We start from the raw sequence: 57,671 nt of genomic DNA, 5'->3' as shown, positions 1-57,671 counted from the left end.
GGATCGTGCGGCGGGCGCGCACCCAGGCGACCTCCACGGCCGCGCGGAGCGACCGTCTGCCCTCCTTCATCTCGTCTCGGATGCGCTCGAAGTAGACGATGAAGGAGTCGGCGGTGATGCCGATCGATACGATCAGGCCGATGATGTGCGGCAGGGACAGCCGGAAACCCGCGCCCGCGCCGAGCACCACCACCGACTGGTAGGTCAAGATGGTGGCCACCGCGAGGCTCAGCACCGACACGACGCCCAGGCCCCGGTAGTAGAGCAGCGAGTAGACCACGACCAGCGCCAGGCCGATGCCGCCCGCGATGAGGCCGCCCCGCAGCTGGTCGGCGCCGAGGGTGGAGGAGATCTCGGAGATCGAGCTGCGCACGAACTTCAGCGGCAGCGCGCCGTACTTGAGCTGGTTGGCCAGCTCGTTGGCGGACTCCTGGTTGAAGGTGCCGGAGATCTGGGCCCGGCCGCCGGTGATGGGCTCCTGGATGACCGGCGCGGAGATCACGACGCCGTCGAGGACCATCGCGACCTGGTTGCGCGGAGCCTGGGAGTTGAAGGCGGTCGTGGTGACCTGGCTCCACTCCTGTGCGCCCTTGCTCTTGAAGCTGAGCTGGACCAGCCACTCGCCGGTGTCCTGGGCCACGCCGGAGTCGGCGCTGGAGATCTCGGTGCCGACGACGGCCGCCTTGTCGAGGATGTAGCGGGCCGAGCCGTCGGCGTCGCAGACCGCTATCTGCTTGGCGGGGTCGTCCTGGGCGCCCTGGCCGCGGTCGGCCTTCGTGCAGTCGAGGTTCTTGAACTGCTCCAGGACCGCGGGGTCGATGCCGTTGGGGTCGATGCCGGCCAACGGGTCGTCACTGGGGGGCCCAGTAGGTGGCGCGGTGGGCGGGGTGGACGGCTCGGGCGTGCCCTTGCCCTTGTCGCCGGCCTTGTCACCGGATTTGTCGTCGCCCGATTCATCGCCGGACTTCCCGTCGCCGTCCTTGTCGCCTCTGTCACCCTTGCCCGGCTCCTTGCTGGTGCCGGTCGGCGTCGGGGCCGGGGACGGGTTGGTCAGCGTGCTGAAGGCGCGCTTGCCGCTGGTGATGCCGCCCTGGGCCGCGGGCGTGCCGCCGGGACCCGGCGTGCCCGCGCTCTGCGAAGGGGTGGCCGCCGGCGTGGCGCTGGGCGGAGTCGAGGCGTCGCCGGACGACGCACTCGGGGTCGGCGCGGCCGTGGGCATCGGCGGGGCCGCCGCGGCGACCCCGAGCACCTGGCGGAAACGCAGCTCCGCAGTGGTGCCGACCAGCTTCACGACGTCTTCCTGGCCCGCTCCGGGCACGGAGATCACGATGTTGTCACCGGATTTGGTGACCTCGGCGTCGGAGATCCCTGTGCCGTTGACGCGGTCACGGATGATGTTGACCGCGAGATCGAGGCTCTCTTGTGAAGGCGCCTTGTTGTTCGACGTCACCGGGGACAGCGTCACGATGGTGCCGCCGGCCAGGTCGAGGCCGAAGAGGGGGGCGAACGCCCGCTGCAGGAACATGGTCCCGCCCAGGGCGAGGATGAGTGCCACGAGCAGCAGGAGCATGCGCCCCGGCCTGCTGTGGCTGCTGGTCGGTCGTCGGGCCACTGGTCGCCTGTTTCCTTCTGGGTAAAGGGTTTCTCGTAGCCTAGTCAGGGCCTGCCGGTGCTGGAGCCCTTCTCGTCGCCGTTCACGGTCTCAACGTCGTCGGCCGCCCTCTCCCGGCCGTCTTCGTCGTCCCCGGCGACGTCTTCCTTCTCGTCGTGCTCGTCGTGCTCCTCGGCCACCGGGGTGATCACGCGGCCGATCGCGCCCTTCATGAACCGGGCCTCGACGCCGGGGGCGATCTCCAGGATCACGTCCTCGTCGTCGAGCGCGACCACCGTGGCGAACATGCCCGCCGTGGTCACCACGCGCGTCCCGGGCACCAGGGAGTTCTGCATGCGGAGCTGTTCTTGCTGACGCTTGCGCTGCGGCCTGATCAGCAGGAAGTAGAAGACCACCACCAGCAGGATCAGCGGTATGAAAGAAGTCAGGTTGCTGCCGCCCACGATGGGCCACCTTCCCTGTGAATGAGACCGGCGCGCGGCCGGCCGTGTCGTGCGATGTGTGCGGCCTGGCCGCTCAGCACGTCAGCCTACACAGCCGGACAAGCCAGGGAGTGTAGGCGAGCGTTGAGAGGCCCGGCAACGAACCCACGAGGCGGCACGCGGGAAAGTTCCCACTTCGAGATCGTTGTAGCCGATCTGTGATCAGAATAAAGCAGACACGACGCCCTATTCCGCACTGTCGCCCGCGCGGTCGCCGGCGTTCAGGGACCGGCGGGCGGTGCGGAGGCCGCCGCGCCGAAGGCGTCGGGCGGTGGGGTGAGACCAAGGTGGATCCAGGCCGCCGCGGTGGCCACCCGGCCGCGCGGGGTGCGGGCCAGCAGCCCCTGGCGCACCAGGAACGGCTCGGCAACGACCTCGACCGTCTCCGGCTCCTCCCCCACGGCCACGGCCAGCGTGGAAAGGCCCACCGGGCCGCCGCCGAACTTGCCCAGCAGCGCGCCGAGGACCGCGCGGTCCAGGCGGTCCAGCCCCTCGCCGTCGACCTCGTACAGGTTGAGGGCGGCGGCGGCGATGTCGGCGGTGAGCACGCCGTCTGCGCGTACCTCCGCGAAGTCGCGGACCCTGCGCAGCAGGCGGTTGGCGATGCGGGGGGTGCCCCGGGACCTGCGGGCGATCTCGCGGGCGGCGTCCTCCGGCAGCGCCACGCCGAGCAGCCGGGCCGAGCGGAACAGGACCAGCTCCAGCTCCGCCGCGTCGTAGAAGTCCATGTGCGCGACGAAGCCGAACCTGTCGCGCAGCGGCGCGGGCAGCAGCCCGGCCCTGGTGGTGGCCCCGACCAGGGTGAAGGGGGCGATTTCGAGCGGGATCGCGGTCGCCCCCGGCCCCTTGCCGACCACGATGTCGACCCGGAAGTCCTCCATCGCGAGGTAGAGCATCTCCTCGGCGGGCCTGGCCATGCGGTGGATCTCGTCGATGAACAGCACCTCGCCCTCGGCGAGCGTGGACAGGATCGCCGCGAGGTCGCCCGCGCGCTCCAGCGCCGGGCCGGAGGTGAGCCGCAGCGGCGCGGCCAGCTCGGCGGCGATGATCATGGCCAGGGTGGTCTTGCCCAGCCCGGGGGCGCCGCTCATCAGCACGTGGTCGGGGGCCTTGCCCCGCCGCCGGGCGCTCTCCAGGACCAGCGAAAGCTGCTCGCGCACCCGCGTCTGCCCGATGAACTCGCCCAGCATGCGGGGCCGCAGGGCCGCCTCGACGGCGCGCTCGTCGCCGTCGGCGTCGGGTGAGACCAGCTCGCGTTCCAGGCCGGGGCCCGTGGTGAACTCGGTGAACTCGGGAAGGCCGGAGGGCTCGGGGGATGCGGGAGACTCGGAGGACACGGCCCCAACCTAACGAACGCTCAGCGCCCGCAGCGCGGCCTTCAGCAGCGCGGCGACCTGTGGCACCCGCCCGGCGGCCAGCTCGGCGTCGGCCTGCGGGGCCACCGCGGCGACCGCCTCGTCGGCGTCGCGCGCGGAGTAGCCCAGCCCGACCAGGCCGGTGTGCACCTGCTCGCGCCACGGGAGCGCGACGCCCGGTACGCCGGGCCCGGCGTCGGCCGGGGCGCCCGGCACGAGCTTGTCCTTCAGCTCCAGGATGATCCGCTGGGCGACCTTGGGGCCGATGCCGGGGACCATGGTGAGCGCCTTGACGTCGCCGCTCGCGACGGCCAGCCGCAACTGGCCCGGAGCGTGCACGGCAAGCATGGCGAGGGCCAGCTTCGGGCCCACCCCGGCGACCTTCTGGACGGCCTCGAACACGTCGCGCTCCTCGGTGTCGGCGAACCCGAAGAGGGTGAGCGATTCTTCGCGCACCACCAGGGACGTGGCCAGCCGGGCGGGCTCGCCCACCCGCAGCGCGGCCAGGGTGCCCGGCGTGCAGTGCACCAGCACGCCGATGCCGCCCACCTCCACCACGGCCGTGCCCGGCCCGATCGCGGTCGTGCGCCCGGACACCGAAGCGATCACCGGCCTGCTCCCTTCCCGGCCCGCGCCCTGGCCAGCGCCTCGGCCATGCGGTTCTGGGCGCCGGAGCGCCATACGTGACAGATGGCCAGGGCCAGCGCGTCGGCGGCGTCGGCCGGCTTGGGCGTGGCCGACAGCCGCAGCAGGCGGGTGACCATGGCCCCGATCTGCTTCTTGTCGGCCGTGCCGCTGCCGGTGATGGCGGCCTTGACCTCGCTCGGGGTGTGCAGGGTGACCGGCAGGCCGCGCCGCGCGGCGCAGACGATCGCCACCGCGGACGCCTGGGCGGTGCCCATCACGGTGCGGGTGTTGTGCTGGGCGAACACCCGCTCCACGGCGACGGAGTCGGGCTTGACCTCGTCCAGCCAGTGCTCGATCCCGGCCTCGATGGCGACCAGCCTTGAGCCGATGTCATCGTCGGCGGGGGTGCGGACGACCCCGACGGCCACCAGCGACAGCGGTGCCCCCGGACGCCCCTCGACCGCGCCGAGCCCGCATCGGGTCAGCCCGGGATCGACGCCGAGCACCCTCAGGCCGGGCACGCGCACCCCTCCCCCTATGGCCGAACACCAGTTCGGGGCGACTCTATCGCGTCCCGGCCCCGGCGCGCATCCGCGACACCCCGGGGCGCCGCGGGTACGGCCCGCTCAGAAGTAGTCCACCATGTACGCCGTGCCGGCGAAGGCCGATTCCAGCGCTTCGTCCGCGCCGGGGTCGCCGCCCGTCATCAGGCCGGAGCGGCGCAGCACCACAGCCGGGACCCCGGCGTACAGGGCCGACAGGGCGCCGATCGAAAGGCGCGGCCCCTCTCCCCCGGCCGCCCGGGTCAGCGCGCCCTCACCGCCCTCGACACGCAGCCGCCAGGTCCCGGAATTGGCGGGCCGCTCGGGGTCGTCCACGGTCAGGAGGGTGTCGAGCGCGACGCCCGCGGGGAACCCGCGCCCGGCGACGGCGGCGGGTACGTCGATCAGCCGCAGCATCCAGCGGATGTGCCGCCAGTCCTCTCGCGAACGCTCGCGCAGCATCCAGAGCATCGGGTCGTCCGGCGCGATGCACGCGCGGACGGACTTGGCGACGGAGGAGGCGGTGCCCACCAGGGACCACAGCGCGCGTGCGGTGGCCTCCGAGCCCGCGACGAGGTTGTCCACGTCGATGTCATCGCCGTCCCAGCGGTAGATCACGAACCCGTCGTCGGTGCCGTAGATGAGGTCGTCCTTCTCACCCAGCCAGTGCCGCCAGACCTGCTCGTTCCAGCAGATGGGGCCGCTTGCCCGGCCCGCCGCGTAGACGCGCTCCACGATGGCCATCACCTCGGGCGCGTCGTCGGGGCCGAGCCTGCGCAGCTTGACCGGCTCGCCGGGCGCGCCGAGCCCGCGCAGCGCCTCCGCGGACAGGGTCGCGACGTAGTGGCCGCCCGCGTGTTCGTAGCCCACGCCCCGGTAGATGGGGGTGGTGGCGGGGAAGAGCACGGAGGTCGAGTGCCCCAGCTCGGCGCAGCGCTCGATCACCGCGCGCATCAGCATGCCGCCGACCCCGCGCCCGCGCTCCTCCGGCATCACGGCCACGCCGCCCACTCCGCCCATCGAGACGGGACGGCCGTGCCACCACTGCCGGAACTCGCCGATCCGGGCGGAGGCGACCAGCCTCGGCCCGTCGAAGACGCCGAGGCAGCGGCCCTGCGGAAGCTGCGCCAGCATGCCCTCACGCCAGGACTCCAGATCGCCCTCGGGCACCGGGCCGAACGCGCGCCTGCGATTGTCGAGCACGGCCTCCAGGTCGCCTGCCGTAAGGTCACGAATGTCCATAAGGACCAAAACTACGCATTTTCCCCGGGCGCGCGCGAACCCATTTAGTCCAGCTTGGCCATGATGTCGTCGGAGACATCGAAGTTGGCCCAGACGTTCTGTACGTCGTCGCTGTCCTCCAGCGCCTCCAGCAGGCGGAACACCTTGCGCGCGCCGTCCTCGTCCAGGGCGATGCTCACCGAGGGCAGGAAGGACTGCTCGGCGGACTCGTAGTCGATGCCCGCGGCCTGCAACGCCTTGCGGACCTCCACGAGGTCACCGGCCTCGGAGACCACCTCGAAGGACTCGCCGAGGTCGTTGACCTCCTCGGCGCCCGCGTCGAGGACGGCGGTGAGCACGTCGTCCTCCGACAGGTCGCCCGCCTTGGGCACGATCACGACGCCCTTGCGGTTGAACATGTAGGAGACCGAGCCCGGGTCGGCCATCGAGCCGCCGTTGCGGGTCATCGCCACGCGCACCTCGGAGGCCGCGCGGTTGCGGTTGTCGGTGAGGCACTCCACCAGCACGGCTACGCCGCCGGCGGCGTAGCCCTCGTACATGATGGTCTGCCAGTCGGCGCCGCCCGCCTCAAGCCCGCCGCCGCGCTTCCTGGCGCGCTCGATGTTGTCCAGCGGAACCGAGTTCTTCCTGGCCTTCTGGATGGCGTCGAAGAGCGTGGGGTTGCCGTCCGGGTCGGGGCCGCCCGTCCTCGCCGCGACCTCGATGTTCTTGATGAGCTTGGCGAACAGCTTGCCCCGCTTGGCATCCAGCGCGGCCTTCTTGTGCTTGGTCGTCGCCCATTTGGAGTGGCCGGACATCGCCTAGCGCTCCCTAGTGTCTCTACGAACCATCTCGACAAAGTACGCGTGCACGCGGCCGTCACCGGTCAGCTCGGGATGGAAGGACGTCGCGAGCAGCGGGCCCTGACGGACCGCGACGATCCTATCCCCCGCGTGCGTACGGCCCAGCACTTCGACCCGATCACCCACCGACTCCACCCACGGCGCCCGGATGAACACCGCGCGCAGGTCTCCCCGCCCGGCGAACTCGATGTCGGACTCGAAGGAGTCGACCTGACGCCCGAAGGCGTTGCGGCGCACCACCATATCGATACCGCCGATGGTCTGCTGCCCGGTCACGCCGCCCTCGATGCGGTCGGCCAGCATGATCATGCCGGCGCAGGACCCGTAGGCGGGCATCCCCTCCTTGATCCGCAGGCGCAGCGGCTCTAGGATCTCGAACGTCTCGGCGAGCTTCCACATGGTCGTGGACTCCCCGCCGGGTATGACCAGTGCGCCGACCTCGTCCAGCTCGGCGGGACGCCGTACCGCACGGGCGTCGGCGCCGGCCTCGCGCAAGGCACTCAGATGCTCGCGGACGTCTCCCTGCAGCGCGAGCACACCGATGACGGGCACATTGGTCACAGGACTTCCTTCGGGTCGCGGGATGGCATCTGGACTGCAACGCCCAGATGGTCAGCAATCTTCCCAGATCACGCCCTCAACAGGGCATCCCGCCCGGCGTGGCCCGCGTCCACCCTGTTCAGCGGGGCCAGGTGGTAGGGCAGGCCCGGGTGGATCTCCTCGCCGACCCCGGTGGCGGCGAACGGCGCGACCGCCCCTCGGAGACCCGGCGCAGCGGCATCACCAGATGGCGCAGCTCCAGGGAGAGGCGGACCGCCGGCCTGGCCGAGTATCCGGCCGAGGAAAGGGCGGCGGCCCCGGCCGCCGCCCTTTACAAAGTCAGGGTCGCTTTGTCTCCCGGTCGACGGTCTCCTGCACGGGGTCCCCGCCGTCGCGCCTGGCCGCCGGGTCGACCGGCCGCAGGTACGTCAGCCGCGGACCGGGCACCCGGTCCTCGATCACGAAGCTCGCCTTGGTGTGCACCGGCGCGTCCGGCACGCTCACCGCGGGCAGCACCCGGAAGTCGGCGCTGATCTCCGACCTAGTGATCTTCGTGGTCACGTATCCCCGCTGGTCGTTGAAGAACCGCAGATGCGGGTTGATCTTCAGGAACGGGTGCGCGGCCGGGTCGGAGTCGGACCCGTCGCCGCCGGAGGTGATGGAGGAGGCGACCAGTTCCGAGCCCACGGTCGCCGAGGTGGGGTCGTCGTAGTCGAGCTTGAGGTCGCTCGCCCAGTGCGCGTGCACGTCGCCGGTGAGCACGACGGGGTTCCTGACCTTGGCCTCGACCCAGCCCCGGGTGATCCGCTCGCGGGAGGCCACGTAGCCGTCCCAGGCGTCCTGGCTGGTCACCTTGAGCGGACCGGCGTTGTTGTCGCGCTGGGCGAAGAACACCTGCTGACCGAGGATGTCCCAGTGCGCCCGGGAGTGGTGGAAGCCGCGCAGCAGCCACTCCTCCTGCGCCGCGCCGGTGATGGAACGGGCCGGGTCCACCGAGTCGGGGCAGTTGCGGTAGCCGTCGCCGCAGCCCTGGTCGTCACGGTACTGCCGGGTGTCCAGCATGTGGAACGTGGCCAGCCGGCCCCACCGGATGCGCCGGTAGAGCTGCATGTCGATGCCGCGCGGGACGGACGTGCGGCGCAGCGGCATGTTCTCGTAGTAGGCACGGAAGGCGGCCTCGCGCCGGGCGCGGAAGTTCGGCTGCGGGATGTCGGGCCGCTCGGGCACCTCGTCGGCCCAGTTGTTGTCCAGCTCATGGTCGTCCCAGACCACCGCCCAGGTGGTGACGGCGTGCGCGGCCCGCAGGTCGGGGTCGGTCTTGTACTGGGCGTGCCGCTGGCGGTAGCCCGCCAGCGTCTCGGTCTCCGGCCCCTCGTGGTGACGGACGTTGCCGCCGGGGATGTTGTACGTGTCGCGCTTGTACTCGTACTGGTAGTCGCCGAGGTGCAGGATCAGGTCGGGGGCCTCCTCCGCCAGCCGGCGGTAGGCGGTGAAGTAGCCGTGCTCGTACTGCGAGCACGACACGAAGGCCATGGCCAGCGCGCCGCCGTAGGACAGCGGGTGGGGCGCGGTACGGGCCCGGCCCACCGGGGAGACGTATCGGCCCACCTTGAACCGGTACCAGTACTCCCGGTCGGAGAGCATGTCGTCCAGCTCCACATGGACGCTGTGGCCCCACTCCGGCGTCGCGACCGAGGTGCCGCGCCGCACGATCCTGCGGAACCGCTCGTCGGCGGCGACCTGCCACTGCACCGGCACCGGGCGGGCGGGCATGCCGCCCATGCCGTCCTCGGCCAGGGGCAGCACCGCGAGCCTGGTCCAGATGACGAATCCGTCGTGGGCCGGGTCACCGGAGGCCACCCCGAGGGTGAAGGGGTCGGTGCGCAGCTCGCTCGGCGACGGCCCGGCGGGCTCGGGCTCGGCGGAGGCCGCCTCCGCGGCACCGGCGACGGCGCCCGCGGCCAGGGAGGTCACCAGAAAGGACCGCCTGGTGAACGGGGACATGGGGGGACCTCCAAGACGATCGGGAGGAGCGATCAAGCTCAGGGACGTCCGCAGCTTGACGAAACCCGGTGTCTTGAAGGTGCAATTACGGTGGCCATTGACCCAACTTGACCCGTCGGTAACCGTTCGGGCGAGGGGCGCGCGGAGCCCCCGGCGGGCCTGCCCGGCCCGCCGGCGAGGACTCGCGATCTACCAGCCGCGCTCGGCCAGGCGGTGCGGCTGCGGGATGTCGTCCACGTTGATGCCCACCATCGGCTCGCCCAGCCCGCGCGAGACCTTGGCGATGACGTCGGGGTCGTCGTAGAAGGTGGTGGCCTTGACGATGGCCGCCGCGCGCTTGGCCGGGTCGCCGGACTTGAAGATGCCCGAGCCGACGAACACGCCCTCGGCGCCGAGCTGCATCATCATCGCCGCGTCCGCCGGGGTGGCGATGCCGCCCGCGGTGAACAGCACCACCGGCAGCTTGCCCAGCTTGGCGACCTCGGCGACCAGCTCGTACGGCGCCTGCAGCTCCTTGGCCGCGACGTACAGCTCGTCCTCCGGCAGGTTGGTCAGCCGCTTCAGCTCGGCCCTGATCTGCCGCATGTGCGTGGTGGCGTTGGAGACGTCGCCGGTGCCGGCCTCGCCCTTGGAGCGGATCATCGCCGCGCCCTCGGTGATCCGGCGCAGCGCCTCGCCCAGGTTGGTCGCGCCGCACACGAACGGGACGGTGAACTTCCACTTGTCGATGTGGTTGGCGTAGTCGGCGGGGGTCAGCACCTCCGACTCGTCCACGTAGTCCACGCCGAGCGCCTGGAGCACCTGCGCCTCGACGAAGTGGCCGATGCGGGCCTTGGCCATGACCGGGATGGAGACCGCGGAGATGATGCCCTCGATCATGTCCGGGTCGCTCATCCGGGACACGCCGCCCTGGGCCCTGATGTCGGCGGGAACCCGCTCAAGGGCCATGACCGCGACCGCTCCGGCGTCTTCGGCGATCTTGGCCTGCTCGGCGGTGACCACGTCCATGATGACGCCGCCCTTGAGCATCTCGGCCATGCCGCGCTTGACCCTGGCGGTGCCGGTGGCGGGGGTTTCGGTAACTTCAGGAGTACTGCTCGACACGGGTGCATACCTCACAAGGCGGGCGTATCTATCGACTCAAGGATAGGTCCTGACTCCAAAGTCCCGAACGCAAGGTGGCACGCCAATTCGGAGTGGATCGCCTGACCTCGGTGGACACCGCGTCAGGGTTGCACCGGCTTGGGCGCGGCGATGACCACCCAGACCTGCCCTCTGGCGAACGGCAGCGGCTCCCCCGCCTCGGTGGTGAAGGCCGTGCCCTCCTCCTCCGACTTGCGCTCCCACCGGGCCTTGTACGCCTTGCCGTCGCGCAGCACCACGGCCCTGCCCTTGCCGGTCGTGTGGATCAGCGGCGTGTAGCTGCCGGTGAAGTCGTGGAACTCCGAGCGGGTGGTCTTGGCGTACTGGACGACGACCGTCGGCGCGCCGAGCTGGCGGCCCTCCGCGCCCATGTCCTTCTTGCCGTCCTGCCAGATCAGCCACCGCTTCTGCGTCTGCGACCACTTGAACTCGAAGTTCGCGGCCGGATAGCGCACCCGGAAGGACCTGCGGTCGGCGCCGCCCTCGGGCGCCTCGTCGGCGAAGGTGAAGCCGACGTCCTTGGCCTTGGTCGCCTTGGGGGCCTGGGCGAGCAGCTTGCGCGGGCTGGCCACCAGGTTGTACGGCGCGGACCGCCCCGGCTCGCGTACGTAGGCCGACCCGGCCGCACTGTCGGACACGTCGAACAGCGACGCCTGCTGGACGTAGGGCACCATCTTGCTCTGGACGCCGGAGTAGGCCAGCGCCGGCTTGCCGAACTGCGGCAGGATGTGCAGGTCGGAGATCCTGGCCGAGCGGACCGGGCCGACCTTCGGCGGCAGCTTGGAGGAGAAGACCGCCATCAGCCGGGTGAGGCCGCCCTCGACCTGCTCGACGTAGACGATGTCCGCGCTGCCCACCCCGATCTGCGGCTTGCCCGCGGCGGTGTTCTCGATCTTGACCGCCAGCACCGGCTTGCGCTGGGCGGACGGCCTGCCGGTGAAGGGGTGCTCGGGCTGCGGGGTCGGTGTGGGCGAGGGGGGCGCGGGGCTCTGCGGTCCGGCCGCCGATCCGCCACCGCCGCCGCCGGAGGAGCAGGCCACGCTGGGAACCAGGACGGCCACTCCGGCCAGCGCGACCGTCATCACCCGATATGCCCGCACGAGTCATCCCCCTCCGGTTTTGCCGTGAATCGGGAAGAGCTTACCGATGCGACCTGCGGAAAAGCTCAAAAATGGGTAACGAAGGTCAACAAACCCCCACTCCACACCATACGGAGCGGATCACGACAGGTCACTCGGCCGCCATCGACGCGGGCGGGGTGTCGTCGATCTCGAAGAAGTTCGGGTACTCGGTACGCCCGGCCAGCCGCAGCGTGCGGGCCAGCCAGCGGCGCTGGGCGGTACGGGTGACCCCGACCGCGTTGTTGTAGAACCTGCGGGCGTAGACGACCTTGGCCACGGCCTCGTCCAGCTCCTCCAGCAGCCCGGCCCCGCCGGGGGCCTCGGCCAGCTTCTCCCGGAAGCGCTCCTGCTCCACCGCCGCCCGCAGGGTGCCGGACAGGTCGCTCTCGGCGTGCTCGCGTTCGTCGGGGCCCGCCGTACGGGCCTCGTGGGCGGCCGAGGCGAGCACCAGCGACGTGGCCGGGTCCAGGATCCGGGAGGCGGCCAGCTCCAGGCAGACGGCGGCACGCCGCACCAGGGCCGCGTCCAGCGCCTCCTGGGCGAGCTCCAGGCGGATGTGCAGGCGGTCCAGCCGGCCGGCCCGCCAGGAGATGTAGACGGCGGTGAGCACCAGCACGACGCCCACCACCAAGATGACCACCGTGGACGTCATGGGGCGTCCGACCTGTCCTCCACGACCCCCGCCTCGTGCTGGGTCACCGTCTCGTACACCCGCACCACGTCACGCGCCACCGTGGACCAGTCGTACTTGAGCACCGCGCGCCGCGCCTCCTCCGCCAGGCGGGTCCTGCGTTCAGGGTCGTCGAGCAGCCGCCCGGCCTCCCGCGCCAGCGACCCCGGGTCGCCGTTGCGGAACAGGGCGCCCGCCTCGCCGTCGCCCAGCACCCGGCGAAACGCCGGGATGTCGCTGGCCAGCACGGTGGCCCCGGCCGACATCGCCTCGGCGAGCACGATGCCGAAGCTCTCCCCGCCGGTGTTGGGAGCGCAGAAGACGTCCACCGAGTGGTAGGCGCGGACCTTCTCCTCCTCGCTGACCATGCCCAGCAGGGTGACCCGGTCGTGGAACTCGGCGGGCACCCGCTCGTAGACGTCGTCGGCGTCGCCGGGACCGGCGATCAGCAGCCGCGTGCGCGGGCGTTCGGCGGCCAGCTCGGCGAACGCGTCCAGCAGGATCGGCAGGCCCTTGCGGGGCTCGTCCATCCGGCCCAGGAAGCCCAGCGTGTGGCCGTCCGGGCCCCAGCCGTCGAGCGGCTCGCCCTCGGCGTAGCGGCTCACCGTCACGCCGTTGGGGATCAGCACGGTGTCCCCGCCGAACTGCTCGACCAGGCTCTTCCTGGCCGCGTCGGAGACCGCGATCCGGCCGCTGATCTTCTCCAGCGCGCTGCGCAGCATCGGCTCGGCGACCGCGATGGCCCGTGAGCGCACCCAGGAGGCGTGGAAGGTGGCCACGATCGGCCCCCTGGCCGCCCAGCAGGCCAGTACGCCCAGGCTGGGCACCAGCGGCTCGTGGATGTGCAGGACGTCGAAGCGCCCCTCGCGGATCCAGCGCCGCACCCGGGCCGCCGACAGGAAGCCGAACGCCATCCGCGCCACCGACCCGTTGTAGGGCACCGGCACCGCCCGCCCCGCGGGCACCACGTATTCGGGAACGGCGGCGTCGTCGGTGGCCGGGGCGATCACCGAGACGTGGTGACCGTCGGCGATCAGCGCCTCGGCCAGGTCACGGACGTGCGCCATCACCCCGCCGGGCACGTCCCAGGCGTAGGGACAGACCAGGCCGACCCTCATGAGCCGCACCCGTCACCCATGCCGCGGCTCCAGATCGGAGAGCCACAGCCGCTGCAGCATGTGCCAGTCCTGGGGGTGCTCGGCGATGCCCTTCTCGAACACGTCCACCAGGCTCTGCGCCACCGCGGCGACCTTCTCCTGCCGGGTGCCCTCCTCCGGGACGGGGATCTCCGGGTGGATGTGGATCCCCCAGTCGTCGCCCTCGAACCACAAGATCACCGGTAGCAGCGCGCAGCGGGTCTGCACCGCGAGCAGCGGCGGCCCGGCGGGCACCCGGCTGGCCTCGCCATAGAACCGCACGGGCACGCCCTTGCTGGTGAGGTCGCGCTCGGCGGGCAGGCACACCACGCCGCCCCGGCGCACCCGCTGGGCCAGCGTGGCGTAGCTGTGCCCGTCGCCGCCGGTCAGCGGCAGCACCTCCATGCCCAGGCCCTCGCGAAAGCGCGTGTAGCGCAGGTACAGCGACTCGGGGCGCAGCCGCTCGGCCACCGTCGTGAACGGGTGGCCCACCGCGGCCAGCCACGCGCCCGCCTGGTCCCAGTTGCCCATGTGCGGCAGCGCGAGCACCGCGCCGCGCCCCTCCTCCGCCGCGGCCTGCACGTGCTCCAGGCCGATGACGTGACTGCGCGCGACCACCTCCGCCGGGTCCATCGCGGGCAGCCGGAAGACCTCGTGGAAGTAGCGCAGGTAGGACCGCATCCCCGCCCTGCTCAGCTCGCGCATCTGGGGGCTGCCCGGGGTCATCCCGGTGACCCTGGCCAGATTGGCCTCAAGGCGCAGCACGCCCTTGCCGCGGCGGCGCCACACCTGGTCGGCCGCCATGCGGAAGGCCGCCGAGGTCAGCCGCTCGGGCAGCTTGGGCAGGAGGGTCCAGCCCGCCGCGAAGCCGGCCGCCACCAGGCGCTCGGTCAGGCTCGCCTTCTCGCGCTCAGCGCTCATCGCTCTCCCGGTCTGCCGCGGTGCCGGCGGGCACGCCGTCCGCTGTGGTCTGGCGGTGGACGTGCAGCACGCGCTGGACCACGGTCACCGCACTGCCCAGCGCGAGCAGCCACAGGCCCACGCCCAGAATGTACGGCACGCCGAGGCCGGACAGCCCCGCGGCGACCAGCGCGATCAGCAGCCGCTCCGGCCGTTCGACCAGCCCGACGTCGCAGGACAGCCCCAGACCTTCGGCCCGCGCCTTGACGTAGGACACCATCGCGCCGGCGACGAGGCAGAACATCGCCACCCCCGCGAGCACCATCTGACCGCTGAGCACGCACCAGAAGGTCAGGCCCGCGAAGATCGACGCGTCGCCGACCCGGTCGAGCGTGGAGTCCAGGAAGGCGCCCCAGGTGCTGCCCCCGGTGCCGCCCAGCCGGGCCAGCACGCCGTCGAGCAGGTCGGCGAGCACGAAGAACGTGATCACCAGGGTGCCCGTGAAGAGCCACCCTTGCGGGAAGAAGAACAGGGCCGAGGCCGCCGTGCCGAGGGTGCCCAGGGCGGTCACCGTGTTCGGGCTGACCCCACGGCGGGCCAGCGCCGTGCCCAGCGGGGTCAGGATCCGGGTGACTGCGGGGCGCAGGAGTTTGAGCATCGCGGTCCGATCGTAGGACACGTCGCACCAAGACCGCCCTGGAACGCACGTGAGCCGAGCACTTTACCCTTCCCTGGGCCCGCCACTTCCCCGGCGCGGCGAGCCCAAGCCCGGCGGCGGCGGAACCATGCCGTGAAGGTCCGGCCGCGGCGATCGGCCGTCCCGGCTCCCGGCATACCGCATTCGCGAGCGGCGCGGAGTGAGCGCGCATGCTTCGCCGCCGATTCGAGCACACACCGCTTCTCACCGGCTTCTCATTGCCGGAAAGCGAATGAGAAGGGAAAAGAAGGCCCTTCGGCCGAGGATCGGGACGGCTCGGCCACGGGCTCCGGCCGTATCTCCCGCCGTGGAGGGGCCTCCGGCACACCCCGCCGACAGAGAAGAGGGACCGGATCGATTGAACAGAAGCCGTTTTCTCCGCCCGATCGACACTGAAGTCGAGCGGGCTTCCCGCATTTCCCGGGCCGCGTGAATATTTCCCGAAGAATACGGCAAGAAAGGGTTGACCTTTGCTTGGAGAAACTGTCACTCTTTCCGCGTGGAACTCGTGCGTCCGAAACGAGCCACGGCCCTCTGGCCTTTTCCTTTTAACGCCGTGGACCACCGCGTAGAGAAGCGGCTCCCCGAAGGCGGCGTCCGCCGAACCGCGCCGGGCGGGCCAAGGCGGTAGAGCCGGCCGGGCGTCCGGACGCACCCCGTGACGCGGCCGATGGCGATGCCCGGCGAGATCCACCCGGCCGCCGCGTTCGCCGTCCGGCCCGCCCACGCCAACGCATAGATCCCGAGAGGTCTCCGATGCCATATATCTCCATCGAGCATTTCCCCATCGCGACCCCCGCACCGCCGCCGGCCCGGTCCGGCGGCGTCGAGACGGTCGAAGACCTCATCGGCCGGACCCCGCTGCTCCGTCTCAAGCTCGATGGCGTGCCCTCGGCCGCCACCGTGCTGGCCAAGCTGGAAGCGGCCAACCCACTGTCCAGCGTCAAGGACCGCGCGGCGGCGTACATGCTGCGGGCGGCCGAGGAGTCCGGGGCGCTGGCGCCCGGCGCCACGGTGGTCGAGTCCACCTCGGGCAACACCGGCATCGCGCTGGCGTCGCTGGCGGCGGCCCGGGGCCATCCGTGCGTGATCGTGCTGCCGGACAACGCGTCGCGGGAGCGGGTGCTCACCCTGCGCATGCTGGGCGCCAGGGTCGAGCTGACCGATCACGCCCTGGGCTTCCTGGGGTGCGTGGAGCGGGCGGAGGAACTGCACGCCGCCATCCCCGGCTCCTGGTACGCCCGCCAGCACGAGAACCCGGACAACGTACGCGCGCACTACTCGACCACCGGCCCGGAGATCTGGGCGGACACCGGTGGCGCGGTGGACGTGCTGGTGTGCGGCGTCGGCACCGGCGGCACCCTCACCGGCACGGGCCGCTACCTGCGCGAGCGCAACCCCGACCTGCGGATCGTCGCGGTCGAGCCCGCGGGCTCCCCCCTGCTGTCCGGCGGCTCCCCCGGACCGCACCGCATCCCGGGCCTGAACGGCGGCTTCACCAGCCCCGTCACCGACATCAGCTGCATCGACGAGGTGATCACCGTGCCGGACGAGGCCGCGGCGCAGATGACCCGGGCCATCGCCGCCCGCACCGGACTGCTGGTGGGCATCTCCTCCGGAGCCGCCGCGCACGGCTGCACCGAACTCGCCCGCCGCCACGACCTGTCGGGCCGGACCATCGTGACGATCTTCCCGGACAGCGGTGAGCGGTACCTGAGCTGGTGGCCGGTCTGATGGGCTACCGGGAGCTGCACCGCACCGTCAAGCTGCGCCTGGGCGTGGGCTTCTGCCAGCGTTTCCTGGACATCATGCTGGTCCCGCTGATGGTCATCCACTTCTCCGGGCTGTACGGGGCGGCCCTGGCCGGCCTGATGACCCTAGGGACCGCGGTCGTCGCCATCGGCGGCACCCTGGCCGGCGGGCATCTGGCCGACGTCCACGGACGCCGCCCGGTACTCCTGCTCGGCGAGCTCGGCGGCGTGCTCTGCTTCGCCGGGCTGGCCCTGGTCAACTCGCCGCTGGGCGGCGGTTCGGGCGTGCTCACGTACCTGCTGTACCTGGGCGCGTCCGGCTGCGCGGCGATCGCCCTGCCGGCCGGTGAGGCGATGATCGTGGACGTCTCCACGCCGGAGAACCGGACCACGGTGTACACGCTCAAGTACTGGTCGATCAACGTGGCCTTCATGTTCGGCTCGCTGACCGGCGGTTTCCTCTACACCGGCTTCTTCTTCCAGCTGCTGCTGGCCGGGGCGCTGGTGTACCTGGGCATCTTCCTGGTGACCTTGCTGGCGATCCGCGAGAGCGCGCCCGGCGGCACCGCCGGCGGCCTGGCCGCCATGCTGGCCGGCTACGTCTCGGTGGTCCGCGACCGGATCTTCCTGCGGCTGGTGGTGGCCGCGCTGCTGGTCCGGGCGATCGAGGTGCAGATCTCCACCTACATCGCGGTGCGGCTGAGCGCCGACTTCACCCCGCAGCGGCTGCTGGACATCGGCCCCTGGCACCTCACCGTGGACGGCGTCAACACGCTGGGCATCCTGCGTGCCGTCAACACCTTCCTGGTCGTCTGCCTGGGCCTCTTCGCGGGCCGGTTGTTCGGGCGGCTGAGCGAGCAGCGGCGGCTGACGGCCGGCATCGCGGTGTTCACCGCCGGATACGCGGTGTGGGCGGTGAGCGGGGACGTCTGGGTGCTGATCGGGGCGGCCGTGGTGGTCACCGTCGGCGAGCTGATGAACGCGCCGGTCAAGCAGACCCTGCTGGCCAACCTGGTGCCCGCGTCCGACCGGACCAAGTACATGGCCGCGTACGGCCTGGCCATCCGGCTCGGCCTGGTGATCGGCTCGGCGTGCGTGTCGCTCGGGTCGGTGGTGCCCCCCTCGGGGATGGCCGGGCTCTACGTGGTCTTCGGGGCCACCGCCATCTGGTTGTACCGATCGCTCTTCCGGAACCTGGGCGACCGCACACCGCTGCTGGAAGGAGCGCGGTCCGGTGACTGACCACGGCAACAGGCTGCTGATGGTGCAGCCCTACAGCCAACTGGTGGAGAAGGCGGTCGCCGCCGGCTTCACCGTGTACTCCATCTGGGATCCCGCGCTGCAGACCCCCGAGTACCTGGCGGACGTGGCCGGGCACTCCGCCGAGCTGCTGCTGACCGACTTCTCCGACGTGGCGGAGCTGCGGCGGCTGGTACGCGAGACGGCGGTCGCCCGCGACGTGGCCCATGTGCTGCACCTGGGCAAGGAGCAGACGATGCTGCCGGTCGCCGAGGAGGCGCACGCCCTCGGTCTCGCGCCCAACACCCCCGCGGCGATCCGCGCGCTCAACGACAAGGCCGCGACCCGCGAGCTGCTGGCCCGGCACGGCCTGTCGCCGGTGCGGTCCGTCCGCGCCGACTCCCCCGGCGAACTGGCCCCCTTGCTGACCGGCTTCGACCTGCCGGTGATCGTCAAGCCCTGCGGCCTGCAGGGCAGCGCCGGGGTACGGCTGGTGCACGCCACCGGCGAGCTGACCGAATGGGCGGACGAGCTGGCCGCCTTCGGCTACCAGGGCCCGGTGCTGGCCGAGGAGTACCTGCGCGGCCCGGAGTTCAGCGTGGAGACGCTGTCGGCGGGCGGACGTCACCAGGTGATCGGCATCACCGCCAAGGAGACGATGCCGCCGCCGCTGTTCGTGGAGACCGGGCACGTGTTCCCGGCACCGCTGCCGGAGGCGGACGCCGCGGCCGTCACCGGCCTGGTGACCGCCTTCCTGGACGCGGCCGGCTTCACGTTCGGCCCCGCGCACACCGAGGTCATCCTCACCGGCGACGGCCCCCGGATCGTCGAGTCGCAGTCCCGGCTGGGCGGCGACCGCATCCCGACGCTGATCAGGGTCGCCACCGGGTTCGACATCGAGGCGGCGATCTTCGAGGCGCTGGCCGGGCGGCCGGTCGTGCCCGGACCCGCGCGCGCGACGGGCTGCGTGTCCTTCTTCCGGTTGCCGCCCGGCCCGATCGCGGCGGCCGGTGGCGTGGAGGAGATCGCCGCGCTGCCCTTCGTACGCGAGGTGAAGTTCCGCTTCGGGCCCGGCGACGTGCTTCCGGTCACCCGGCACTCGGGCAGCCGGCACGGGTACGTCGTCACCGAGGGGCCGACCCCCGAGGCGGCGCGGGAGCGGGCGGCCGAGGCCAAGGCGCTGCTGTGGGTGGAGCCCGAGGGCACGCCGGTGAACGCCGTGCACCGGACCGCGCAGGCGACGCTGAACCCCGCTCGCACCCTGCTGCTGATCGGCCACCTCACCGAGCCGATCCGGCTGGCCAAGTCGCTGGGCCTGAACGTGATCCTCATCCAGCACAAGGACAAGTTCCAGCCCGAGCAGGCCGAACTGGCCGACGTCACGCTGATCGCCGACTACACCGACTGGGCGGTGCTCCGGCCGCTCGCCGAGGCGGCGCACCGGATCTGGAACTTCTCCGCCGCGCTGTCGCTGACCGAGCCCGGTCTGGAACCCGCCGGCCGGATCAACGACCTGTTCGGGCTCGGCGGCACCGGGCGGCGGGCCGCCCACCTGCTGCGCGACAAGCTGGCCATGCGGCGGCACCTGGCCGCGGCGGGCGCGCCCACGGTCGCCGCGGAGCCGCTGCGGGACCGCGACGACCTGCGCGCGTTCGGCGACCGGCACGGCTACCCCTTCGTGGTCAAGCCCACCGACCTGACGGCCGGCTTCGGCATCTCGCTGGTCCGCGGGCCGCAGGACACCGGACCGGTCTGGGAGCAGGTGCGGGCGCTGCGCACGGACGGGGTGGACCGGGGCACCACGCTGTACGAGGTCCAGGACTACCTCATGGAGGAGTACATCGCCGGGCCCGAGTACAGCGTGGAGAGCTTCAGCTTCGCCGGGCGGCACGTGGTCGTGGCGATCACCGAGAAGCTGGTCGGCTCGGCCCACTTCGCCGAACTCGGCCACGCCATGCCCGCCCGGGTGGACACCGATACCGCCGCCGCGCTCACCGCCGCGACGGCCCAGTTCCTGGACGTGATCGGGGTGGCGGACGGACCGGCCCACACCGAGCTACGGGTCTCGCCGCGCGGCCCACTGGTCATCGAGTCCCACAACCGGATCGGCGGGGGCCGCATCGGGGCGCTGGTCCGGGCGGCCTACGGCATCGACCTGACGCACTACACGCTCGCCTGGCCGTTCGGCCTGGTCGACGCGCTGCCGGGGTCGCCGGAGCCGATCGGCGCGGCGTGCGCCCGCGGGCTGGTCGGCAGGCCGGGCCGGATCGCCGCCGTCGAGGGCGTCGAGGAACTGCGGGCGCACCCGGACGTGCTCGCCGTCGACGTGAGCGCCCGGCCGGGCGCGGTGGTGCGCCGGATGCGCGACAACTGGGACCGGCTGGGCCTGGTCGCGGTCACCGCCGCCGACACCGACAAGGCCGTGCGGCTGTGCGAGGAGCTGATCGAGACGGTGACCGTCAGGATGGAGGGCGATCGGTGAGCATCATCGTCCTGGACCGGCCCGGCCGGCCGTTGCTCCCCTATCCGCGGTGGCTGGACGCGGCGCCGATCCTGCTGACCGACCGGCCCGCGCCGGCCGTGGACGACACGGGTTACGGCGGCGTGCGGTTCCTGACCGGGCTCGGATTCGCCGCGGCGGAAACGGCGGTGCGCGACCTGGCCGCGCGCGGTCAGATCACGGCCATCGTCGCGGTCGATCCCGCCGACCAGGTCAGGGCGGGCGGCCTGCGCGACCTGCTCGGCCTGCCGGGCCAGTCCCGGGACGCGGCGCTGCCGCTGGCGGACCCGGTGGCGGCGCGGGCGCTGCTGCGGCGGGCCGGCGTTCCGGTCGTACGGCGGGCGGGGGTGCGCCGGGTGTGCGACCTGTACTGGTACGCGCATCGCTGGGGCTATCCGCTCCTCGTCCGGCGACGCCGGGCGCCGGACAGACCGGCCGTCGCCGAACTGCGCGACGAGAGGGAGCTGCGCGCCTTCGCCGCCGGACGGCTGCCGGTGGACCCCGCCCTCGTGCCGGACCTGACCGTCGAGTCCCCGGTGCGCGGGGCGCGGCACCACGGCCCCGGCATCGCCGTGACCGACGCCGCCCTCGCGCTGCTGCCGGACACCCCCGGCCACCCGCGCGCCGTCGAGGCGGTGCGCACCGCGGCCGGCGACTGGCTGGTCGACACCGTCCACTACGACCCCCGCGGCGCGTCCACCCGGGCCGCGGTACGCGCCCAGGCGGCCCTGTCCGCTGCCGCGCAGGAGGCCGCGCCATGAGCGTCCTGGTTCTGCACTACCGCGGTTCGATCGCCGCGACGCCCTATGACCAGTGGGTCGCCGGGTACGACGGCGACGTCCTGCTGCTCACCGCCGACGAGGACAACCTCGCCCCGGCCGCCGCGGGCTACCGGCACGCGGCGGCGGTGCCCGGCTACGAGACCGGCGGCCAGGTGGAGGCCCTCGCCCTGGACCTGGCCCGCGAGCACGGCGTCCGGCACGTCGTGGCCTGCCAGGAACGCGATCTGGAGCGGGCCGCCCAGCTCAGGGAGATCCTCGGGCTGCCCGGTCAGCGGCTGGACAGCGTGCTGCCGTTCCGCGACAAGGTCCTCATGAAGGAGCGGTTCGTCGCCGCGGGCCTGCCGGTGGCCCCGTACCGGGAGATCGAGTGCGCCGCGGACCTGCTCGCCTTCGCCGGGGAGCACGGCTTCCCGCTGGTGGTGAAGCCCCGCGACAGCGCCGGCTCGGTGGGGCTGCGGATACTGCGGTCCGCGGGCGAACTGGAGACGTACCTGGCCGGCGAGCTGGACCTGTACGGCGAGCACCCGCCCAACCTGATCGCCGAGCGGTTCGTGCCGGGGCCGATGTGCCATGTGGACGGGCTCGTGGTGGGCGGCCGGATGGTGCTGGCCTGGCCGTCGCAGTACCTCTACTCGCTGTCCTCCTTCCGCGAGGATCGGGGCGGCAGGATGGACGTCACGCTCGACGTGGACGACCCGCTCACCGGCCGCCTGGTAGAGCTGACCGAGCGGGCGCTGAAGGCGCTGCCCGGCCCCCGCGACTTCGCCTTCCACGCCGAGATCTTCCACACGCCCGGCGACGAGCTGGTGCTGTGCGAGATCGCCTGCCGGACCGGCGGCGCCTCGGTCCGCGACGTCATCCGGATCCTGTTCGGCGTCGATCCGACCGAGTCCTGGGTACGCGCCCAGCTCGGCCTCCCGCTGCCCGCGGCGCTCACCGAGGCGGGCCCCGGGCGGCCCCGGCCCGGCCGGATGACCGGGCAGCTGGTGCTGATGAAGCGGCCCGGCCGGGTGGTCTCGGTGCCCGGCGGCCCGCCGCCGTTCCCGTGGATCGAGAAGTACCAGGTCTTCGTCGAGCCGGGACAGACCATGGGGGCGGCCACCTTCTCTGCGGACTTCCTGTTCACCACGCTGGTGTCGGGGCCCGACCGGGCGACCTGCGTCGCCCGGCTGCGCCAGGTCGAAGCGTGGTTCATGGACGGGCTGGAGCTGCACGATCCGGCACTCGCCCCATCCGGCCACACCAACGCATGAATCCCCAGGAGGTTTCCGATGCCGCACATCACCATCAAGCACTTCCCCGCCGACCTCACCCAGGAGCAGGAGGACACGCTGCTGGCCAAGGTCACCGACGCGGTGACCGGCGCCTTCGGAGTCGGCGAAGGGGTCGTCTCCATCGCCTTGGAGCCGGTGGCGCCGGAGGCATGGGACGAGCAGGTGTACCAGCCGGAGATCGCCGGCCGGCGCCACCTGCTTCGCAAGAAGCCCTCCTACTGACGGCAAGGTCTCGATGATCTTGATCTGGGGTAGGTAGCAGGTGCCGGCGGACCTCACCACCGCCGGCGGCGCGCTCGCGCGTGCGGGTCATCCGCCGTTCCTGATGATCTTGGAGGCAATCTTGCTACCAGGTCGTTCACCTGCATTTCCTTCAGGTGGCTTTTGGTCTAGCGTCTAGGTATTCAGTGAACACACCACGTCTTGTCGGTGACCCCGCAAGCTCGGCACAACGGCACGCGTCAGGACGCGGTGGCGGACCGGGCGCGGCCTTGTGCCGCGGTGGACGACACGACGCTGGAGGCGAAATGGCTGACAAGACGACCGGCGCGACCGCGGGAGCCGCGGGCAGGGCACCGGCGGCCGACCGGCCTGACATGGTGCGCAACGTGGTGCTGGTCGGCCATTCCGGAGCGGGCAAGACGACGCTCGTCGAGGCCCTGCTCGCGGCGACCGGCACCATCTCCCGCACCGGGCGCGTCGAGGACGGCACGACCGTCAGCGACTTCGACGAGGTCGAGGTGCGCCAGCAGCGCTCGGTCAACCTGACCCTCGCCCCGCTGGTGCACAACGGCATCAAGATCAACCTGCTGGACACCCCCGGCTACGCCGACTTCGTGGGCGACCTGCGGGCGGGGCTGCGCGCCGCCGACGCGGCGCTGTTCGTCGTCTCCGCCGCCGAGGGCATCGACGGCCTCACCAAGCTGCTGTGGGAGGAGTGCGCCTCGGTGGGCATGCCCCGCGCGGTGGTGATCACCAAGATCGACCATCAGCGGGCCGACTTCGACGCCGTGCTCACCTCCTGCCAGAACGCCTTCGGCGACGGGGTGGCGCCGCTCTACCTCCCGCACGACGGCGGGCTCATCGCCCTGCTCTCGCAGCGGTTCATCGACTACTCCGGCGGCACGCCCGCCGTACGCGAGCCGTCGGGCGACACCATCGACACGATCGAGCAGTACCGCGGCATGCTCATCGAGGGCATCATCCAGGAGTCCGAGGACGAGTCCCTGATGGACCGCTACCTGTCGGGCGAGGAGATCGACCCCAAGGTCCTCATCGAGGACCTGGAGAAGGCGGTCGCCAGGGGCGGGTTCTACCCGGTGCTCGCCTCGGGCGCCGGGATCGGCGCGCAGGAGCTGCTGGAGATCATCACGCAGGGGTTTCCGTCCCCGCTTGAGCACCCGCTGCCCGAGGTCACCACGATCGACGGCGGGGCGGTCCGCGCCCTGGCCTGCGACCCCGACGGCCCGCTCGTGGCCGAGGTGGTCAAGACCACCAGCGACCCCTACGTGGGCCGGATCAGCCTGGTGCGGGTCTTCTCCGGCACGCTGCGCCCGGACATGACCGTGCACGTCTCCGGGCACGGGCTGGCCGACCGCGGCCACGAGGACCACGACGTGGACGAGCGGATCGGCACGCTGTCCTCCCCGCTCGGCAAGACCCAGCGGGTCACCGGCAAGTGCGTGGCCGGCGACATCACCGCCGTGGCCAAGCTGGCCAGGGCCGAGACCGGCGACACGCTGTCCGACAAGGACCGCCCGCTGCTGATGCGGTCCTGGACGATGCCCGACCCGCTGCTGCCGGTGGCGATCCACGCCAAGTCCAAGGCCGACGAGGACAAGCTGAGCCAGGCCCTCGCCCGGCTGGTCGCCGAGGACCCCACGCTGCGCCTGGAGAACAACGCCGAGACCCGCCAGCTCGTCCTGTGGTGCATGGGCGAGGCGCACGCCGACGTGCTGCTGGACCGCCTGGCCAAACGGTACGGCGTGGAGGTCGAGCGGGTGGACCTCCGGGTGCCGCTGCGCGAGACCTTCGGCGGCCGGTGCCAGGCCATGGGGCGCAACGTCAAGCAGACCGGCGGGCACGGCCAGTACGCCATCTGCCACCTGGAGGTCGAGCCCCTGCCCTCGGGCGGCGGGTTCGAGTTCGTGGACAAGATCGTCGGGGGCGTCGTGCCCCGGCAGTTCATCCCTTCGGTGGAAAAGGGCGTGCGCACCCAGATGGAACGCGGGGTGCTCGCCGGATACCCGATGGTCGACGTCAAGGTCACCCTGTACGACGGCAAGGCGCACTCGGTGGACTCCTCCGACATGGCCTTCCAGATCGCCGGCTCCCTGGCGCTGAAGGAGGCCGCGGGCAAGGTCTCCACACTGCTCCTGGAGCCCGTCGATGAGATCTCCGTGCTGGTGGACGACGACTACGTGGGGTCGGTGATGTCCGACCTCTCCTCGCGGCGCGGCCGGGTGCTCGGCACCGAGCCGGTCGGCACCGGCCGTACGCTCGTCCGGGCCGAGGTGCCGGAGCTTGAGATCACCCGGTACGCCATCGACCTGAGGTCCATGTCACACGGCACCGGGGCCTTCCAGCGCACGTTCCTGCGCTACGAGCCGCTGCCCGGGCACCTCGCCGACAAGGTCGTGTCCGCCCAGCACGACGATTGACTCCCGCCCGGCCCCGCGGACCTGCACGAACGTCCACCGGGCGGCGCCCCGCCGGGGGCGCCGCCCCGGGCGTCCGGCTTCATCACGCAAGTATCACGAAACGATTTCTTTCTTCCGGTCAAAGCATTCCGCCCGCGGTGTAAGACTGGGGAACCATGCGCACCGGACACCAGGAGACCAGCGTCATGCGGAAGGCGCTTCTCGCCTCGGCGGTCGTCGCCGTGGCCGCCACCGCCACCGCCTACGCGTTCGGCCCCGACGCGAAGGCCGGGCAACGGGACAAGGGGGCGGACAAGGCACGCACCGCCGTGAAGTCCGGCGCCGAGCCGGGCGGCAAGGGCGAGACCGCCCGCGAGGCGTACGCCGTGACCGCCGCCCCCGACTGCAAGGTCGACAAGGCCCGGCCCAAGCGCCAGCTTCGCGGGGTGTGGATCGCCACCGTCAACAACCTCGACTGGCCCTCCAAGACCGGCCTGTCCCAGCAGCGGCAGCAGGCCGAGTACACCCGCCTCCTGGACAACGCCGCCAAGCGCCGCTTCAACGCGGTCTTCGTGCAGGTCCGCCCGGCCTCCGACGCGATCTACAAGTCCTCCCTGGAGCCGTGGTCGCGCTTTCTCACCGGCACTCCCGGCAAGGACCCGGGCTGGGACCCGCTGCCGTTCCTGGTCTCCGAGGCGCACAAGCGCGGCCTGGAGTTCCACGCGTGGTTCAACCCCTACCGCGCGGCCGACGACAAGGGCGGCAGGCTGCCCGCCGCGCATCCGGCCAGGAAGCACCCCGACTGGGTGGTCAAGCACGAGGGCCGCCTCTACTACAACCCCGGCCTGCCCCAGGTCCGCGACCACGTGGTGAAGGTCGTCACCGACGTCGCCACCCGCTACGACGTGGACGGCGTCCACTTCGACGACTACTTCTACCCCTATCCGGGGCAGGGCACGAGGTTCGCCGACGAGGCGGCGTTCCGCAAGTACGGCGGCGGCAAGAGCCTGGCCGCCTGGCGGCGGGACAACGTCAACAAGCTGGTCGCCGAGGTCGATGACGCCGTGCACAAGGCGCGGCCCGAGGTGAAGTTCGGGATCAGTCCGTTCGGCATCTGGCGCAACAAGGCCCAGGACGCCTCGGGGTCGCGCACCAGCGGGATGTCGGCCTACGACCAGATCTTCGCCGACTCCCGCCACTGGATCAAGAACGGCACGGTCGACTACGTCATCCCGCAGCTCTACTGGCCGCGCGGGCAGGCCAACGCCGACTACTCGGTGCTCGCCCCGTGGTGGGCCGAGGAGGTCAAGGGCAGCGGCGTCCACCTGTACATCGGGCAGGCGCTCTACCAGGTCGGCACCACGGGGGCCTGGCGCAAGCCGGGCGAGCTCCCCGCGCACCTGACGCTCAACCGCGAGCACAAGAAGATCCGCGGCGACGTCTACTTCAGCGCCAAGTCGCTGCTGACCAACCCGCTCGGGGTGCTCGACCGGCTGGACTCCCAGCACTATACGCGCCCGGCGCTGCTTCCGTTGATCAAGGACCTTGGCGGCGAGGCCCCGGCCGCGCCGGCTGACCTGCGCGCCTCGGGCGGTGAGCTGAGCTGGAAGCCGTCGCAGGGGGCACGGGCGTACGCGGTCTACCGGGTGGACGGCGAGCCGGGCCGCTGCGCCACCGCCGACGCGACCAACCTGGTCGGGATCGTCTCCGACGGCACCGCCATCGCGACCAAGACGCCGGGCACCTACCTGGTGACCGCGCTGGACCGGCTGCACAACGAGTCGGAGGCCGCCCAGATCAAGGTCTGAGCCACCGCTGATCCACTGCTGAACCACCGATGAACCACTGCCGGGCCGGGGTTTTCCACAGAATACGGGGAATCCTGGACGCGCGGCCTCCGCCTCCCCTACCGTGCCGTCAGCGTACAGTGCCGCGGATCAGACCCGGCAGAATGTTGTGCGACATGGGGGAGGTTCTGGTGAGGCGGACACTGCTCGCGTTGCTGGCGTCGCTCGTCTTGGGCACGGCCGCTCCCGCATGGGCGGCCGCGGATACGGCGACCACGGACGCGGCGACCACCGATGCGGGGGCCACCGGCCCTCAGGGGGTCGTGGCGCTGCTCGGCGTTCCGGGGCTGCGGTGGAGCGACCTGAGCGAGCGGGAGACACCGAACCTCTGGAGGGTGGCGGGCGAGAGCGCGCTCGGGTCGTTGTCGATCCGCACGGTCGGCCCGGTCACCTGCCCCTACGACGGGTGGCTGACGGTCTCGGCGGGCATCCGCTCGGCGGTCGGCTACCGCTGCGGGCTGCCTCCGGTGCCCGAGTCGCGCGGCGCGGGCGCGGTCATCCCCGACTACGGCTACCTGCACTCCGTCGCCCGGCAGCGGCACGCTGGCGCGCTGGGCGAGGCGCTGCGGGCCGCCGGGCGGTGCACCGCCGCGATCGGTCCCGGCGGGGCGCTGGCCCTCGCCGACCGCTCCGGCGCGGTCGATGTCTACCGGCCGTCGGCCGACGGGCTCACCACCGCCGCGCTGGGCGGGTGTCCCGTGGTGGCCGCCGACATCGACGACATCGCCCGGCCGTACATGGCGGGCGGTCACATCCCGCGTGAGGCGGAGTCCGTCGCGGCCGGCGTGCGCGCCGCCGCGGTCCGGGCCGCCGACGCCAAGGCCGGGGCCGTGCTGGCCGCGCTGCCGCCCGGCGCCACCGTCCTGGTCGCGGGCCTGTCCGACCACGGGTCCGTACCCCACCTGCGCGCCGCCATGCTGCGCGCCCCCGAGGCCGCGGGCCACACCCTGGGCACCACCTCCACCCGGCTCGACGACGTCACGATCATCCCCGACATCACCGCAACGCTGCTGCACGCCGCTGGCGTCGCCGCGCCGCCCAATGTGGTGGGCACCCCCTGGACGCCCGGTCAGGGCGAGGCCGGGCCGCTCCAGCAGGCCGCCGCCGCCTTCGATGACGACGACGCGGCCGGGCAGACCATCAGGAGCATGCTGACCGGCTTCTTCTTCGGCCTGGCGGTGTTGCAGGTGGCGTTCTACCTGGCCGCGTTCGTGCTGATGCGGCGCAGGAAGGCCCTCGGCCGGGTCCGCACCGCGGCGGTCGCGCTGTCCTCGGTGCCGGTGGCCAGCCTGCTGGTGAACCTCGTGCCCTGGTCGGCCTCGGGCAGCCCGCTACTGGCGCACGTCGGCGTGATCGTCGCGATCGCCGCGCTGATCGCCGCCGTCGCACTGGCCGGTCCGTGGCGGCGCAGCCCGCTCGGGCCGCTCGCGGTGGTGGCCGGGATCACCGGCCTCGCCCTGGCCGCCGACCTGCTCACCGGCACCACCCTGCAGCTCAACAGCGTGATGGGCTACACCGCCGTGGTCGGCTCGCGCTACTACGGCCTGGGCAACATCCCGTTCGCGCTGCTGGCCACGGGCGTGCTGCTGGCCTCCACCGTGGTGGCGCACCTGCTCCTCCTGCGCGGCCGGCGGACGGCGGCCGTGGCGGCGGTGGCGGTGCTCGGCGGCACCGCGATGATCCTGGGCGGCTGGCCGGGCATCGGCAGCGACTTCGGCGGGGTGATCGCGTTCATCCCGGGCATCGCGGTGACCGCGCTGATGATCGCCGGCCGCCGGGTCTCGCTGGTCAAGCTGGCGGTGTTCTGCGTCATCGGCGGGGTCGTGGTGATGTCCATCGCGTTCCTGGACTACCTGCGCCCGCCCGCGTCGCAGACGCACCTCGGGCGGTTCGTGGGCCAGGTGCTGAGCGGCGAGGCGGTCGAGGTCATCCTGCGCAAGCTGGCCGCGATGATCGGCACCATGGCCAACCCGATCCTGATGCCGATCCTGATCACCGCAGCGGTCTTCCTGGTGTACGCGGTCCGCCACCCGGGGCAGGCCAGCGCGGGCGTCGTACCGGCCGCCTTCGAGTACTCCCCCGCACTGCGCGCCGGGCTGGTGGGCACGCTGATCAGCGGCGTGGTCGGCATGCTGGTCAACGACTCCGGCGCGGCGGTCCTGTCGATGGCCCTGGCCCTCGCCGTCCCCCTGGTGATCGCCGCGGGCGTGGCCGCCCTCCCCTCCAGCGGCCACGAGGCCCCCGGCTCGATCCTGTCGGCCACCCCGCCCGTCACCCCGAAACCGGCCTAGAGCCGGGGCGTCGTCAGGGCTTCTCGCCGGGGGCGGGCCAGGCCTGGGCCAGCATGTCGCGGGTGTCGGCGAGGAGTTGTGGCAGGACCCTGGTGTGCCCGACGACCGGCATGAAGTTGGTGTCGCCGCCCCACCGGGGCACCACGTGCTGGTGCAGGTGGGCGGCGATGCCCGCGCCGGCCACGCCGCCGAGGTTCATGCCCACGTTGAAGCCCTGTGCGCCGCTCGCGCGGCGCAGCGCGGTCAGCGCGTTCTTGGTGAAGGCGGCCAGTTCGGCGGTCTCCTGGTCGTCGAGGTCGGCGTAGTCGGAGACGTGCCGGTAGGGGCAGACCATCAGGTGGCCGGAGTTGTACGGATAGAGGTTGAGCACCGCGTACACCGACCCGCCGCGGGCGATGATCAGCCCTTCGGTGTCGTCCAGCTTGGGGATCTCGCAGAACGGGCAGCCGTCGTCGGGCCCGGTGCCCCCGGGCTTGCCCTCGCCCTTGATGTAGGCCATCCGGTGCGGGGTCCACAGCCGCTGGAAGTTGTCCGGGGCGCCCGCGCCCGCCTGTTCGATCGGGTCGCTGTCGTGCATGCCAAGCAGCATAGGGCGTGCCGGCGCGGGCGCGGGGCGCGAGGGCGTCAGACCTGGACGCGCCGGGCCACGGCGTCGACGATCTCCCCGATCGCCTCGTCCACGGGCACGCCGTTCTTCTGCTCGCCGCTGCGGTAGCGGAAGGACACCGCGTTCGCGGCGACGTCGTCGTCACCGGCCAGCAGCATGAACGGGACCTTGGCCTTCTGGGCGTTGCGGATCTTCTTCTGCATTCGCTCGTCGCCCTCGTCCACCTCGACCCTGATGCCCCGGGCCGCGAGCTTTTCGGCGACCGCCTTGAGGTGCGGGACGTGGGCGTCGGCGATGGGGATGCCGACGACCTGGACGGGGGCCAGCCACGGCGGCATCGCGCCCGCGTAGTGCTCCAGCAGGATCGCGAAGAACCGCTCCACCGACCCGAACAGCGCCCGGTGGATCATGTACGGCCGCCTGCGGGTGCCGTCGGCGGCCTGGTACTCCATGTCGAAGCGCTGCGGGAGCTGGAAGTCGACCTGGAGGGTGGACAGTTGCCAGCGGCGGCCGATGGCGTCGCGGATGTGCACGTCGACCTTGGGGGCGTAGAACGCGCCCTCGCCCTCCGCCACGATGTACGGGACGCCGGACTTGTCCAGCGCGTGCCGCAGCGCCGCCGTCGCCTCGTCCCACTCGGCCGGGTCGCCGACGAACTTCTCCGGCCGGGTGGCCAGCTCCGCCTCGAACTCGGTCAGGCCGTAGTCGCGCAGCAGGTCGATGATGAACTGCAGCAGCGAGGCCAGCTCGTCGGCGAGCTGGTCGGGGGTGACGAAGATGTGCGCGTCGTCCTGGGTGAAGCCGCGCGCCCTGGTCAGGCCGTGCAGCACGCCGGACTTCTCGAAGCGGTAGACGGTGCCCAGCTCGAACATCCGCAGCGGCAGCTCACGATAGGACCGCCCGCGCGCCTTGAAGATCGTGATGTGGAACGGGCAGTTCATCGGCTTGGGGTAGTACTTCGCGCCCTCCATCTCCATGGGCGGGTACATCCCGTCGGCGTACCACTCCAGGTGGCCGGAGGTCTCGAACAGCGAGGACTTGGTGAGGTGCGGGGTGACCACGAACTCGTAGCCGGCCTCCTCGTGCCGCACCCGGGAGTATTCCTCCATCACCCGCCGCACCCGGCCGCCCTTGGGGTGCCACACGGCCAGCCCGCCGCCGATCTCGGCGGGGAAGCTGAAGAGGTCCAGCTCGCTGCCGAGCTTGCGGTGGTCGCGCTTTTCGGCCTCGGCCAGCATGGTCAGGTAGGCGTCCTGCGCCTCGCGCGACTCCCAGGCGGTGCCGTAGATGCGCTGGAGCTGCGGGTTCTTCTCGCTGCCGCGCCAGTAGGCGCCGCCGGTGCGCATCAGCTTGAAGGCGGGGATGACCCGGGTGGTCGGCAGGTGCGGGCCGCGGCACAGGTCGCGCCAGCGGCGCTCGCCGGTCTTGGGGTCGAGGTTGTCGTAGATCGTCAGCTCGCCCGCGCCGACCTCCACGCTCGCGCCCTCGCCCGCGTCGGCCGCGCCGCCCTTGAGCCCGATCAGCTCCAGCTTGTACGGCTCGGCGGCCAGTTCCTCGCGCGCGTCGCCGTCGGTCACCGGCCGCCGGGAGAACGCCTGGCCCTGCTTGACGATCTCGCGCATCCGCTTCTCGATGCGCTTGAGGTCGTCGGGGGTGAACGGCTGCTCGACGTCGAAGTCGTAGTAGAACCCGTTCTCCACCGGCGGGCCGATGCCCAGCCTGGCGTGCGGGAAGAGGTCCTGCACGGCCTGGGCCATGACGTGCGCGGTGGAGTGGCGCAGGATCGCCCTGCCGTCGTCGCTGCCGATCTCCACCGGCTCGATGGCCTGGCCGTCGGCGACCTCGGCGGCGAGGTCTTTCAGCTCGCCGTCGGCGCGGGCGGCGATGACCGTCGTGCCGTCGGCCGACAGCGCCTCGCCGTACGTCGTGCCCGCCGCCACCGCACGCTCGGCTCCGGCGAGGGTGATGCGAAGGTGCGCCACGGCAGACACGGTTTCTCCTAGATCGCTACAGGACGACTGAGTACACCGCATGTTACCGGTGGCGAAGACCCAGCGCGGTCAGGTCACCCCTGGTGCCCGCGAACACGTTGAGGTCCAGCGGGCTGTGCGCGTACTGGTGGATCCGCCACTCCCGCCAGGGCGCGGGGACCTCCGGATCGCCCTGCGGCCTGCCGGGCGAGGAGATCCACAGCGGGTGACCGCCGAGCCCGGCGCAGTTGCCCTCCCTGGCGAAGGCGGCGAACGTGTGGACGAAAGGACGTACGCCGCATTCGCGCTCCACCGCGCGGCACCACTCCAGCGCGAAGGCCGACACCCCGGCCGGCTCGACGCCGCGGGCGCGGTCCAGGACGAGGGCGAGCAGGTCGCCCTGTGCCGATCCGCCCGCCACCACGACGCCGAGGAAGCGCCGGGCCTGGGCCGCCGGATCGGTGTCGGGCCGGGCGACGTGATAGGCCCCGCGTACCAGGCCGTGCTCGCGCATCGCCGCCCAGTGGCCCGCGAACCGCCTGTCGGTCACGGCGTCGCCCTCGCTCGCCCGCGCGAACCCGAAGGCGACGCCCTCCCCCGCGCGGGCGGCCCAGTCCACGGCGCTCTGCCAGTCGGACACGTCGATGCCCCTCAGCACGCGCACCTCCCCCCGTAAGGGCCGGAACGCGGCGGTCAGCTCCCGGATCGCGCCGCGCTCAGCTCGGAGAACAACGCCTCCCAGCGTGGCATGACCGAGGCCGGGGCGTAAGCGGCGACCGTCTTGGCGGCCCGCGCGCCCATCCGCTCGCGCAGTTCCCGGTCGCCGATCACCGTCTTCAGCGCCGCGGCCAGGCCCGGAACGTCCTTCGGCGGCACCAGCAGGCCCTCCCGGCCGTGCGTGATGACGTCGGCGGGGCCGGTCGGGCAGTCGAAGCTGACGATCGGCAGCGCGTGCGACATGGCCTCGATCATCACCATCGGCAGCCCCTCGAAGCGGGAGCTGAGCACGAAAACCGACGCCTTGGTCAGCTCGTCGTGGAAGTGCTCCGAGCGGCCCATCAGGAAGGCGTGGTTGTAGAGCCGGAGCTGTTCGATCTGGCCGCGCAGCCGGTCCTTCCTCGGGCCGGTGCCGAAGATCCGCAACTGCCAGTCCGGGTGGTCGCGGACGACCTCGGCCCAGGCGGGCAGCAGCAGGTCGAAGCCCTTCTGCGGGTACAGCCGCCCGGCGGCCAGCACGATCTTGCCGGTCTGGTCGGAGAAGGGCTGGTCCAGGGAGTGCACCGAGTTGGGGATGCGCTCCACCCGCGCGCCGGGGATGGCCTCCTGGTACTCCCTGCGGTCGCCTTCGGTGAGGACCACGACCGCGTCGAACTTCGCGTAGTTGCGCAGCACCGCGTCCCGTACGGCGGGCCGGTGCGTGGAAAGGTTCATGTGTTCCTGGGCGACCTGTACCACGCCGGGGCCCGCGTGCCTGGCCGAGAGCAGGTTGAGCGCGGGCCGGGTGGTGACCAGCACGCCGTCGGTGAGCCGGGCGATGTAGGAGGCGACGGCACGTTCGACGGCCGGGGTGAAGTAGTGGGCGGCGAACTCGCCCCTCGGCACGGCCCCGCCGCGCAGCCTGCGCGCCAGCCGGGCGGCCAGGCTCGGCTCCCGCACCCCCGCGCGCTGATCGGCCAGGGCCGACAGCCGGACCCGGGGGTCGATGGCGAACTGGGGCTCCTCGCGCCGCCGTACGACGCTGACCAGCTCGACGTCGTGCCCGGCCGCGGCCATCGCGTTGGCCTGGGTGATCACCGTGCGGATGGTGCCGCCCATCCCGTAGGCGTGCAGCAGCAGATATCGGATCTTCATGCGGTCCCCGCCACCCGCTGGTAGTCGATCGACAGGTTCTCGTGGACCGTGTAGCGGGGACGCACCTCGACCTGGCCGCCGCCCGCGGGGAAGGTCTGCGCCGGGTAGATCATGATGGTGTTCTTCGCGCGGATGTCGTCCAGCCGCCGTCCCACGCGAAGCCGTTCGCCGCCGTTGACGAGGTGGACGTCCCAGACGCCCTTGCCGGGGGCCTCGGGCGGGGCCAGGGCGGCGATGGGCACGACGGCCTCGAACGCCTCGCCGGACACCGACGCCGGGTGTTCCAGGCACAGGCCGCGCGGCTCGCGCAGCGCGCACTGGACCAGCCAGCCCTCCTGCGGCGCGGCGGCGGTCAGGCCGTGCAGGCGGCCCAGCACGCGGATCTCGCCGTTCTCGGGCCAGACCTGCTCCACCTCGGCGTGCGCGGCGGCCTGCGTGAACTGCTCGCTCATGCCTCGTAACCCCAGGCGGCGCAGATCTCCTTGAGCGGGGCGGGGACGTCCTCCGGCCGGGGAAGCTCCCGCCCGGGCTGCACCGCGCCCGAGCGGATCTTGTCCTTCCAGTCGCCGAGGCCCTTGACGAACCGGGCCTCCCCGCCGTATTCGAGCATCCCGGCCTCCCACTCGACGTCCAGGAACTCGCAGATGCGCCGGGTCTCCCGCGCCGGGTCCTCGGTCAGGTCCTCGTAGCGGACGGTCAGGCCGGTCAGCGCGGTGCGGGCGCGCTGCACCGCCTTCATGTAGCGCAGCGCGTCGGCGATGGCGGCGTCCATGTCCCGCCGGTCGGGGGCGGCCTCGTGCCAGGAGGTGGCGATGGACACCGGGTGGCGCAGCAGGAAGATGAACCGGGCCTGCGGCCAGCAGGTGCGCAGCCGCTTGTAGGCGAAGGCGTTGGCCGGGGTCTTGTCCACGATGATGCCCTTGCCCGAGCGCACCAGCTCGCGGTGCAGCAGCCGGTCCCACAGCAGGTGCTCCAGGTCGGCCTGGTTGTGCCCGAGGGCGTCCATGGCCTTCTCCGCGAGCGAGGTGCCGAATCCGACGGTCAGCCGCCGGACGTGCAGCTCGTGGGGGGCGTGGATCCGGGTGTGCGCGTTCAGGATCACCCGGAGCAGCGTCGATCCCGACCGGACGGGCGACAGCAGGAACACCGGCGCGACCAGGCGGTCGTGGCCGGGATCGGCGGGCGGGCGCACGAGTTCGTCCGCCGCGGCGGCGGGCCGCGCGGGCAAGGTCGCCGCCGCGCGCTCGGGGACGGCCGCGCCGGTGGCCTGGACGCGGCTGAAGCGGAATCCGGTCAGTCCACCGACGGTTTCGTTGACCTTGCGCTTCCAATTCATGAACGGGGAGGTTAACAACGGATCCTGAGCGTTGCCTGGGTAACCCCGATTTCCCGCTACGCGGAGAGGTACCCCCAGCTCCTGCACACATCGATCAGTTCGGGCGGGATCTCGTCCTCGGCGGGCAGCGGGCGGCCCGGCTGCACGGTCCCGCTGCGGATCTTGTCCCGCCAGTCGCCGATGCCCTTGACGAAGTCGCCGTGCGTGTGGTCGCCGTAGTGCAGCATGCCCGGCTCCCAGTCCACGCCGAGGAAGGCGCAGATGCGCTTGGTGTGGGTCGCGGGGTCGCCGGTCAGTTGCTCGTAGGTCAGGCGCAGGCCGGAGAGTTCGCCCATGGCCTCCTCCAGGTACTTCATGTACTGGTAGGTGTGCCGGACGGCCTCGGGCATCGGCCGGGCCTCCGGGTCGGCCTCGTGCCAGGAGGTGGCGATGGACAGCGGGTGGCGCAGCAGGAAGATGAACTTCGCCTCGGGCCAGCAGGCCGCGAGCCGCCGGTAGGCGAACACGTTGCTCGGGGTCTTCTCCACCAGGATGCTCTTGCCGCTCCTGGCCAGCTCACGGTGCAGCATGCGGTCCCAGACCAGGTGCTCCACGTCGCTGTGGGTGTGGCCGAGCGCACGCATGGCCTGCTGGACCGGCTCGGTGGGGAGGTTCACGGTGATCCGCCGTACGTGCATCTCGTGCGGCGCGTGGATCTGGGAGTGGCTGTTCAGCATGACGCGCAGCAGGGTCGAGCCGGACCTGACCGCGGAGAGCACGAACACCGGGCCGGGGATCAGCCGGTCGGCCGCCTCGGCCGGTCCGCGTACCTCGTCGCCGGCCATCCGCGGCGGCAGCAGGGCCGACCGGGGGACCCGCGGGGGCGGCGGCGGCTTGCGCGCCAGCCGCTCGGCCCTCGTGAGGTTGTAACCGGTGATCCCTTCCAGGGTCGCGTTGACCTTACGCTTCCAGCTCATGGCCATGCAGGGTAGAAAGCGCCGGTTACCGGAGGGTTAACTGCACCTGTGCGTTAGCGGCCGACGGAGGGCGCGGCCCAGGGCAGCGCGAGTCCGCCCTCGTCCACGGCCTCCATATGAACGTTGTGCCCCGGTATGCCCAGCCGCAGCAACCGGGCCGTGCACGCCTGCACCATACCGGGCGAGCCACAGATGAAGATTTCGCTGTCGGCCGGGAGGCGGTGCCTGGCGATGGTGTCGGCGACGCTCTCCCTGGGCGGGTGCGCCGGATCGTCGGAGACCGCGAGCACGAACCTCATCCGGCCGTGCTGCTCGCGCAGCCGGAGCAGGTCGGGCAGGTCGTACGCCTGGCTGCGCAGCCGCACGCCGTGGAAGAGGTCCACCGAGGGCCGCTCGTGCATCCACGCGGTCTCCTCGATGATCGCCTTGAGCGGCGCCAGGCCGGTGCCGCCCGCGATGAAGACCAGGTGGGAGGCGGTGGAGCGGCTGAGCACCATCGACCCGCGCGGCGGTCCGAGGTACACGGTGTCGCCCACGGCGGTGCGGTGGGCCAGCGCCGTGCTGACCCAGCCGCCGGGGACCACCCGCACGTGCAGGGAGATCAGGTTGTCTTCGCGGGGCGGGTTCGCGATCGAGTAGGGCCGCCACACCCGGGGCCACTGCGGGGTCTGCACGGTGGTGTACTGCCCGGCCTGGAAGAGGTACGGGTGGCTCGGCCGCAGCACGATCACCGCGAGGTCGTGGGAGCGCAGCTCGTGCCCGACCACGGTCGCCGTCCAGTACGGCGGGGCCGTGTGGGAGTCCCGCTCCGCCGCCTCGGCCATCACCCGGGCGACAAGGTCGTAGGCCGCCGCCCACGCCTGGTCGTAGGCGGGCAGCCAGTTCCCCCCCGCGTTCACCCGCATGGCGGTGATCAGGCAGGCGCCGAGCATCGGATAGTGCTCGGGCACCACGCCGTACTTGCGGTGGTCGCGGCCGAGTTGTCCCAGGTAGGCGCTCAGCCCCTCGATCTCACCGAGGCTCAGCACCACCCGGGTGAGCGCGTGCAGCAGACGATCGCGCTGAAGGTCCATGGCGGCCGGGAACATGCCCCTGACCTGCGGATAGCGGGAGAACAGCAGGGCGTAGAAGTCGGCGGCGACCTTGCTCTGGCGCGGTTCGACCAGGGACCAGCTACGGCGGATCAGGGCGGTGTCGATGGCCATGGCGTCAGAGCGGCCCGTTTCCGTCGCGCGGCGACGCCCCGGCGCGCGCTCGCGCCACCCCGAAGTGATCGCCCGCCGCGGGGCGGGGTCCGTCCCTGCGGTCCTTCCTGGCCAGCCGGGGGATGTGCTTGGAGCAGTGGATGTACGCCTCCTCCACGTCCACCTTGACCCAGCGCTCGACCCGGCGGCCCGGCGAGGTGCGGTCGTCGTCGTCGAGGCCGTACCGGCGGGCGGCGTCCAGCGCGGTCGTGATGGTGGCCCTGCCGTTCACGTGCAGTCCGGCGAGGTCGTCGAAGAAGTCCACGAACAGCAGGCTGATGTGCGGGTTCTCCAGGATGTTGCCGAGGCTGGCCAGCACCCCGTTGCCGCGGAACTCGGGGTAGACGAGCGTGGTGTCGTCGAGCACCCGCACGAACCCGGCCGGGCCCGACCTGAAGGTGGTGTCGCAGTTGCCCGCCGCGTCGGCGGTGCCGACGAAGGCCATCTCCTGACGGGCGATGAACTCCCGCATCTCGTGCGTCAGGCGCTCGGTGAACTGGCGACGGTAGAAGTTCTCGGCCCGTTCCCCGGTGGCGAACAGGGACTGGAGCACATGCTCTCCGTGTGATCCGGGCAGGTTGCAGTCGTCCGTTCGCGAGTCGTGCCCCACTCGCACTCCCCCTCCGTAAGGCTGCGGGCGCGCGGCTAGTGCCGCAATAAGTGATGGATCATAAACCATGACCACATAGATCCGTACAAAACCTGACGAAGTTCTGTCTGGTCTGCGGAAACGCAACCAGCTTCCCAAACTACGATATTTACTCACAGTGATGGCAGTGGGTGAAATGTCCGAATTACTGTACTCTGCGTTACCTATCGCGACGTACCAGGTACGCGGCGTACGCCCGCAGATCGGCCGCCACCGAGCGCTCCAGGACCTCGTCCGCGATCCGCAGCGCGGCCTCGACGCGCTCGTCCGCCTGCCGTTCCGCCAGCCCCCTGCCCCCGGCCTCCTCGATCAGTCGCGCCGCGGCGCGCAGCGCCTCCTGGCCGCCCTCGCGCGGCGCGTCGTCCAGCAGGCCCGCCAGCCGCCGCGCGGGCGCGCCCGGCGCGGCCAGCGCCGCCACGACCGGCAGGGTCTTCTTGCGCCGCCGCAGGTCGCTCAGCACCGGCTTGCCCATCACCTCCTGCTCGCCCCAGAGGCCGAGCAGGTCGTCCACGATCTGCAGCGCGATGCCCAGGTGCCTGCCCATCTCGGTGAGCCGGTCCACCACGGCCGGCCGTACGCCGCCGAGCACCGCGCCCAGGGCGGCGGCGCACGCGAACAGCGCCCCGGACTTGCCGCCGGCCATCCCGGCGTACTCCTCGACGCTGACCGCCTCGCCGCCGGTCCAGGCGCGCTCCTCGAACAGCACGTCGTCGGTCTGCCCGTGGACGATCTCCATCAGCGCGGCCGACAGGTGGCGGGTGGCCCGCTCGGATCCGGGGGCCATCGCGAGGGTCCGCATCGCCAGCGCCAGCAGGCCGTCGCCCGCCAGCAGCGCGGGGCCGACGCCGTACACCTTCCACACCGTCTCGCGGTGCCGCCTGCGCTCGTCGCCGTCGATGATGTCGTCGTGGATCAGTGAGAAGGCGTGCACCAGCTCCACGGCCACCGCCGCGGGGACTGCGGTGGCGGCGGGCACGCCGACGCCCTGCGCGCACAGCACGACGAGCGCGGGCCGCAGCCCCTTCCCGCCCGAGCCGGTCCGTCCTCCCTCATCGCCCGCCCAGCCGAAGGCATAGGAGGCGATCTCCGCCTGCCACGGGTGCAGAGTGCGTACCGCCTCGTGCAGCGCCGGCCGCACCAGTGCCTGGGTTCGCGCGATCGACCTGGGAAAAGCCGGGGAGGCGTCAAGTGCCACGAAGCAACCTCACGTTCGCCATGCGCTCTGCAACCGAAGATCCCCAACGTACCCCGTATACATGTGCGTGACCATACAGCTACAGACGGTTACCAAAGACACTAATACCAATTATTAGCATCAGAACCCCAGCTTGGTAGATCTTGTTCACCTTTGGTAGATCATGTGATACTTCACGCAAGCATCCGTGAACTAGCAGTCGAGGGCGAGGGTCAAGATCGACCGGCCCCACCCGCAGCCCGTCATTCCCATTTCCCCAGCACGTCGTTCGGCATTTCCACGCACAGGTTCAGTCACAAAGCGCGCCCATATTCGCACGCCACGTAATCGCACCAGGTGAGGAACTTCCCAGCATGCCGATCTCTGCCACCGCGCGGCCCGCCCGCCCGGCCAGGACACTCCCCTTCCATCGCATCGTGCCCCGCCTCGTCCGCGACCCGATCGCCGCGCTCGAAGCGATGTCCGCCGAGGCGGCAGGCGAGATCGTGCGGCTGGACCTCGGGACGTTCCGGCCCTATCTGGTCACCCATCCCGACCACGTCCAGCAGGTGTTCCGGGGGAACGCGGCGAACTACACGCGCGAGGGCGTCTTCTGGCGGCCGCTGCACCGGTTGTTCGGCGACGGCGTCCTGTCCGACGGCCCGTCCTGGCACACCAGCAGGAAGGTCCTGCAACCCGTTTTCACCGCGCGCAACGTGGACTCCCTGATCGGGCTCATGGCCACGACGGTGGCCGAGGCGATCGACGAGCTGGTCCCCGCCTCCCCCGCCACGATCGACGCGGCGGACTTCATGGCGCAGCTGGTCAACCGGACCGTCATCGCGGCCTTCTTCGACCGCAGGATCACCGACGAGGAGAGCACCCGGCTCATCCCGGCGCATGACAAGATCGCCCTGTCCATCGTCTCGCGGCTGCTGCTGCCGCTGGTGCCGCACCGGGTGCCGCTGCCCGGCGACCGGGCGTTCCACCAGGCGGTGCGGACGTTCGACAGCGTGATGCGCCCGCTGGTCGCCCGGCACCCGGCCGCCCCGCCCGAGGGCGACGACATCTTCGCCGTGCTGTGCCGGGCCCGGGACGCGAGCGGCGGCGAACTGGACGACCAGTGGGTGCGCGACAACATGGTGGCGATGTTCGCGGCCGGGACGGAGACCACCTCCGTCGCCCTGACCTGGCTGTGGCCGGTCCTCGCCGAGAACCCGCACGTCGCCGCCCGGCTGCACGCGGAGATCGACGAGGTGGTCGGCGATGAGCGGGTCACCCCCGACCACCTGCCCGCCCTGCGCTACACCCGGATGGTCGTGCAGGAACTGCTGAGGCTGTATCCGGTCGGCTGGCTGCTCCCGCGGATGGTGGTGCGCGACGACGTGATGGGCGGGGTGCGCCTGCAGGCCGGGGCGAACGTGCTCATCAGCCCCTATCTCACCCACCGGCTCGGGGAGTTCTGGGAGGACCCGCTGAGGTTCGATCCCGAGCGGTTCGCCGAGGCGCACGCCGGGGCGCGGCACCGCTACGCCTACTTCCCCTTCGGCGGCGGCCCGCACCAGTGCCTGGGCACGCACGTCTTCGACATCGAGGCGCTGCTCATCGTGGCCGGTCTGCTGAGCCGTTTCCGGCCCCGGCTGCTGGAGGGGGATCGGGTGACCCCGCGCGCCGCCGCGTCACTGCGGACCCGCAGGCGCGTATGGATGACCCTGCACCGGCGGACGGGCCGGTGAGCGGGCTCACCGCCGGTGGCGGCGTCCGGGCGACCTCCCTGGGCCCCGCAGAGATCGGGAAGGTGTGCGCGGTCGCCGGGACGCTCCAGCGCGACATGCGCGCGTGGGCGGAGGAGTACCCCGGCCTGTTCTCCGCCAAGCCGTTCGACGCGGCCCTGTACAGCACGCTGACCCTCGCGTCGGCGTTCAGCGGCCCGTGGTCGCGGGCGGCGGACCTGCGCATGGCCAACCGGGCGTGCCTGTGGTGCTTCGCGCTGGACTGGCTGATGGACTACCTGGCCACCGGGCCGGAGGAGGTTCAGGAGACGACACGGCGCTGCCTGGCCGTCGCGGAGGGGGCGCCGCCCGGCGCGGGCGACGACCTCGCCCGCTTCCTGGCCGAGATCCGGGCGGAACTCGCGGAACTGCCCGCCTTCGCCGCCCTCGGGCACGTCTGGCGCGAGGACCTGCGGCACATGCTCGACGCGATGACCGTGGAACTCACCTGGAAGGCGGAGGGCGTCGTCCCGGATTTCACCCGATATCTCGACAACGCCGACAATCTCGGCTTCTCCTTCGTCTTCACCACGCACTGGATCGCGACGACTTCGGCCGCGCCCTCGCCTGAGGAGATCGAGGCCGTGCGGGCGGCGAGCGCCGCCGTGCAGCGGGTCATCCGGCTGCTCAACGACCTGGGCAGCCACGAGCGGGACGCCGACTGGGGTGACCTCAACGCGCTAATGCTCGGCCGCGACCGGGAGCAGGTGCTGGCCCTCTCGGCCGAGCTGGCCACCCGGGCCCGGGAACTCCTGGATCCGGTACGGGCCTGCCGCCCGGACCTGGCGGACTACCTGGAGCGCCAGATGGACTTCTGCGCCGGGTTCTACCAGCTCGCCGACTACTGGGGGCGGCTGTGACCGTGCGGGTGGACCTCGCCGCGGAGGCGGGCAAGCTCGTCACCGACCTCGTCACCGAGCCGTGGGGCCGCGTCTCGCCCTCGGTGTACGAGACCAGCCGGCTGGTGACCCTCGCGCCCTGGCTGATCGGGCACGCCGAACGGGTGGACTACCTGCTGGACGTCCAGCGGGCCGACGGTGGCTGGGGCGGTCCCGGCGGGTACGCGCTCGTGCCGACGCTGGGCGCCACCGAGGCGCTGCTGACCGAGGCCGGGCGGTGGGGCAGCGGAGGCCGGCTGGCCGAGGCGATCGACCGCGGGCTGCGGCTGCTCTTCACCTGGTCGGCCGCCTCCTATCCGTTCCCGATCCCGGACATGCCCGCGATCGAGCTGATCGTGGCCTCCCTGGTCGAACGCCTCGACCGCCACCTGGGCGGGCTGTGCGCCGACCTGGAGGCGCCCCTGGCCCGCTGGCACGGCGCGCGCCTGGCCCCGCCCGCGCGGGCGGGCCTGTCCCGGCTCGCCCGCTACCGGGAGTCGCTGGCCGCGCGGCCCGCGCTGCCGGAGAAGATGCTGCACGCGCTGGAGGTGGCGGGCGAGGCGGTGGCCGGTCTCGGCGTGCGGCCCACGTCGATCGGGTCGGTCGGGGCCTCCCCGGCGGCGACGGCCGCCTGGCTGGCGGTGCAGCCCGCCATCGAGCCCAGCGACACCGCCCGGCGGCACCTGGAGTCGGTCGTGCGCAGGCACGGAGGGCCGGTGCCGTGCGGGATGCCGGTGACCGTCTTCGAGCGGGGGTGGGTGCTGAGCTCCCTGGTCAGGGCGGGGATCAGGCCACAGATCCCGGAGGAGGTGCTGTGGAGCCTGGGCGCGGCCAGCGGGCACGCCGGCACCGCCGCCGGGCCGGGACTGCCCGCCGACGCCGACACCACGGCGGTGGCGCTCTACTCGCTGTCGCTGCTCGGCATGCCCTATGAACCGGCGGGCCTCTGGGCCTACGAGGTGGACACGCATTTCTGTACCTGGCAGGGCGAGGAGGGAGTTTCGCCCACCGTTAACGCGCATGTCCTTGACGCTTTCGGCATGTACGTCAGCGGCAGCGCGGAACCGCGCGGCCGATACCGGGCCGCGATCGGGAAAGTGTCGGACTGGCTGCGCGAACAGCAGAGTCCGGAAGGGGCCTGGTCCGACCGGTGGCACGCCTCTCCGTACTACGCGACGGCCTGTTGCGCCCTGGCCCTGGCCGAGTTCGGCGGGGCGCGGTCGGCCGGGGCGGTACGGCGTGCCGCGGACTGGGTCATGGCCACCCAGCGGCCCGACGGCTCGTGGGGAACATGGTCGGGGACGGTGGAGGAGACCGCCTATGCCGTCCAGACCCTGGCCATGACCGACCCGTCGCCGGACGCCCGGCGCGGGCGGGCCGCCGAGCGCGGGCGGGAGTACATCCGGGCGCGGCTGGACTCGCCGGACGACACCCCGCTGTGGCACGACAAGGACCTGTACGCGCCGCCGGCGATCATACGCGCGGCGGCGCTGGCGGCCCTTCATGCCGGCGGCCGCAACTCGCCGTCAAACCCCCTGTAAAGGGACTTACCACCCAAGCTTTCTGCAAAACGACATAAATGGACATTAGCCGCCGTCTGCAATGTTGACTTGAGCAGCTTTAGCGTGATTGCTAAGGTTCCTGAGGCCGGTGTCGGCTGCCTGCCGTGTGCTCGTTCCACCGGTCCTTCGGTGATTCCGCATCGCCGTGATCATGAGCTGCGGGTTTCCGCCCGTCCTCCGCAGAATGGCTACGTATGCGTTTGCGCAAAACCCGGTTGGGCCCCAAGGTCGTCGCCCTGTTGGTCTCCCTCACCGCACTGTGGGCCTTCGCCGCCTGGGTGACCATGCGCGACGGCCTGAACCTGCTGTGGGTGACGCAGCTCGACCAGGCCATCTCCTCGCCCAGCGAGCCCATGCTCGCCGAGCTCCAGCGCGAGCGGCGGCTCACCCTCGTCCGGCTGGGCGCGCCCGGCGCCCGCCAGCGCGAGGCGCTGGCCGCCCAGCAGGCCCGCACCGACGCCGCGATCGCCGTGTTCGAGACCGAGTCCCAGGGCGATCTGGTCGGGTTGGCGGGCAGCGAGACGCTGCTCAAGCGGCTCGAAGAGGTGTACCGCAGGCTGGATTCGCTGAAGAAGTCGCGCAAGGCCGCCGGCGACGGGATGACCGACCAGAACAGCGCCGCGGGAATGTACTCCGAGGTCATCGACTCACTGTTCCGCACGTACGACGCCATGGCGACGCTCGACGACGAGGGGTTCGCGAAGAAGACCTGGGCGATCATCAACCTCAACCGGGCGCGTGAACTGCTGGCCCGCGAGGACGCGATGCTCGGCGGCATGCTCGCCGCCGGCCGCATCGACCCCGACCGGCGCGACGACTTCGTCCAGCTCGTCGGGGCCCGGCGGCACCTCATGGGCAACTCGCTCACCGAGGTGCGCGAGGTGGACCCGGTGGCCTTCGACAGCCTCAGCGACAGCGGGGCGCTCGTCCGCCTCCAGACGATCGAGGACGTCGTCATCGCCAACAACGGCGCCCGGCCGTTCCCGGTGAGCGGGGACCAGTGGCGCTCGGCCACCACCCCGGCGCTCACCGAGCTGGAGCAGACGGTCAACGCCGCGGGCGACCGGATCGTCGAGCAGGCCACGCCGATCGCGACCGGCGTCATCATCCGCCTCGCCCTGGCCGGCGGCCTGGGCCTGCTCGCGGTCATCGCCTCGGTCGTGCTGTCCATCACCACCGCGCGCGCCCTCGTGCGCCAGCTCGACCGGCTGCGGACCTCGGCCACCGAGCTGGCCAGGGAGCGGCTGCCCGGAGTGGTGGAACGACTCGGGCACGGCGAGAAGGTGGACATCGCGGCCGAGGCGCCGCCGCTGCGGTTCGGGGACGACCAGATCGGCCAGGTCGGCCAGGCGTTCAACGAGGTGCAGGAGACCGCGATCCGCGTCGCCGTCGAGCAGGCGGAGCTGCGCCGCAGCATCAGGGAGATCCTGCTGAGCCTGGCCAGGCGCACCCAGTCGCTGGTGCACCGCCAGCTCGCGCTGCTGGACACCATGGAGCGCAGGGAGAGCGACCCCTCGGAGCTTTCGGACCTGTTCCGGGTCGACCACCTGGCCACCCGCATGCGCCGCAACGCGGAGAACCTGATCGTGCTGTCCGGCTCCTCGCCCGCCCGGTCCTGGCGGCGGCCGGTCCCGATGATCGACGTGGTGCGCGGCGCGCTGGCCGAGGTCGAGGACTACACGCGGGTGAGCGTCCCGCCGATGGGCGAGGTCGCGCTGGTCGGCCGGGCCGTCGGTGACGTCATCCACCTGCTCGCCGAGCTGATCGAGAACGCCGTCTCCTACTCCCCGCCCTACACCACTGCGGAGGTCCACGGACAGATCGTGGCCAACGGCTACGTGATCGAGATCGAGGACCGCGGCCTCGGCATGACCGCCGACGACCTCGCCGCGGCCAACGCCCGGATCGTCGACCCGCCCGAGTTCGACCTGCGGGACACCTCCAGGCTCGGCCTGTTCGTGGTCAGCAGGCTCGCCGAACGGCACGGCATCAAGGTGTCCCTGAAGGGCTCCCCCTACGGCGGCACCACCGCGGTCATCCTGCTTCCGCCGGACATCGTGCTGGCCGAGGAGGACGACCGGGGCGGGGGCCCCGTCAGGCGGGAGATCGACTCCGGGCCGATGCCGGCCGTCACCGCCGGGCCGTGGGGCGGTGACCCGGAGATCGCACGCAGGACCGCCCTATTGGGAGAGACGAGCAGCATGTCGGAGTCATCGGCGAAGCCCGCCCTGACGGCGACCACCGGCGGCGGCATCCGGCCGGAGCCGGGCGCGAACGGCCTTCCCCCGCTACCGCGCAGGAACGGCGCGCTCGCCGTACCGGACGTGAACGGGCGCCGGACGCCGCCCCCGGGCGACGCGCCCGCGCGCCGGTACGATCCGCCGGCGAGCCCGGTGCGGGAGGACGGCCCAGATGAGGAGGGCCCCGACGAGGCCGGCTTCACCCCCGGCGGCCTGCCGTTCCGGGTGCCGCAGGCGAGCCTGGCCCCGGCGCTGCGCGCCGAGCAGCCGCCCGCGGAGCCCGCCGAGGACCCGGAGGAGGACGCCCGCTCGCCCGAGGAGATCCGCCGCATCATGGGCTCCTACCAGGCGGGCACCGTGCGCGGCCGGAGGGCCGCCGAGCAGGCCCACGCGGACGACGATCCCGGCCCCGCCCCCCGGCACGGACGCGACCCCGGCGATCCGCGCTGACCCGCCGCCCCGACCCCACGCCCCCCATTTCCCGAACCCCGCCGGCCGCGGCACCCGCGGAACGCACGAGCCAGCAGAAAGAGGACGACGAGTGTCCCAGAAGACCGCTTCACCCGCCGACCTGGCCTGGTTGCTCGACGATCTGGTGGATCGGACCAGAGAGGCCAGACACGGGATCGTGCTGTCCAATGACGGCCTGCTGATGGCCTGCTCGCGCGACCTGGGCCAGGTCGACGCCGAGCACCTGTCCGCGGTGGCGGCCGGGATCCAGAGCCTGGCCAAGGGGGTCGGCGAGCGGTTCGGCGGCGGCTCGGTGCGTCAGACCATCATCGAGATGCGCCAGGCGTACCTGCTGGTCACCGTGGCCGGGCAGGGCACCTGCCTGGCCGTGCTGTGCGGCCAGGACGCCGATGTGGGCGTGGTCGCCTACGAGATGGCGATGATGGTGACCCGCGTCGGGCAGTACCTCGTCTCCCCCGCGCGCAACGGGGACGGCGCCAGGGGTGACGCTCCACGATGAACTTCAACGACGAGCTGCCGGAGGAGTCCTGGCTGGACGACCAGGCCGGGCCGATCGTCCGCCCGTACGTGATGACGCGGGGGCGCACCGAGCCGATCAGGGGCGACTTCGACCTGATCTCGCTGATCGCCTCGATCCGGCCGGTCGGGGCCAAGGAGGTCGGCCTCAACCCCGAGCACCTGGCGATCGTGCGGCTGTGCCAGGAACCGCTTTCGGTGGCGGAGGTGGCGGCGCACCTGGACCTGCCCGCGGGCACCATCCGGGTGCTGCTCGGCGACCTGCTGGACCGGGGCTACGTCACGGTGCAGGACCCACAACCCGAGGTCGACATGCGCGACCGGAGAATGTACGAGGCGGTGCTGGATGGACTACGAGCGCTCTGATCGCGGCCGATCCGCCAAGAAGCTCCCGACCGCGATCAAGCTGCTGGTCGCGGGGGGCTTCGGGGTCGGCAAGACGACGCTTGTCAGCGCGGTGTCGGAGATCAGGCCGCTGCGCACCGAGGAACTGCTGACCGACCGGGGCGTCGGCATCGACGACGTGGCCGGGGTGGAGGCCAAGAACACCACCACGGTCGCGATGGACTTCGGCCGGATCAGCGTCGGTGACGACTACATGCTCTACCTGTTCGGCACGCCGGGCCAGGAGCGGTTCTGGTTCATGTGGGACGAGCTGTCGGCGGGCGCGCTGGGCGCGGTCATCCTGGCCGACACCCGGCGGCTGGCCGACTGCTTCCCCGCCGTGGACTACTTCGAGCGGCGCGGCACGCCGTTCATCGTGGCGGTCAACTGCTTCGACGGCGCGCGGCAGTACGAGGTCGACGAGGTCAGGCTGGCCCTGGGGCTGCCCGACCCGCTGCCGATCCTGCTGTGCGACGCGCGCCGCCGCGAGTCGGGCAAGGAAGTGCTGATCACCCTGGTCAAGCACGCCATGGAGGTCAACGCCAAGCGCACCGCCGCGGTGTGATCCGCGCCGGGCGCGGGCTCACTCCCGGTGCGCGGCGAGGTGGTCGGCCAGCGAGATCGGCGGGTGCCCGGTGAGCGTGGCCACGGCGTCGGTGACCAGGTCGAGTTCGCCCGCGGCGATGGCCGAGTAGGAGGTCACCCAGCCGTCCACCTCCCACTGAGGGGCGCCGTAGACCGCCCGTGAGGCGTACGCCTCCTCCAGAGTCTCGGCCTGGTAGGTGACCTTCCTGCCGGTGGCGCGGGTGATCTCGGCCGCCACCTCGGCCATGGTCAGCGCCTGCGGGCCGGTGAGGTCGTAGGTCGCGCCGTCGTGACCCTCGCCGAGCAGCACCGCCACCGCCGCGTCGGCGATGTCGTCCCTGGCCACCACGCCCGCCCGGCCCTCGCCGGCCGGACCGCGGATCACGCCGTCCTCACCGGCGAACAGCGGCAGCAGGTCCAGGTAGAGGTTGTCGCGCAGGAACGTGAAGCCGACGCCGGTCTCGCGGATGTGCTGCTCGGTGTGCCAGTGGTCGCGGGCGAAGGTGAACGTGGCGTCGGGGGCGGCTCCGGTGAAGGAGGTGTAGACGATCCGGGTCACGCCCGCCGCGACGGCGGCGTCCACCGCGGCGACGTGCTGCTCGCGCCGGTCGGCGGCCTCGGTCGCCGAGACCAGCAGCAGCGTGCCCACGCCGTCCAGCGCCGTGCGCAGCGCGCCGGGGTCCTGGTAGGCGGCGACGGCCGTCTCGGCGCCGGGCAGCGAAGGAGCCCGCGCCGGGTCTCTGACCACCAGCCGCGTCGATGCGCCGCGCTCGGCCAGTCTCCTGGCGATCCGCCCGCCGAGCTGTCCGCTCGCGCCCGTCACTCCGACGACTCCGGTAGCCATGGCACCAGTCTGCCGTCTTTCCCACCGCCTTGTCCCGTACCTCGGGCCGGTCGGCCGCCCGGGGAGTACGGCACGGCGGCGCGATGTCCTAATTGTCCGGTAGGACACCTGGATGGGCGGCTCTGCGACCCGCGATCGGGCGGCGAGCGCCGCCAACCCCGCCGAACCGCTTGCGCTGGGACGCACCAGCGTGTTTAGTTTAATTCTTAGTAAGGTTTCCTTTTAATAACCTGCGATCCACACCCCCCATACACGCAGGAGCTCCATTGCACGTCCGTCTGAAGACCGCGCTGGCGACCACCGTGCCCTTGGTGGCCGTCGCCGTCGCGCTGCCGGCCACGCCGGCCGCCGCGCACGGCTCGATGTCCAATCCTCCCAGCCGCGCCTACGTCTGCAAGACCGAGGGTCCGGAGACCCCTAAGTCGGACGCGTGCAAGGCGGCCCGTGCCGCGGGCGGCCCCCAGGCGTTCTACGACTGGCACGAGGTGTCCCTGCTCACCGCGGGCGGCCGGCACCGCGAGCTGATCCCGGACGGGAAGCTGTGCGGCGCGGGGCGGGACAAGTACCGCGGGCTCGACCTGAACCGCGCCGACTGGCCGGCCACCCGCGTCTCCCCCGGCCCGCTGACGATCACCTACCACGCGACCGCGCCGCACGCCAACAGCAACTTCGAGTTCTACATCACCCGTGAGGGCTGGAACCCGACGATGCCGCTGCGCTGGTCCGACCTGGTGCCGATCAAGAACTTCAACAACCAGAACCCGACCACGTTCACCAACTGGACGATCAACCTCCCGCAGCGCACCGGCCGCCACCTGATCTACTCGATCTGGCAGCGCGTTCTCGGCAGCCAGGAGGCGTTCTACACCTGCTCGGACGTCGACTTCGGCGGTGGCGTGGAGCCCACGCCGACTCCGACACCCACCCCGACCCCGACCCCGACGCCCACCCCGACTCCCACGTCCACGCCGACCCCCACGCCGACGGTCACCGACCCGGGCGGCACGTGGACGGCGGGCACGGCCTACCGGTCGGGCGACCGCGTCACCTACGGCGGCCTCAGCTACCAGTGCCGCCAGGCGCACACCGCCCTCGTGGGCTGGGAACCGCCGAACGCCGCCTCTCTCTGGCAGCGTCTCTGACCCGTCCGGGCGGGCGGATCCCCTCCCCGCCCGCCCGGACGCTCCGATCGGCCCCCCGCCCCCACCCCCCGGGAGCCCGTATGAAGCGCCTGGTCACGGCGCTGAGCGCCGCCGCCGTACTGCTGCTCGCCGGGTGTGCGGGCGGCGCGGCGGCCGGTTCGCCGGCGCAGCCCGCCGCCCCCTCGGAGGCGGAGGCCACCGGCCCGGTCAACGCGGCGGACGTGATGTTCCTGCAGATGATGATCCCGCATCACCGCCAGAGCATCGAGATCGCCAGGCTGGCCGGCAAGCAGGCCGCCGATCCGACGGTCAAGACCATGGCCGAGGCCGTCGCGGTCACCCAGGCGGCCGAGGTCTTCGCGATGTCCGAGCGCCTGTACGGCTGGAACCAGCCGCTCACCGTGGGCAAGGACGCCCACGCCGCGCACGGCGGCATGCCGGAGATCGCCAAGAAGGCCATCGCCAAGCTGCGCAAGGCGCCCCCCGGCGAGTTCGACCGGGACTTCCTGCAGATGCTGATCGCCCACCACGACGACGGCGTCCAGATGTGCAACACCGAGGTCTCGACCGGGACCAACCCCGCGACGGTCGAGCAGGCCCGCAAGCTCAGCAAGGGACTGTCCGCGCAGATCGACCACATGCTCGACCTGCTCACCAAGATCGACCCCGCGGCCGGGCGGAAGGCGAGCCCGTCCACCAGCCCGGCGTGAGGCGATCCCGCCTTCCCCGGCGGCCAGATGCCCGCAGCGGCCGGTGACCGTGCGACGAGCCGGACAGCGTCGCCGACCTGCTGTTCGGGCCGGGCTGAGCGCCGCCGCGCCCGGTCACGGTGTTCCGGCGCGGATCTGGTCGAGGTAGTTGTATGCGGTGACGCGGGAGACGCCCAGCCGCCGGGCCACGCGGTCCACCGAACGTTTGACGAAGAACGCGCCCTTGTCGTCAAGGAAGCGCAGGACCGCGATCTTGTCCTCGCGGCTCATCAGGGCCACCGTCCTGCCGGTGGCGGCGATGGCGGACTCGATGAGGTTGTCCAGGACCTCGGAGATGTCCTGGGCGAAGATCTCCTCGCGGGCGGGGGCGTCGGCGGATCCGATGATCTCGTCGATGCCCGCCCTGGCCGCGTGGAAGGGCGTCATGTCCACGTTGACGCACAGCGACGCGATGACCCGCCCGTCGGCGTCGCGGATGAAGACCGACGAGGATCGCAGGTCGCGGCCGTCGGCGGTGCGGGCGCGGTAGCCGAACTCGTCGTGGTCCTCCTCCTCGCTGCGCAGCGTCTCAAGGCCGAGGTTGGTGGACGGCCCGCCCACCGAACGGCCGGTGACGTGGCCGTTCTCGATGGCGGCGATGGTGCTCTCCATCTCGTGGCCGGTCAGATCGTGCAGCACGACCTCGCAGTGCGGGCCCACCGCGGCGGCGACGGCCTTCATGACCGGCCGCAGGATCGGCGCGAGGTCATCGAGCCCGGTGGCGGCGGTGCGCCCGGGGGCACGCTCGGCAGGCATCGCGACTCCTTCAGCGGACCGGGGGCGGCGGCCGGACCGGCCGCCTGGGGTCAGTGTGGCAGGTTCACCGTCCCGCCTCACATTCGTTGGAAGAAATTCTGTTAACCCCATTGACGAGTTGTCAATCGATTGAACACACTAGCCAACGATCCAACGGATAGAGGTCGCGGCGATGCCGAGGATTCGCTTCGCGGGGGTCACCAAGTCGTTCGGGGACGTCACGGTCATCGAGAGGTTCGACGCGGAGATCCCCGACGGTGAGTTCCTCGTACTGCTCGGCCCGTCCGGAAGCGGCAAGTCCACCATGCTCAGGATGATCGCCGGGCTGACCGGCCTCACCGGCGGGACCTTGGAGTTCGACGGAAGGAAGGTGAACGACCTGGCCCCCGACCAGCGCGACGTCGCCTTCGTCTTCCAGTCCGCCGCGCTCTATCCGCACCTGTCGGTCCGGGCGAACATCGCGTTCCCGCTGATGGTCGGCCGCTTCCGCTGGTACCACCACCTGCCGGTGGCGGGCCGGGCGCTGCGCCGGGCCTTCGTGCGCGACGCCGAGGTCAACCGGCGGATCGAGCGGGCGGCCGCGTCGATGCGGGTCACCGAGTTCCTGGACCGCCGCCCCCGGGCGCTGTCCGGCGGCCAGCGCCGCCGGGTGGCCCTCGCCCGTGAGCTGGTCCGCGAACCGTCGCTGTACCTGCTGGACGAGCCGCTGACCGGCCTGGACGGGCCGCTGCGCACCGAGTTGCGCGCCGAGATCGGCGCGCTCTACCACCGGACGGGCACGAGCTTCGTCTACGTCACCCACGACCAGGACGAGGCGATGAGCATGGCCACGCGCGTCATCGTGCTCAACGACGGCGTGGTGCAGCAGTACGGCACGCCCGGCGAGGTCTACGAGAGCCCGGCGAACACGTTCGTGGCCCGGTTCGTCGGCAGCCCGCCGATGAACCTGTTGCCCGGCCCGCTGTTCGGCGGGGCGGGGGACGACGTCCTGATCGGCGTACGCGCCGAAAGGGTGACAGTGGGCCCGCCGGACGGCGAAGGCGTGCCCGCGCAGGTGGCCGGGGTCGAACGGCGGGGCGCCGAGAGCGTGGTCGCCTTCCGGCTCGGCCCGCCGGGACGCTCCGGCGATCTGCACCACGCCCGGATACCCGGCGATGTCCGCTTCGCCCCCGGAGACCCGTGCCGCGTCCGGCCCGACCTGACCGGCGCCCCCTGGTTCGACCGCCGCACCGGAAAGCGGATCGAGTCCGTCACGCGCCCGACCATCACTACTGAAAGGTGAACGATATGCCCAAGAAGGCCATCAGCACGGACAAGGCGGCCCCTCCCGGAGGCCCGTACTCCCAGGCGGTCGTCGCCGGCGACCACGTGTACCTGGCGGGCGCCTGCCCCGTACTGCCCGACGGCACGTGGGTGCGCGGGGCGTTCGCCGACCAGGCCAGGGCGGCGTTCGAGAACCTGGCGCGCGTCGCGGAGGCGGCGGGCGCGGACCTGACGCAGGCCGTACGGGTCGGCGTGTACCTGCGCGACTTCGCCGACTTCGCGGAGATGAACGAGATCTACGCCGAGTACTTCGGCCACCCCGACCCGCCGGTCAGGACCACCCTGCCGGTGGCGCTCAACGGCTTCGACATCGAGATCGACGCCATCCTCTACACCGGCGACTGAGCACCCGCGCCTCCGCCGGCCCCCGCCTCGCGCGGCGGCCGGCGGGCGCGCTCGCCGGATTCCCCAACGGCGGGTGTTTTCATCACGGTAAAGTCCGCGTAGATTTCCTACACGGCGGGGGACCTTGAATGCACCGCAGCCCTGACCTCGGCAGGCTGGCCATGACCGTGCTGCAGCCCGGCTTCCACGGCACCACCCCGCCCACCTGGCTGCGCCGCGCGCTCGGCGAAGGGCTGGGCGGCACCGTGCTGTTCGCCAGGAACATCACGGACGCGGACCAGGCCGCCGAACTGGTCGCCGCGATCCGCGCCGGCAATCCCCAAGTCGTCGTCGCGGTGGACGAGGAGGGCGGGGTCGTCACCCGGATGGAGGCCCGGACGGGCAGTTCCTGGCCGGGCAACCTGGCGCTCGGCGTGGGCGGCGACACCGGCCGCACCGAACTGGTGGCCCGCCAGATCGGGCGCATGCTGGCCAGGGCCGGGATCACCCTCGACTACGCCCCGGTGGCCGACGTCAACGCCGACGCGGCCAACCCGGTGATCGGCATCCGCTCCTTCGGCGCGGAACCCGGACCGGTGGCCGCGCACACCGCGGCCTGGGTGAACGGGCTGCAGGGCACCGGGGTGGCGGCGTGCGCCAAGCACTTCCCCGGGCACGGCGACACCGTCACCGACTCCCACCACGGCCTGCCCGCCGTACACGCGCCGCTCGCCCTGCTACGCGAACGGGACCTGCCGCCGTTCCGCGCGGCGATCGACGCGGGCGTGCGCGCGGTGATGTGCGGCCACCTGCTGGTGCCCGCACTGGACCCCGAACAGCCCGCCACGTTCAGCCACCGGATACTCACCGGACTCCTGCGCGACGAACTCGGCTTCACCGGCATGCTGGTCACCGACGCGATCGAGATGCGCGCGGTGGCCGCCCTGCACTCCCCCGGCGAGATCGCGGTCAGGGCGCTCGCCGCGGGGGCCGACGCGATCTGCGCGGGGGCCACCTCACCCGACGGGGAGAGCGTCCTCGCGCTGCGCGACGCGATCGTCGCGGCGGTCCACGCGGGCACGCTGGCGGAGTCCCGGCTGGCACAGGCCGCCTCCCGGGTGCTCGACCTGGCCCGCTGGCACGCCGAGGCGGCCCCCGACACCGCCCCGCCCGACCACGAACTCGGCCTCGCGGCGGCCCGGGCCGCCCTTCGCGTCACCGCCGCGGGCCCGCTGCCCGATCCGGTGCTTTCCGCTCCGCCGCTGGTCGTGGACCTCGCCCCGCGTATGACGCTCGCCGTCGATGGCGACGTACCGTCCGGCCTGGCGGGCGCGCTGTCCGGCGTACTGCCGGGCACCCGTTCCCACACCGTCACCGCCGCCGACCCCCGGCTGCCCGACCTCGGCGTGCCGGGCCCGGTGGTCCTGGTGGCGCACGACGCGGTCCGCCACGCCTGGGTCGGCGAGCTGACCGCCGAGGCGGTACGGCGGCGTCCCGACCTCATCGTCGTCGAGACCGGCGTCCCCGGGCCGCCCGCCGGAGCCGTCCACATCGCCACCCACGGTGTCTCCCGCGCCTCCTTCCGGGCGGTGGCCCACCTGCTGACGTAGAGCGTCGTTCGCGGGCGCGCTCGTGGTGACGCGCGCCCGCGAACGATTCTTACGAGGTCAGCCCGTAGGCCCTGATGACGGTCTGGGCGAACGTGGTGTCACCCGAGCCCGCCGAGACGCGCAGCGACACGAAGTCGCCCGCCGCCGGGTTGCGGACCAGCGCCGTCCACTGTCCGTGCACCCGGGCCACCGGGGCGGCCCGCCAGGTCCTGCCCTCGTCGAAGGAGACCTCGGCCTTCGGCCGGATCTTGTCCGAGGCCACTCCCGGCCGCTCGACCAGAAGCCTGATCGGGGTGAGCACGGAGCGCCTGGCCCGGTTCAACTCGTCGAGGCCCTGCGGGGCCATCCGCACGTGCAGCAGGGACAGCGGCGTGATCTCCGCCGTGCTGCCGGAGCGGAAGGTCAACTTGGCGTCCACGGCGGTGGACAGCGAGGCGTACGGCACCTGCCGCCGTCCCGACATCGTCGCCGTGTAGACCGACTCCTCGGGCGGCACCTCCGTGCCGATGAAGCAGATTCCCGCGAACGGCGGCTCGCACGCTTCCCTGGCGAGTTCCTTGCCGTCCTTGGCCAGGGTGAGCGCGACCGAGGAGTTGTCCTCCCAGCCGGCGCGTCCTGCCCCTGAGTCGGAGAACAGCGTGCTGTCGAGCTGGAGGAGATCACGCTCACGGAGGGACCAGGGGGACTGCGCCGCGCCGAGCACGGCGGTGTTCCACAGCTCGGTGTGCGACCCGCGGGTCACCTCCCTGCCCGAGTCCTGGATCGTCTGCCCGCCGCTCTCGTCGTACAGAGAGAGCTGGGATCCCCACTTGAGGCCCTTGACGACGGACCGGTAGTGGACGAGCTTCGCGGGCACGCGCACGGGGGTGTCGATGAGCCAGTCATCGAGCCGGCCGACCAGCGCGGCGCCACTCGCCGGTACGCCCGCGCCCCGGTAGGTCGCCGTCACCTTGGCGAGGTCCGCTCTTCTACTCGTGTACACCGGGTCGCCGGGCAGACCGCCCTCGACGGTGTTGACGAGGTCGTACCGGTAGGGGCTGGGCGTCGTATCCGCCTTGACCAGCGTCGATTGTGCCATGAACGACAGACCGGGCACCTGTGACGGCACGACGAAGATCTTGCCTTCCAACGCCAGCAGGTAGAAGCCGATCCACGCGTCCCCCTTGCGCTGAATGGCCGAGACGCCCTGGGCGTCCCGCCGGGCGGCCGGGTCGTCGATGGTCTGGACGACCTCCTTGCCCGCTGCGAGATCGAACGTCACCTGCCTGGTCTGCTCGCTGAGCCGGAACGGCGGCGGCTGGGCGATGGTCGCCTTGTCCTCTCCCTCGGAGACCAGGGCGCGCAGGTACCATTCACCCGCGGGCAGCCGGACCGTGCCGGCGCCGTCACGAAGCTCGATGAACTCCAGCCACTCCGTTTCGAAGTTGACGGCGACCACGTAGCCTGCCTGGCCGGGCGCTCCGCCCTTGGTGGTGACGGTCAGGTCATAGGACTCCGGCTCGACGTACGCACCGGCCAGGGTGCGCACCACCGTGTCGCCCGCGGTCGCGGTGACCACTCCCGCGTACGCGCCCGGTGTGATCCCGTCCGCCGCCACGGTGACGGTGACCGACGCCTCACCCTTGGCGGGCACCGTGACCCGGTCGGCCGACAGGCTCAGCACCCCTTTGGGGAGTGCGCCGCCTCCGACGGGCGCGATGGCCAGGTCGAAGGTGACGGGGGCGTCGCCGGTGTTGGTGTAGGTGATGGTCTTGGTGGTCTGCTGGCCCTTCTCGTGCGGATACCTGAGCACCGCGGAGACGTTGCCGGGGAGGGTGACCACGGTCTGGGTGAGCGCCTTGGCCGCCTCCAATCGTCCCGCGCCCTGCGCGAACGCGTCGGCGTCGGTCTTGGGGGTGGCACTGCTGATCAGCGCCGACTTCAGCCGCTCTCCCCGCCAGTCCGGCTGCCGCTGGGCCAGGATCGCCGCAGCGCCCGCGACGTGCGGCGTCGCCATCGAGGTACCGGAATATGCGTCATAAGCGCCTTCGGCCCCGCCCGGAACCGCGGCGGTGATGTCGACGCCAGGCGCGGTGATCTCCGGTTTGATCGCGCCGTCGCCGACCCGTGGGCCGCGGCTGGAGAACTCGGCCATCTGGTCCTGCTTGTCCACCGCGCCCACGGTCAGCGCGGCATCCGCGCTGCCCAGGCTGCCCACCGCACCGGGCACCGCGCCGGCGTTACCGGCCGCGATCACGAACAGCGCGCCCGTCCGCTCGCTGAGGACGTTCACCGCCTCTTCGAGCGGATCGAGCGTCTGGGTGTCGGCCCCGCCGAGGCTCATGTTGACGACCTTGGCCTTGACCTCGTTCGCCGCCCATTCCATGCCTGCGGCGATCTCCGATTCACTTCCGCCGAACTCGCCGAGCACCTTGCCGACCGCGATTTTGGCGTCCGGCGCGACACCCCGGTACTTCCCGCCGGAGGCCGCTCCCGTTCCCGCGATCGTCGAGGCCACGTGGGTGCCATGGCCGACGTGGTCATTGACGTCCGGCTCGTCGCTGCTGAAGCTCTTGCTGTGCGTGACCACGCCCTTCAGGTCGGGGTGAGCCGGGTCGTAGCCGGTGTCCAGGACCGCGACGGTCACACCCTTGCCGGTGTACCCGCTCTTCCACGCCTCCGGCGCACCGACCTGCGCCACGCTCTTGTCCAGGGACGGCATCCGCCTACCGTCCAGCCACAGCCGGCCGACCCCGCCCGCCAGCGACCGGGCGTTCGCGCCGCCGCTCAGCGCCTGCCACGCCGTGGTCGCGTCCTCCTTGGGGACCTTGACCGCCGCCAGCCCGAGCGCCCCGCTGCGCCAGGAGGGAGCCGGCGCACCGGATAACCGGAACGTCGCCGCCGCCGCGCCGGTCGTGCGGGCGATGACGGGGACGTCCTTGCGGTGCGCGTCGTCGTACTTCCATTCGATGAGCTGCGTGACGTCGAACAGCCGCTCATCCAGCAGTCCGCGCGCGATCAGCGGGGCCGCGTCGGATGGGAGGACCATCAGATGGTCCTTCTTCCGGATCGCGGAGAACTGAACCTTACGGCCCTTGCCGGGCCGGACCGAGTAGCCTGAAGAGGAGATCCTTACCTGGTCTCCCGTGATGAGCGTGACGGTCTTCACGCCTCCTGCGGCCGGTCCACCGACACCCTGTAGAGGGCGATACCCCGACCTGACCTGCGAGCCCTGCCCCTCGGCCGTACCCGGGGACCCACTCGCGCTAGCCCCGTTTTCCGCACGTGAGTGATCTTCAGCGGAGGTCTCGTGGATCGATGTCGAGGAGGTCCAGGAGATCGAGTTGGAGATCGGTGGGGTGCGGGATGATCGGGGGTGATTGGCCGGTGCCCGGGATCAGCCGGATACCGGCCAGCGCGTCGAGGATGAGCTTGCCGGTGGGCACGGCGGGCCGTCCGGCGTACAAGCCGTCCATCTTGGCCTGGCCGCGAGCCGCCAGGGCGTGGCGGACC

General features: G+C 71.9%; 50 protein-coding genes (1 of these 50 running past the window's edge). 21 read left to right on the top strand and 29 right to left on the bottom strand.

Annotated elements, in window-relative coordinates:
- The 15 genes from secD to pgsA all read right to left on the bottom strand — a co-directional run.
- Positions 1-1,612, bottom strand: partial view of a protein translocase subunit SecD gene (secD, locus tag DP939_RS39855; RefSeq protein ID WP_318656343.1) — the 5' portion only. 254 nt of this gene lie to the left of the window's left edge; only the first 1,612 of its 1,866 coding nucleotides appear in the window; the start codon lies at positions 1,610-1,612; the stop codon falls past the left edge of the window.
- A 44-nt stretch (positions 1,613-1,656) separates the two neighbouring features.
- The gene (gene yajC / locus DP939_RS39850) at positions 1,657-2,055 is read right to left on the bottom strand and encodes a preprotein translocase subunit YajC (RefSeq protein ID WP_113986031.1); all 399 of its coding nucleotides are present in this window, start codon (positions 2,053-2,055) and stop codon (positions 1,657-1,659) included.
- Between the two features lie 260 nt (positions 2,056-2,315).
- Complete coding sequence (gene ruvB / locus DP939_RS39845; protein ID WP_113986065.1) at positions 2,316-3,356, bottom strand: Holliday junction branch migration DNA helicase RuvB; 1,041 nt, start codon at positions 3,354-3,356, stop codon at positions 2,316-2,318.
- 84 nt (positions 3,357-3,440) lie between these two features.
- Positions 3,441-4,058: a Holliday junction branch migration protein RuvA gene (gene ruvA, locus DP939_RS39840; RefSeq protein ID WP_113986030.1), complete on the bottom strand. Its 618-nt coding sequence runs from the start codon at positions 4,056-4,058 to the stop codon at positions 3,441-3,443.
- Complete coding sequence (gene ruvC / locus DP939_RS39835) at positions 4,055-4,588, bottom strand: crossover junction endodeoxyribonuclease RuvC (protein WP_113986064.1); 534 nt, start codon at positions 4,586-4,588, stop codon at positions 4,055-4,057. The genes ruvA and ruvC overlap by 4 nt, the downstream gene beginning before the upstream one ends.
- Positions 4,589-4,702: 114 nt before the next feature.
- Positions 4,703-5,860 carry a GNAT family N-acetyltransferase gene (locus tag DP939_RS39830; RefSeq protein WP_113986029.1) on the bottom strand — a complete coding sequence of 386 codons (1,158 nt, stop codon included), beginning with the start codon at positions 5,858-5,860 and terminating at the stop codon, positions 4,703-4,705.
- Positions 5,861-5,904: 44 nt separating this feature from the next.
- The gene (locus DP939_RS39825) at positions 5,905-6,657 is read right to left on the bottom strand and encodes a YebC/PmpR family DNA-binding transcriptional regulator (RefSeq protein ID WP_113986028.1); all 753 of its coding nucleotides are present in this window, start codon (positions 6,655-6,657) and stop codon (positions 5,905-5,907) included.
- Between the two features lie 3 nt (positions 6,658-6,660).
- Positions 6,661-7,263 carry a pyridoxal 5'-phosphate synthase glutaminase subunit PdxT gene (gene pdxT / locus DP939_RS39820; protein ID WP_113986027.1) on the bottom strand — a complete coding sequence of 201 codons (603 nt, stop codon included), beginning with the start codon at positions 7,261-7,263 and terminating at the stop codon, positions 6,661-6,663.
- Between the two features lie 318 nt (positions 7,264-7,581).
- A complete protein-coding gene (locus tag DP939_RS39815) occupies positions 7,582-9,246 on the bottom strand; it encodes an alkaline phosphatase D family protein (RefSeq protein WP_113986026.1) in 1,665 nt (554 codons plus the stop codon).
- Positions 9,247-9,435: 189 nt separating this feature from the next.
- Positions 9,436-10,350 carry a pyridoxal 5'-phosphate synthase lyase subunit PdxS gene (pdxS, locus tag DP939_RS39810; RefSeq protein WP_113986025.1) on the bottom strand — a complete coding sequence of 305 codons (915 nt, stop codon included), beginning with the start codon at positions 10,348-10,350 and terminating at the stop codon, positions 9,436-9,438.
- Positions 10,351-10,472: 122 nt separating this feature from the next.
- Positions 10,473-11,489, bottom strand: a complete 1,017-nt coding sequence (locus DP939_RS39805; RefSeq protein ID WP_113986024.1) for a DUF3048 domain-containing protein — start codon at positions 11,487-11,489, stop codon at positions 10,473-10,475.
- A 130-nt stretch (positions 11,490-11,619) separates the two neighbouring features.
- Complete coding sequence (locus tag DP939_RS39800) at positions 11,620-12,162, bottom strand: LemA family protein (RefSeq protein ID WP_113986023.1); 543 nt, start codon at positions 12,160-12,162, stop codon at positions 11,620-11,622.
- Positions 12,159-13,298, bottom strand: coding sequence for a glycosyltransferase family 4 protein (locus DP939_RS39795; protein ID WP_113986062.1), 1,140 nt, complete (start codon positions 13,296-13,298; stop codon positions 12,159-12,161). The genes DP939_RS39800 and DP939_RS39795 overlap by 4 nt, the downstream gene beginning before the upstream one ends.
- Before the next feature lie 12 nt (positions 13,299-13,310).
- Complete coding sequence (locus DP939_RS39790) at positions 13,311-14,237, bottom strand: phosphatidylinositol mannoside acyltransferase (RefSeq protein ID WP_199565718.1); 927 nt, start codon at positions 14,235-14,237, stop codon at positions 13,311-13,313.
- Positions 14,227-14,874 carry a phosphatidylinositol phosphate synthase gene (pgsA, locus tag DP939_RS39785; protein ID WP_113986022.1) on the bottom strand — a complete coding sequence of 216 codons (648 nt, stop codon included), beginning with the start codon at positions 14,872-14,874 and terminating at the stop codon, positions 14,227-14,229. Before pgsA ends, DP939_RS39790 begins: the two co-directional genes overlap by 11 nt.
- 795 nt (positions 14,875-15,669) lie before the next feature.
- Here pgsA and DP939_RS39780 point away from each other — a divergent pair.
- The 9 genes from DP939_RS39780 to DP939_RS46550 all read left to right on the top strand — a co-directional run bounded on the left by DP939_RS39780 (position 15,670) and on the right by DP939_RS46550 (position 29,236).
- Positions 15,670-16,647: a PLP-dependent cysteine synthase family protein gene (locus DP939_RS39780; protein WP_113986021.1), complete on the top strand. Its 978-nt coding sequence runs from the start codon at positions 15,670-15,672 to the stop codon at positions 16,645-16,647.
- The gene (locus DP939_RS39775; RefSeq protein ID WP_199565717.1) at positions 16,635-17,906 is read left to right on the top strand and encodes an MFS transporter; all 1,272 of its coding nucleotides are present in this window, start codon (positions 16,635-16,637) and stop codon (positions 17,904-17,906) included. Before DP939_RS39780 ends, DP939_RS39775 begins: the two co-directional genes overlap by 13 nt.
- Complete coding sequence (locus tag DP939_RS47315; RefSeq protein WP_199565716.1) at positions 17,899-20,385, top strand: ATP-grasp domain-containing protein; 2,487 nt, start codon at positions 17,899-17,901, stop codon at positions 20,383-20,385. The genes DP939_RS39775 and DP939_RS47315 overlap by 8 nt, the downstream gene beginning before the upstream one ends.
- On the top strand, positions 20,382-21,164 hold the full coding sequence (locus tag DP939_RS39760) for a hypothetical protein (RefSeq protein WP_113986020.1): 783 nt from the start codon (positions 20,382-20,384) through the stop codon (positions 21,162-21,164). Before DP939_RS47315 ends, DP939_RS39760 begins: the two co-directional genes overlap by 4 nt.
- Entirely contained in the window at positions 21,161-22,438 is a 1,278-nt protein-coding gene (locus tag DP939_RS39755) for an ATP-grasp domain-containing protein (RefSeq protein WP_113986019.1), read from the top strand. The genes DP939_RS39760 and DP939_RS39755 overlap by 4 nt, the downstream gene beginning before the upstream one ends.
- 18 nt (positions 22,439-22,456) lie before the next feature.
- The gene (locus tag DP939_RS39750; protein ID WP_113986018.1) at positions 22,457-22,681 is read left to right on the top strand and encodes a tautomerase family protein; all 225 of its coding nucleotides are present in this window, start codon (positions 22,457-22,459) and stop codon (positions 22,679-22,681) included.
- 305 nt (positions 22,682-22,986) lie between these two features.
- Entirely contained in the window at positions 22,987-25,119 is a 2,133-nt protein-coding gene (locus DP939_RS39745) for an elongation factor G-like protein EF-G2 (RefSeq protein ID WP_113986017.1), read from the top strand.
- A gap of 155 nt (positions 25,120-25,274) precedes the next feature.
- On the top strand, positions 25,275-26,906 hold the full coding sequence (locus DP939_RS39740) for a glycoside hydrolase family 10 protein (protein ID WP_113986016.1): 1,632 nt from the start codon (positions 25,275-25,277) through the stop codon (positions 26,904-26,906).
- A gap of 170 nt (positions 26,907-27,076) precedes the next feature.
- Positions 27,077-29,236 (top strand): hypothetical protein, encoded by a 2,160-nt coding sequence (locus tag DP939_RS46550; RefSeq protein ID WP_158578953.1) that lies wholly within the window; start codon positions 27,077-27,079, stop codon positions 29,234-29,236.
- Positions 29,237-29,249: 13 nt separating this feature from the next.
- Here DP939_RS46550 and DP939_RS39730 read toward each other — a convergent pair whose 3' ends face one another.
- From DP939_RS39730 to DP939_RS39685, 10 genes are all read right to left on the bottom strand, one after another.
- Positions 29,250-29,813: an HIT family protein gene (locus DP939_RS39730; protein ID WP_225878776.1), complete on the bottom strand. Its 564-nt coding sequence runs from the start codon at positions 29,811-29,813 to the stop codon at positions 29,250-29,252.
- Between the two features lie 47 nt (positions 29,814-29,860).
- Complete coding sequence (gene thrS / locus DP939_RS39725; RefSeq protein WP_113986014.1) at positions 29,861-31,834, bottom strand: threonine--tRNA ligase; 1,974 nt, start codon at positions 31,832-31,834, stop codon at positions 29,861-29,863.
- 43 nt (positions 31,835-31,877) lie between these two features.
- The gene (locus tag DP939_RS39720) at positions 31,878-32,471 is read right to left on the bottom strand and encodes a glycoside hydrolase family 25 protein (protein ID WP_158578952.1); all 594 of its coding nucleotides are present in this window, start codon (positions 32,469-32,471) and stop codon (positions 31,878-31,880) included.
- A 35-nt stretch (positions 32,472-32,506) separates the two neighbouring features.
- A complete protein-coding gene (locus tag DP939_RS39715; RefSeq protein WP_113986012.1) occupies positions 32,507-33,664 on the bottom strand; it encodes a glycosyltransferase family 4 protein in 1,158 nt (385 codons plus the stop codon).
- Positions 33,661-34,116 carry a hypothetical protein gene (locus DP939_RS39710; protein WP_113986011.1) on the bottom strand — a complete coding sequence of 152 codons (456 nt, stop codon included), beginning with the start codon at positions 34,114-34,116 and terminating at the stop codon, positions 33,661-33,663. Before DP939_RS39710 ends, DP939_RS39715 begins: the two co-directional genes overlap by 4 nt.
- The gene (locus DP939_RS39705) at positions 34,113-35,000 is read right to left on the bottom strand and encodes a sulfotransferase family protein (protein WP_113986010.1); all 888 of its coding nucleotides are present in this window, start codon (positions 34,998-35,000) and stop codon (positions 34,113-34,115) included. The genes DP939_RS39710 and DP939_RS39705 overlap by 4 nt, the downstream gene beginning before the upstream one ends.
- A gap of 56 nt (positions 35,001-35,056) precedes the next feature.
- Positions 35,057-35,956 carry a sulfotransferase family protein gene (locus tag DP939_RS39700; protein WP_199565715.1) on the bottom strand — a complete coding sequence of 300 codons (900 nt, stop codon included), beginning with the start codon at positions 35,954-35,956 and terminating at the stop codon, positions 35,057-35,059.
- A 53-nt stretch (positions 35,957-36,009) separates the two neighbouring features.
- On the bottom strand, positions 36,010-37,161 hold the full coding sequence (locus DP939_RS39695; protein WP_113986008.1) for a globin domain-containing protein: 1,152 nt from the start codon (positions 37,159-37,161) through the stop codon (positions 36,010-36,012).
- Positions 37,162-37,165: 4 nt separating this feature from the next.
- The gene (locus tag DP939_RS39690; RefSeq protein WP_225878775.1) at positions 37,166-37,753 is read right to left on the bottom strand and encodes a pyridoxamine 5'-phosphate oxidase family protein; all 588 of its coding nucleotides are present in this window, start codon (positions 37,751-37,753) and stop codon (positions 37,166-37,168) included.
- Positions 37,754-38,009: 256 nt separating this feature from the next.
- Positions 38,010-39,044, bottom strand: coding sequence for a polyprenyl synthetase family protein (locus DP939_RS39685; RefSeq protein WP_113986006.1), 1,035 nt, complete (start codon positions 39,042-39,044; stop codon positions 38,010-38,012).
- A gap of 353 nt (positions 39,045-39,397) precedes the next feature.
- Here DP939_RS39685 and DP939_RS39680 point away from each other — a divergent pair, with 353 nt between their 5' ends.
- The 7 genes from DP939_RS39680 (at position 39,398) to DP939_RS39650 (ending at position 47,411) form a co-directional block, all read left to right on the top strand.
- A complete protein-coding gene (locus tag DP939_RS39680) occupies positions 39,398-40,759 on the top strand; it encodes a cytochrome P450 (protein ID WP_113986005.1) in 1,362 nt (453 codons plus the stop codon).
- Positions 40,756-41,655: a terpene synthase family protein gene (locus tag DP939_RS39675; protein WP_225878774.1), complete on the top strand. Its 900-nt coding sequence runs from the start codon at positions 40,756-40,758 to the stop codon at positions 41,653-41,655. Before DP939_RS39680 ends, DP939_RS39675 begins: the two co-directional genes overlap by 4 nt.
- Positions 41,652-43,214 (top strand): prenyltransferase/squalene oxidase repeat-containing protein, encoded by a 1,563-nt coding sequence (locus DP939_RS39670; RefSeq protein WP_225878773.1) that lies wholly within the window; start codon positions 41,652-41,654, stop codon positions 43,212-43,214. The genes DP939_RS39675 and DP939_RS39670 overlap by 4 nt, the downstream gene beginning before the upstream one ends.
- Positions 43,215-43,429: 215 nt before the next feature.
- Positions 43,430-45,925: a sensor histidine kinase gene (locus DP939_RS39665; protein ID WP_113986002.1), complete on the top strand. Its 2,496-nt coding sequence runs from the start codon at positions 43,430-43,432 to the stop codon at positions 45,923-45,925.
- Between the two features lie 91 nt (positions 45,926-46,016).
- Positions 46,017-46,445: a roadblock/LC7 domain-containing protein gene (locus DP939_RS39660; RefSeq protein WP_113986001.1), complete on the top strand. Its 429-nt coding sequence runs from the start codon at positions 46,017-46,019 to the stop codon at positions 46,443-46,445.
- Positions 46,442-46,828, top strand: a complete 387-nt coding sequence (locus DP939_RS39655) for a DUF742 domain-containing protein (protein ID WP_111171909.1) — start codon at positions 46,442-46,444, stop codon at positions 46,826-46,828. Before DP939_RS39660 ends, DP939_RS39655 begins: the two co-directional genes overlap by 4 nt.
- Positions 46,809-47,411 carry a GTP-binding protein gene (locus DP939_RS39650; protein WP_113986000.1) on the top strand — a complete coding sequence of 201 codons (603 nt, stop codon included), beginning with the start codon at positions 46,809-46,811 and terminating at the stop codon, positions 47,409-47,411. The genes DP939_RS39655 and DP939_RS39650 overlap by 20 nt, the downstream gene beginning before the upstream one ends.
- Positions 47,412-47,429: 18 nt before the next feature.
- Here DP939_RS39650 and DP939_RS39645 read toward each other — a convergent pair whose 3' ends face one another.
- The gene (locus tag DP939_RS39645) at positions 47,430-48,275 is read right to left on the bottom strand and encodes an SDR family oxidoreductase (protein WP_113985999.1); all 846 of its coding nucleotides are present in this window, start codon (positions 48,273-48,275) and stop codon (positions 47,430-47,432) included.
- A gap of 266 nt (positions 48,276-48,541) precedes the next feature.
- Between DP939_RS39645 and DP939_RS47310 the strand changes: the two genes are divergently transcribed.
- On the top strand, positions 48,542-49,417 hold the full coding sequence (locus DP939_RS47310) for a lytic polysaccharide monooxygenase auxiliary activity family 9 protein (RefSeq protein ID WP_113985998.1): 876 nt from the start codon (positions 48,542-48,544) through the stop codon (positions 49,415-49,417).
- An 80-nt stretch (positions 49,418-49,497) separates the two neighbouring features.
- Entirely contained in the window at positions 49,498-50,127 is a 630-nt protein-coding gene (locus tag DP939_RS39635; RefSeq protein ID WP_113985997.1) for a DUF305 domain-containing protein, read from the top strand.
- A 114-nt stretch (positions 50,128-50,241) separates the two neighbouring features.
- Here DP939_RS39635 and DP939_RS39630 read toward each other — a convergent pair whose 3' ends face one another.
- On the bottom strand, positions 50,242-50,922 hold the full coding sequence (locus DP939_RS39630; protein ID WP_158578951.1) for a helix-turn-helix transcriptional regulator: 681 nt from the start codon (positions 50,920-50,922) through the stop codon (positions 50,242-50,244).
- 172 nt (positions 50,923-51,094) lie between these two features.
- Between DP939_RS39630 and DP939_RS39625 the strand changes: the two genes are divergently transcribed.
- The 3 genes from DP939_RS39625 to DP939_RS39615 all read left to right on the top strand — a co-directional run bounded on the left by DP939_RS39625 (position 51,095) and on the right by DP939_RS39615 (position 54,179).
- The gene (locus DP939_RS39625; protein ID WP_113985995.1) at positions 51,095-52,204 is read left to right on the top strand and encodes an ABC transporter ATP-binding protein; all 1,110 of its coding nucleotides are present in this window, start codon (positions 51,095-51,097) and stop codon (positions 52,202-52,204) included.
- A 5-nt stretch (positions 52,205-52,209) separates the two neighbouring features.
- Positions 52,210-52,590 (top strand): RidA family protein, encoded by a 381-nt coding sequence (locus tag DP939_RS39620; RefSeq protein ID WP_113985994.1) that lies wholly within the window; start codon positions 52,210-52,212, stop codon positions 52,588-52,590.
- Between the two features lie 128 nt (positions 52,591-52,718).
- On the top strand, positions 52,719-54,179 hold the full coding sequence (locus DP939_RS39615; RefSeq protein WP_113985993.1) for a glycoside hydrolase family 3 protein: 1,461 nt from the start codon (positions 52,719-52,721) through the stop codon (positions 54,177-54,179).
- Positions 54,180-54,228: 49 nt separating this feature from the next.
- On the opposite strand, the gene DP939_RS39610 is transcribed toward DP939_RS39615, so the two are convergent.
- Positions 54,229-57,207 (bottom strand): S8 family serine peptidase, encoded by a 2,979-nt coding sequence (locus DP939_RS39610; protein WP_147268318.1) that lies wholly within the window; start codon positions 57,205-57,207, stop codon positions 54,229-54,231.
- Between the two features lie 247 nt (positions 57,208-57,454).
- On the bottom strand, positions 57,455-57,671 hold a 217-nt coding region (locus tag DP939_RS46540), incomplete at its 5' end, for a hypothetical protein (RefSeq protein ID WP_199565154.1).

The organism is Spongiactinospora rosea, assembly GCF_003315795.1.
GTDB classification, from domain to species: Bacteria; Actinomycetota; Actinomycetes; order Streptosporangiales; family Streptosporangiaceae; genus Spongiactinospora; species Spongiactinospora rosea.
Note: the sequence above shows the minus strand (reverse complement) of the source record. Positions and strands in the feature narration are given on the sequence as shown.

Excerpts from the sequence above, each read along its gene's own strand:
- DP939_RS39830 (WP_113986029.1), bottom strand. The coding sequence starts at position 5,860 with ATGGACATTCGTGACCTTACGGCAGGCGACCTGGAGGCCGTGCTCGAC.
- DP939_RS39825 (WP_113986028.1), bottom strand. The coding sequence starts at position 6,657 with ATGTCCGGCCACTCCAAATGGGCGACGACCAAGCACAAGAAGGCCGCG.
- DP939_RS39815 (WP_113986026.1), bottom strand. The coding sequence starts at position 9,246 with ATGTCCCCGTTCACCAGGCGGTCCTTTCTGGTGACCTCCCTGGCCGCG.
- DP939_RS39800 (WP_113986023.1), bottom strand. The coding sequence starts at position 12,162 with ATGACGTCCACGGTGGTCATCTTGGTGGTGGGCGTCGTGCTGGTGCTC.
- DP939_RS39795 (WP_113986062.1), bottom strand. The coding sequence starts at position 13,298 with ATGAGGGTCGGCCTGGTCTGTCCCTACGCCTGGGACGTGCCCGGCGGG.
- DP939_RS39790 (WP_199565718.1), bottom strand. The coding sequence starts at position 14,237 with ATGAGCGCTGAGCGCGAGAAGGCGAGCCTGACCGAGCGCCTGGTGGCG.
- pgsA (WP_113986022.1), bottom strand. The coding sequence starts at position 14,874 with ATGCTCAAACTCCTGCGCCCCGCAGTCACCCGGATCCTGACCCCGCTG.
- DP939_RS39780 (WP_113986021.1), top strand. The coding sequence starts at position 15,670 with ATGCCATATATCTCCATCGAGCATTTCCCCATCGCGACCCCCGCACCG.
- DP939_RS39755 (WP_113986019.1), top strand. The coding sequence starts at position 21,161 with ATGAGCGTCCTGGTTCTGCACTACCGCGGTTCGATCGCCGCGACGCCC.
- DP939_RS39750 (WP_113986018.1), top strand. The coding sequence starts at position 22,457 with ATGCCGCACATCACCATCAAGCACTTCCCCGCCGACCTCACCCAGGAG.
- DP939_RS39745 (WP_113986017.1), top strand. The coding sequence starts at position 22,987 with ATGGCTGACAAGACGACCGGCGCGACCGCGGGAGCCGCGGGCAGGGCA.
- DP939_RS39740 (WP_113986016.1), top strand. The coding sequence starts at position 25,275 with ATGCGCACCGGACACCAGGAGACCAGCGTCATGCGGAAGGCGCTTCTC.
- DP939_RS39730 (WP_225878776.1), bottom strand. The coding sequence starts at position 29,813 with ATGCACGACAGCGACCCGATCGAACAGGCGGGCGCGGGCGCCCCGGAC.
- DP939_RS39715 (WP_113986012.1), bottom strand. The coding sequence starts at position 33,664 with ATGAAGATCCGATATCTGCTGCTGCACGCCTACGGGATGGGCGGCACC.
- DP939_RS39710 (WP_113986011.1), bottom strand. The coding sequence starts at position 34,116 with ATGAGCGAGCAGTTCACGCAGGCCGCCGCGCACGCCGAGGTGGAGCAG.
- DP939_RS39705 (WP_113986010.1), bottom strand. The coding sequence starts at position 35,000 with ATGAATTGGAAGCGCAAGGTCAACGAAACCGTCGGTGGACTGACCGGA.
- DP939_RS39700 (WP_199565715.1), bottom strand. The coding sequence starts at position 35,956 with ATGAGCTGGAAGCGTAAGGTCAACGCGACCCTGGAAGGGATCACCGGT.
- DP939_RS39695 (WP_113986008.1), bottom strand. The coding sequence starts at position 37,161 with ATGGCCATCGACACCGCCCTGATCCGCCGTAGCTGGTCCCTGGTCGAA.
- DP939_RS39680 (WP_113986005.1), top strand. The coding sequence starts at position 39,398 with ATGCCGATCTCTGCCACCGCGCGGCCCGCCCGCCCGGCCAGGACACTC.
- DP939_RS39665 (WP_113986002.1), top strand. The coding sequence starts at position 43,430 with ATGCGTTTGCGCAAAACCCGGTTGGGCCCCAAGGTCGTCGCCCTGTTG.
- DP939_RS39655 (WP_111171909.1), top strand. The coding sequence starts at position 46,442 with ATGAACTTCAACGACGAGCTGCCGGAGGAGTCCTGGCTGGACGACCAG.
- DP939_RS39650 (WP_113986000.1), top strand. The coding sequence starts at position 46,809 with ATGGACTACGAGCGCTCTGATCGCGGCCGATCCGCCAAGAAGCTCCCG.
- DP939_RS39645 (WP_113985999.1), bottom strand. The coding sequence starts at position 48,275 with ATGGCTACCGGAGTCGTCGGAGTGACGGGCGCGAGCGGACAGCTCGGC.
- DP939_RS39635 (WP_113985997.1), top strand. The coding sequence starts at position 49,498 with ATGAAGCGCCTGGTCACGGCGCTGAGCGCCGCCGCCGTACTGCTGCTC.
- DP939_RS39630 (WP_158578951.1), bottom strand. The coding sequence starts at position 50,922 with ATGCCTGCCGAGCGTGCCCCCGGGCGCACCGCCGCCACCGGGCTCGAT.
- DP939_RS39625 (WP_113985995.1), top strand. The coding sequence starts at position 51,095 with ATGCCGAGGATTCGCTTCGCGGGGGTCACCAAGTCGTTCGGGGACGTC.
- DP939_RS39620 (WP_113985994.1), top strand. The coding sequence starts at position 52,210 with ATGCCCAAGAAGGCCATCAGCACGGACAAGGCGGCCCCTCCCGGAGGC.
- DP939_RS39615 (WP_113985993.1), top strand. The coding sequence starts at position 52,719 with ATGCACCGCAGCCCTGACCTCGGCAGGCTGGCCATGACCGTGCTGCAG.
- DP939_RS39610 (WP_147268318.1), bottom strand. The coding sequence starts at position 57,207 with ATGGTCCTCCCATCCGACGCGGCCCCGCTGATCGCGCGCGGACTGCTG.